We start from the raw sequence: 50,950 nt of genomic DNA, 5'->3' as shown, positions 1-50,950 counted from the left end.
AACTATGATTTCTAATCGAAAAATTTTATTAGCCTTGTAACTAACTGATTATTAGTTAATAATAACTGTTTTAAAGAATTTTCTCCGGACAGCAATGAACTCTCTTGATGAGAACTTTTCTCTATCTTCCCTAATTTTTAGTAACTTTAATGATGAACCGAAATACTATCATTTACTTCTATATCCACATTAAAGTAGCGGAATGTTAAAATCAATTATACCTTTTTACATTCTATGTCACCATCATAGAAGTTAGACAGATAATCTTCTGCAGCTTTGATGCTATCGGCATTGAAATGACCTACTAATTCGCCATCAACAAGACATGCAACAGAAATACCTCCAGCAAGTGCGTTCATCTGAGTCTTACTCAATGCAAACGCTTTGAATTCATTTAATTTTTTCATGATTTTAAGAAACCAATATTAACAAAATATTTCTTTCGGACTTTATTTCAAGCTGAAATCCAAGAACAGCCATCACATTCGCGAATGATAATATCTTTATATCAAAACATCGGGTAAATCACGCACCTCGCACACCTCCGGCATCGGACGGTTACCCACCAAAGCCCAAGGCATTTTGTCCAACTGTTACTACCGGGAATAGACTATATTAATCCAGCCGATGTGAGGGATTAGAATGGTAACGTACCCATCCATAAAGAAATTAAAAATAGAATTAATGCTTTCATCTTATTAGTTATGTTTTTGTTTTTTGATACCCCAAAATTAGCTATCTGAAAGCATTGGATTTGTGGATTTTTTGTGGAATTTTCGGCTTTCCACAATTTTTTTATGTGGAAAAAATGTAGAAAAAGGCATTCAAAGATGTTTTAACACGTCTTCCAACCGCTTTTTACCTGCATCCGGGAAATATTGATGCAGGAGACGTTTCTGACGTTTATATACACCGGAGCGGTCTTTTTCCAACAGAATGGCGATGTCCTGTGTGGACAAGCCCAACTCCGTAAAACGGTTAATCAGGTTAAGCAGTTCATTCTGATCTTCTACCGTGAAATGTTCTTCATAATCGTTGTAGGATTGGTGATAAGAAAGAATACGGGTCACCTTGGCATATAGTTCCGTTTCGCGAAGATGACCGACCAAGTCGTCAAAATCGATCAGAGGGTGCACCTCTTTCGGCTCATTGAAAGGCAGTAAGAGGACTTCCGGCTCAACCACTGACGGTTCTGCGGACAACAGCGCCCGATGTTCTTTCCACCAGAACTTCATCAGTGCATCCATCTGCCCGCGAAGGCGTTTCCGCTCTCTGGCTCGTCGCCCCAACAACAGCACAATGCAAACGGCCAATGCACCAATCGCCGCCAGACAAATCAGAATCAGCCGCTTCATTTGCGACTGTTCCTGCCGATGTAACAGATCTTTCTCTGCCAATATGATTTCTTCCCTCTGTTCCTGTTTGCTATACATTTCTCTATATTTGCTTTCCTGATCCTGATAGTAAGCAACCTGTTTCCAGTCTTCCTGCCTTCGGGCAATATCTGCCAAACGCATACAGGCATTCATTTTCACCTCGGAAGCCTCGGAGCGCATACTTTGAAGAAAATAATAACAGGCGGAATCGTATTGCGCCGTCTGATAGAATACATCGCCCAACACAACGCATGCCCGAAACAATTGCGAAGAGTCCCGTTGGCTTAAACGGACCGCCTCTTTCGCATAATGCAAAGCCAAATCGCTCCGCTTCATACGGGAATAAAGGTAACTGAGCGAAAGAGAAACACTCGAACGACGGTCATCATCCAGCATATTGTAGGACTGCTGCAACAACTGTTCGGCCTTGGGATAAGCCTTTTTTCCCTGCCCCAACTGATAAATGGCCTGCCGATGTAGCGTTTCTGCCCACAAAAGCGTATCACCGCTCCGAAGTGCCATCTGTCCGGCTTGCAGATAGAGGGAATCCGCCTGAACATCCAAACCATTGTTTTGCAACAAATACCCCATATTGCCATAAATACGCCCCAATAAACGCCAGTCCTGTGCCCGACGTACGTAAGGAATGGCTTTTCGATAAGTAATCAGAGCCATGTCATATTGCTGTCTGCCGCTATACAACAATGCCTGACAATAATAAACCTTGGCAAGCATCGTTACATCATCCCTCTGTCGGAAATAATCGACAAGCGTTGAAACCACAGAATCATTCACCGTAAAAATGCCGCAACGACATTCCGCCTCCACGGCCAGCAACCGGTGACGCATGCGGTCGCCCTCTTCTAAGGCCGAAGGAGGGATGCTTTGCAACAGGCGAAGGGCGCTGTCGGGACGGGCATCCATCAGGCTGTCCGCCTTGGTAAGCAGATTGGGATAGTCCGCGCGCGAGCCGCAGGACAGGCTGCACAGGCAGAGCAACAGGAGGAGGCAATGCGTCAGTTTCATGTCGGTGAATTTATCGGATAGCAAAGATACGATTATTTCATTCAAGTTTCACAAGTGCGAATTGAAAATCGGCGAAGCCAAACTTGCAGGAGTTAGAGAAGTTAGAAGAAGTTATCGCCCGCCAGGGCGGGCTTAGAAGTTAAAGGCCAATAGATAAGATAATGAGGAATGAAGAATGAGGAATTTCTGTGCCCATTAACCATAAATCATTAACCATTAATCATTAACCATTACAAAACTATCGGCTTTAACTTCTAACAGAGCAAAGCGAAGTGATAACTTCTATAACTTCTTAACTTCTAGCAAAATACTAAACCCGAAACTTGAGTTATTAACCATTTACCATTCACAAAAAATATTGGTTTAACTTCTCAACTACAACCTTTTAATAAACTTGTGAAACTTAAGTTATTTCACTCAAGTTTCGGATTTAATATTTATCTGGTAGTTAAGGAGTTAAGAAGTTAAGGAATTAAGCCAATACATTGTGAGCTGTTTGTTTTTCTATACTCCTAAGCCCGTCCAAGACGGGCGATAACTCCTTTTAAGTCCTTTAACTCCTGCAAGTTTGGCTTCGCCGATTTTCAATTCGGTAAAACCGAAACTTAAGTTATTTCATTTCCGACAGGCCACACAGGATGCAGAGTTTCACGGAGTTTGTTGGGTGAAGCTTCACCGTAATCACATGAAGATGAACAGATTGCAGTGAAAGATGGAAATGCGGGCTACACGGAGAGTACGGATGAACACGACTCTTCATTGAATGGGCATGAAACTTTATCTTTCACCCTGTTCAACTGATTATCAGCGCAAAGAGTTGTTCACAGAAAGCGTGAAGGCACTTTTCTCTTTTTCGCTATTATCCGTGTGAATCCGCTCCATCCGTGCAGTCCGCGTATCCATCTTTCACCCCGTAAAGTGCCACTTGGCGGCTGTAACTATCTACTTCAGCCGCGTAAAGCAAGTAGTTAGCCGACGTAACAAGCCTATCGGACAGCACAACAAACAAGACTGCCGGGAGAGTGAAAGAAAAGCTATCGAATATGACGAGCAAATCCCACAAGACATTGCCTGCAACTCCCGCGAGCCGTGCAAGTGTCGCCCGCACGCCGTGCAAGCATCGCTTGCGGGCCATGCAAGCATCGCTCATGCACCCGGCAAACAGGAACCTAAAACCGTCAAGCCACAGCCGTGAAAGCCGTCCGCTTCACCCGACCATAAACGTAGATGAAGGCGGGGATGAGGAAGGCATCGGCGAAAATCCAGGCCGTAGGGTCGCCGAAGCAGACGGCCACATAGCCCCAGGCCGGGACGGCAAAGAGGCTGACCAAGACACGGGCCACCATCTCGGACACGCCCGAAAGCATGGCCAGATTGGTGAAACCGGCTCCCTGAATGGTGTAGCGCAGGATGCAGAGCAACCCCAGCACGGGAAAGAAGCTGACGGCGGCATGAAGGAACAGCACGGCGTCGGCAATGATTTCCGTCTCGGACGGGTCAACGAACAGTTGTACAAACAGGTGTGCGCCAGACATGAGGACGCAGAAGGTAAAGGCCCAGTAGACCATCATCATCAGCGTGCTGGACTTCACGCCCTGCCAGATGCGCCGGGGCTTGCCCGCCCCGTAATTCTGTCCGGCAAAGGTAGCCATCGCCATGCCCAGGCTCTCGAAGGGACACATGAAGAACATCTTGATGCGCATGGCAGCCGAGAAGGCGGCCACACAGGCGGTGCCCAGGGCGTTGTTGGCGCTCTGGAGCATGATGCTGCCAATGGCGGTGATGGAGAACTGAAGTCCCATGGGGACACCCACGGAGAGCAACGTACGGGCCAGGCGGCCGTCGAAACGGCGTTCGGACGGCGCAGTGCGCAGGATGTCGAAGCGGCGCATCATGTAGAAGTAGCACAGCAGGGCCGATACGCCCTGGGCTATCAGCGTGGCAATGGCCGCACCGGCCACGCCCCACCCCAGCACCAGAATGCAGAAGAGGTCGAGCAGAATGTTGAGCACGGTGGAGAAGAGCAGGAACCAGAAAGGCGTCTTGCTGTCGCCCAACGCACGGATGATGCTGGAGAGGAGGTTGTAATAGAACGTGCAGGGGATGCCGACGAAGGTGACCAGCAAGTAAAGGTAAGCATCGTGGAAGATGTTTTCAGGCGTGCGTATCAGGTGCAGAATCCAGCCGCAAAGCAGGGCTGTGACAACAGCCAGCGACAGGGAGATGACAGCTGCCAGCCGGAGGCTGACCGCCACGTAGCGGCGCATGGTGACGTAGTCGTGCGCGCCGAACTTCTGCGCCACGGGAATGCCGAAACCGCCGCAACAGCCGTTGCAGAAACCCAAAATGAGAAAAATCACCGAGGTGCTGGCACCCACCGCCGCCAGCGGATTGATGCCCAGGAACTGTCCGACAATGGCAGCGTCGACCATCGAGTAGGTCTGCTGCAACAGGTTACCCATCAACAGGGGCAAAGCGAAAAAAAATATCTGCGGGAGGGTGCGTCCCTCCGTCATCTCCACCGATTTGGCCATGTGTGTATCTTCCTGAAATCGGGCGCAAAATTAGCAAAAAAACAGACGGGGGCGAATTGATTTATGTCAAATAGCGTCAAAGAAGGCCGCTGTCCTTCAGCAACGGGCTATGGGCCATGTACTCGGGAACCGGTGCGTAGATGTACATCACGCTGCCGCCCTTGATGGCATCGATGAGGGGGCGTGACAACTTCTGCGGCACAGCCGGACAACCGAAGCTGCGCCCCAGACGGCCTCCCCTGGCCGCCACCGAAGGGTCGGCATAGGCAGCTCCGTGTACCACGATGGCGCGCTCGCGGGCGCGGTCGTTGATGCCCTTCTCCAGCCCGTCCAGCGTCAGCGAATAGCCGTTCTTGCCCTGGTAGGTCTCGCCCGTGAGATAGAATCCCAGCGAACTCTTGTAGGAGCCGTATTCGTTGGAGAAGGAGGTGGCGTAGTTGCCGCCGCTGTTCCTGCCGTGAGCCACGACGGAGGAGAAGAGCAGCTTGCGGCGATTCAAGTCGAACACGAACAGGCGCTCTTCCGTAGAGGGGCGCGAGAAGTCTATCAGTGTCAGCACATCGCGCTTGCGGCCCTCAATCTTGCGGTATCCGGCCATGGCCTGACGGAAGGCTTTCCAGTTGACCACTCCCTCCAGCCCCATGGAGCGGAACAGGGCCGCACACTCCGCATCGGCCACGGCCCCGGCCGGTTCGGGCCGGACACGACGAAGCGGCTCGCCCCCTCTGAACAGGGAACAAGGCAGCAGAAGCAGCCACAGAGTAAACAGAATGCGCATCATAAAACTATCCATGGGAAAAAGACGGCGCAAAGTTAGTACTTTTTCCCTCCGATACTATCAGTCAGAGAGTTAAAAAAGCGCATACGGCGCAGGCCGGCTATTCGTTTACCCGGTCAATTCAATTACGTTTTCAGACAAGATTGAATTTCCAATATCATCTTTCGGAGCATTCTTAAGGAACAGCACCGGAACGATGGTGTATTCTTGGGCAAACGGCAACAGATTGGCTTTACGGAGAAGTTCGGTTGTTAGTCGTTTGCCATTCTCTTGTGTTGTCCATTTGCATTCCCCAACCAGCAGATACTTTTTATCGAGTGATTCTGCCATTACATCAAACTCGACTTGTTCCGGTTTCTTATCCTCATTGAGAACTGAACCCCACCAACGTTTTGCCTTGCCATAAACTACTCCATTGATCATATTTCCAGTGACGGCATCCCTACACAGTTTTTCCCACTGCATACTCACATACCCGGAGAAATGAGCAGTCAACGACTGTTCGATGGGTAAGCGACGGTTAAGTTCAATGAAAGAACGATTAGGAACAACAAACTGATAATAGAATGCCATAAACGGATCGGCTATCTTATAAAGGCTTTTTTTCGCATTCTTTTCATCGATACCGAATGGAACATCTTTTTCCAAGAATCCGAGATCGACAAGTTTCTTCAATGGACGCGACAAGTTGGTTGCAGGCTCATTACACCGTGCGGCAATCTCTGAAAGCCGATTTGCACCGGCACCGATATAAGACATTATGGTTGAAGTCTTGACAATATCCTTAACATCATCCTGAAACAGTTTTATCGGTTCCTCATAAAGAGTTCCATTTACAGAAAGGATATTGTGCCACAGGGCATCATCAAGCGAACTTTTATTTTCCCTCAGTTCCCAATAACGCGGCACGCCGCCCCATACGGCATACTCTTCAATGGCGTTCACCGCATCAAGGTTCAAAGCCTCCTGAATATACGGCAAACGTATCGGCGTAAGTCTCATTATCTCATCAGCACGACCATAGAGGGGCGCCGTAGAATCAAGGAACAGCCCATACATCATATTCTGCGATGAACCGCAAAGCACAACATTATACTTCAACTGCTTCCCGTCAACAAGTTTCTGTAATACAGACGGCAACTCCGGAGATTGCTCCACAAGATACGGAAATTCATCCAAGCATAGAGTAAAACGTTTGTCTGTCCGATAATTGGCAGCACGAAATATAGACTCCCAATCCGGATAGGTCAACTTATCGAAATCCTGAAACACTTGTGCAAGCACTTTTGCAAGCAACATCCTTTGATGCTGCCCCTCAGAACAATCGGCAAGGAAATAAACATCCGTATCCGTCAACACTCTTTTGACAAGCGTTGACTTGCCCAACCGTCTACGGCCGTATATCACGACTAATGAAGATTTTTCTCGAGCAAGAGCATCCTTCAGCCGTACAGTTTCATCTACCCGGTCAACGAATTTCAACTTCGTCGATTTTCAATTCGCAAGCTCAAGTTGCAGTTGACGAGCAACAAGTTAACGAGTTGACAAGGCGTTTGCAGCGGGCCGTTTCAAGCGGCACTATATCAAACAGGGCATTCCAGCCTTGTAGACTTGTTGACTGAAGCCTTGTCAACTAATAAGTTGAGCACTTGCGAAACTTAAATTATTATTATGCAATGCAAACATAATGTTTTTATGGCATAATACAAAATCATGAATTATGTATTTTCAATAGGAATGCGATGTTGCATCGGATTCTTCATAAAAAACGAAACGTTTACAGACACGGGCAGAAAGTTTAAAAAACGCACACGGCGCAGGCCGGCTATTCGATGACCACCACCAGCGACTGCTCCAGCGGTGCCCAGTCGAAGATGAACTTGGAGTGGGAAGTGGCATTGCGCACACACATGTGCGAACGGGGCGTGGTGCCCAGCGACCAGCTGTACTCTATCATGGCCGTGGCGGGCACGTTGACCGGCACACCGTGGATGTAGGCTCCATTGGTGAAGCGGCTGGCATAGGGGGCATAGCCGCCGGTGGCGGTGGAGCCGTCTTTCAGGAAAATCATGCGTTCCTTCTTCTGCTGGACGAGGAACATGCCCAGCGGAGTCTCCTGCGCATAAGGCGGGGCGTGCCTGCCCGTGGTGGCGGGGTTCATACTGCGTATCTTCCAGCGTCCTTCGGCCACCCGCTCCAGCGTGGCGATGTTCTGGTCGCGACGGTCAACGAATACCACGTGGTGAAATACGGTGGAGTCGGCCAGCGGCTTCAGGTAGCGGGCGGGCACCAGCCATTCGTCCACGAACGTGGCCGGATGCACCCGGCAGAAGCTGCCCTCGGTGCCGTGCAGGTAGGCGATGGTGCCGTCGCGCCCGTAACGTTCGGGCACCAGCGTGTCCGACGGCAGATAGAGGGGAACGGACTGGTAACGCTCCACCCCGAGCGTATCGGCCACCCGGCGGTAGACATTGCGCACATACTTGCGCACCAGCGGAGCCTCGCGGTTCAGATTGCGGTAGTTCTGCAACACGACCCAGCGGACCGAATCGCGCTGCATGTTCTCAATATAGGCCAGGCAGTTGCGGATAATCTCCCACTTGAAGGAACGCACCGTATCGCGATAAGGATAGACATCCTCCAGCGTATATTGGTCGTACAGGAAGTCTTTGGTCAGGACGATGTCGGAGGCCGTCAACGGCCTCTCCACAAACACGGGGACAATCGGCTCAGCCGGAGAAGCGGCATACACCCCGCCGTCGGAAGAAGGGGCAGGCGCCTGCCCGTCGCGGCAAGCGGCCAGCAACAAGCCCCATAACAGGCAGAAAACCGGGAAATACTTCATGGACACATCCTCCTTACCTCTATAATATATACATCCTATACAATCTCAATCCCGAAAGCATAGAGCAGCCCCTCCAGTCCTCCGGCCGAGAAACGGGCCTTGCGCAGCTTGTTCACCGTGGGGTCTATCAGGTAGTTGCGGGCCGTGAAGAAATCGGCCTTCTCCAGGTTGGTACGGTGGAAAACCGCCCGCAGCAGGTCGCATCCGCTGAAAGAGGCACGCGAAAGGTTGGCACCGCTGAAGTCGGCCTCGCACAGTTCGCAGTCGGTGAAGCGGGTGCCTTGCAGCCCCAACCCCGCAAACAGGGCATAGTGAAGGATGCAACGCTCGAACTCCAGCGAGAGGGAGAACTTGTTGCAGTCGGCAAAACTGATGCCTGTCATCTTGCATTCCTCGAACTTTACGCCCTGCCAGGCCGTGCGGTTCATGGTGACCAGGCTGAGGTTGCATTGCTGGAAACGGCACTCCTCAAAGGTGTGGCTGCCCAGACGCATGTCCGAGAAATTGCAGCCCTTGAAGGTGCAACGGTAATACTCCGGTTCAAGGCTCCGGGCGGTAAAGTCAATCTGTTGCAACACTTGTTCTTCCATAACTATCTCTATCAGGCAGGCGTTTACCCTGCCCCGACATCAGACAAAGATACAACTTTATTCCCAATCCCAACCGCCGGCCGCCATTAATTTCAGCCGCAGGCGGAAGTTTGCAACCAGGTTGCACGCCCCATTGCCTATTTTTGCACCGAAAACCTAAAAAAGACAGACGAACATGAGTTGCAATTGTGGTTGTACACACGGACATCGGCATCCCGAAGAACAGCGGAAAGAACCCAGTTTTCTGAAAACCTATGGCGGCATGTTGCTTTCGGCCCTGATGCTGGCAGCAGGCATCGTGCTGGACAGCCTGGAGGCGTCCTTCTTCCAATCCCAGGAAGTGGCCTTCGGCTGGTATCTGGCGGCCTACCTGCCCGTGGGGCTGCCCGTACTGAAAGAGGCCTGGGAGAGCATCCGGCAAGGCAGCCCCTTCAGCGAATTCACGCTGATGTCCGTTGCCACATTCGGCGCCTTCGGCATCGGCGAATATCCCGAGGCGGTGGCGGTCATGCTGTTCTACTCGCTGGGCGAGGCTTTTCAGGAGAAGGCCGTGGACAAGGCCCGGCGCAGCATCAGCGTCCTGCTGGCCCAACATCCGGACAAAGCCGTCGTGCTGAGGGACGGGCAGCACATCTGCCTGCCACCCCAAGAGGTGAAACCGGGAGAAATGATAGAAGTGAAGCCCGGCGAACGGGTGCCGCTGGACGGACGGATGGCGGACGAACGAGCCGCCTTCGACACTGCCGCCCTGACGGGCGAAAGCGTGCCGCGCACCCTCTGCCAAGGCGAGGAGGTGCTGGCGGGCATGATAGCCACAGACAGGGCGGTGCGCATCGAGGTGACCCGCCCCTTCGGCGAAAGCAGCCTGTCGCGCATCCTGAAACTGGTTCAGGAAGCCAGCGAGCGGAAGGCGCCCGCCGAGCTGTTCATACGCCGCTTTGCCCGCATCTACACCCCCATCGTCACCGGCGCGGCCCTGCTCGTGGTGCTGCTGCCCGGACTGTGGTCGCTGGTTGATACGGACTTCACGTTTGCATTCAGCGACTGGCTCTACCGCGCCCTGGTGTTTCTGGTCATCTCCTGCCCCTGCGCACTGGTAGTCAGCATCCCGTTAAGCTACTTCGGCGGCATCGGGGCCGCCTCGCGGCTGGGCATTCTGTTCAAAGGGGGCAACTACCTGGATGCCGTGACGGAAATCAATACGGTGGTGTTCGACAAGACAGGTACCCTGACCGAAGGCAGCTTTGAAGTGCGCTCCTGCCACACTGCCCCAGGCACGACGGAAGAAGCGCTGTTGCAGGCCCTCGCCTCGGCCGAGCAGGGCAGCACTCACCCGGCAGCCCGGGCCGTGGTGCGCCATGCACTGGGGCGGGGCATTGCCCTGACCGCAGCCGGCAACGTCACCGAGCGGGCGGGCCTCGGCGTGGAAGCCACCGTAGGCGGACGGCAGATACTGGCCGGCAACCTGAGCCTGCTGGCCGAACACGGAGTGGCCTGCCCGCCGGAGCTGCACGAGGCAGGACAAACCATCGTGGCAGGTGCCGCTGACGGAAAATACATCGGCCACCTGCTCCTGTCCGACGTCCTGAAAGCAGACGCCCGCCAGGCCGTCGAGGAACTGAAAGCGCTCCGCATCCCAAATATCCACATCCTGTCGGGCGACAAACAGAGAATTGTCACTACCTTTGCAGACGAGCTGGGGATTGACCATGCCTACGGCGACCTGCTGCCCGAGGACAAGGTGAAACACCTGGAAAGGCTGAAACAGGACGGAAAGGCGAGGATAGCCTTCGTGGGCGACGGAGTGAACGATGCCCCCGTGCTGGCCGCAAGCCATGTGGGCATCGCCATGGGCGGACTGGGCAGTGACGCCGCCATCGAGACGGCCGACGTGGTGATACAGACCGACCGCCCCTCGCGGGTGGCGACGGCCATCAAGGCGGGACGGCAGACGCGGAACATCGTCCGGCAGAACATCGTGCTGGCGCTGGGCATCAAGCTGCTGGTGCTGGCACTGGGCGTGTGCGGAACGGCCACCCTGTGGGAAGCCGTCTTTGCCGACGTAGGCGTAGCCCTGCTGGCCATAGCCAACGCCATGCGCCTCCAGAAGCTCATCCGATAAAAGAATGTAGAAACCAACCGACCGAAAGAAGAGAAGTATGGACGAACAAGAATGCCTGGAACTGCTGGCCAAGAGGGAGATACAACCCACGGCCATACGGATACTGATACTGAGAACCATGAAACGGGCCGGACGCTCCGTGTCGCTGGCCGACCTGGAGGACATGCTGGACACGGTGGACAAATCCACCATCTTCCGCACGCTCACCCTGTTCCTCTCCCGCCACCTGATACACAGCATCGACGACGGGACGGGCTCCTTCAAGTATGCCGTATGCAGCGAAAGCTGCTCGTGCGGCGTCAACGACCTGCACACCCACTTCCACTGCACGCGCTGCAACCGGACTTTCTGCTTCACCAACATTCCCACGCCCGTAGTCAAACTGCCCGACGGCTTCACACTGGACAGCATCAACTACGTGCTGAAGGGCCTCTGCCCCGAATGTGCCCGCAAGGCCGGACACCTCGGCAAACCCGAAACCTGAGAACATAACCGCACTCCTGTTTGTTTATGTGTGCCAAACGGCTCACAGTCCCGAAAACATTACAACAGGAATATATGCAGACCCTACCCCTACCCTCACGCATCCTCGTCACAGACGCCCACCCCCTCATTCTGGAAGGCATGAGAAGGCTGCTGGAGCAAATGCCCGAAGTGCAGAGCATTGACACCGCCACCAGCGCGGGCGAACTGCTCCGGCAGATGAGCAACCATCCATACGACCTCTTCGTGCTGGACATCGGACTGGACGACGGAGACGGGCTGGACCTGATACCCGCCATCAGACAAAACAACGGACAGGCAGGCATTCTGGTCTGTACCACACAAGAAGAAATATGGACCGTCCACCGGATGCTCAAAGCCAACCCGGACAGCATCGTCCTGAAACTGTCCGAAACAGAGCACATCCGCCAGGCCGTACAGGCCCTGCAACGAGGAGAGCGTTACTACTGCCCCCGCTTCGAGAAACTGCGCCGGCAACTGGCAGCCACCACCCCGGCCCTCCTGAAAAAAAGCCGCCCCACCCCCCGCGAACAGGAAGTGCTGCGCCACATTGCCGCCGGAATGAACACCGTCGAGATAGCGGCCCGGCTGCACCTGACGGAAAACACCATTGAATCCTACCGCAAGAACCTGATGATGAAACTGGAAGCGCGCAATGCCGCCGACCTCATTGTCAAAGCGTTACAGAAAGGTTACCTGGACCTCAGGCTCGGATAGAACCGATGCGGAGGATGGGGTGGACAACAGCCTGCCAAGCCGTAAGTCATCCACTTGGCAAGCCACTTTCACAGACAGTTATAATAACAAAAAAACCGCTGAAAAATCAGCGGTTTTCACAACTCTGTGGACCTGGAGGGAATCGAACCCTCGTCCAAACGAGGAAATCATAAGCTTTCTACATGCTTATCTTTGCCTAAATTTTCGTGCGACGGCAGAACCAAAGCCATCAACCGGCGCCTTATCCTCTAAAACTTCATCCGCAGCGCGAGGCCGCCACGGACTATCCCCGATTTGACTGCACCACTTTACCGGAATGCTTCGGAGCAACAGCTTCCGAGTGATGTCACGTCCCAGCACCTGGTGCCGGGATTAAGCTTCAATCTACTGTACTTCGATTAAGCAGCGAGAGCGTAATTAGTTTCGCCAGATAAAATTTTGAAGACTGAGATTTAAGTGCCAATCATCGACGCACTGCATGCTTACCTACCATTTCTGCCCGCTGTCAAATCCAGTCAAGCCCAAAATTGTTGTAGATGTCCGCCCGGAACTCCATCCGGACGGACTGCAAAGATAAGTATTCTTTTTGTCACGCCACCATCTTTTCGGAACTTTTTCTTCGGAGAACCCTTTTGGAAGAAATATCAAGAGAAAATGGATACAAAAAATGGACTGTTTTGTCCTCATCTTATCGGCTGATGGCCTATCTTTGCAGATAATCAACACGTGCCGGCCACAGAATGCAGACAAAAAGAGCGACTCTGCCCGGTTCTGTACTTGCGGCCTACAACTATATTAAAGATAAAACGACCATGAGAAAACAGATTGCGACCGCCCTGCTGATGGGGTGCGGCATCCTGCTCAACGCACAGGAAACACCCCGCATACCCGACGTGTACAAACCCGTCAAGAAAGAAATGTACCACAAAGGCTGGATTGACTTCAACAAGAACGGCGTCAAGGACATTTACGAAGACCCCACCGCTCCCATAGAGGAACGCATCGAAAACCTGCTGGAACAAATGACACTGGAGGAAAAGACCTGCCAGATGGTGACCCTCTACGGCTACAAACGGGTGCTGAAAGACGACCTGCCCACCCCCGAATGGAAACAGATGTTGTGGAAGGACGGCATCGGCGCCATCGACGAACACCTCAACGGCTTCCAGCAATGGGGACTGCCGCCGTCGGACAATCCCTACGTGTGGCCGGCATCGCGGCACGCCTGGGCCCTGAACGAGGTGCAGCGGTTCTTTGTGGAAGAGACCCGGCTCGGCATACCGGCAGACTTCACCAACGAAGGCATCCGCGGCGTGGAGAGCTACCGCGCCACCAACTTCCCCACCCAACTGGGACTGGGCCACACCTGGAACCGCGAACTGATACGACAGGTCGGAGAGATTACCGGACGCGAGGCACGCATGCTGGGCTACACCAACGTGTATGCCCCCATCCTGGACGTGGGACGCGACCAGCGCTGGGGACGCTACGAGGAAGTCTACGGCGAATCGCCCTACCTGGTGGCCGAACTGGGCATCGAGATGGTACGGGGCATGCAGCACAACTACCAGGTGGCCGCCACGGGCAAGCACTTCGTGGCATACAGCAACAACAAGGGCGCACGCGAAGGCATGGCACGCGTAGACCCGCAGATGTCGCCGCGCGAAGTGGAGAACATTCACGTTTACCCCTTCCGCCGGGTCATACAAGAGGCCGGGCTGCTGGGAGTGATGAGCTCGTACAACGACTATGACGGCATCCCCATACAGGGCAGCTACTACTGGCTGATGACGCGCCTGCGCAAGGAAATGGGATTCCGCGGCTATGTCGTGTCGGACAGCGACGCCGTAGAGTATCTCTACACCAAGCACGGGACGGCACAGGACATGAAGGAAGCCGTGCGCCAGAGCGTGGAAGCCGGGCTGAACGTGCGCTGCACCTTCCGCTCGCCGGACTCGTATGTCCTCCCCCTGCGCGAACTGGTGAAGGAAGGCGGACTGAGCGAAGAGACCATCAACGACCGCGTGAGGGACATCCTCCGGGTAAAGTTCCTTGTGGGTCTGTTTGACACGCCCTACCAGACCGACCTGGCCGGAGCCGACAAGGAAGTGGAGAAACCCGAAAACGAAGCCGTGGCACTGCAGGCCTCGCGCGAAAGCATCGTACTGCTGAAGAACGACAACCAGACCCTGCCGCTGGACATTGACCGCATCAAGACCATTGCCGTCTGCGGCCCCAATGCCGATGAAGAGAAATATGCACTGACCCACTACGGCCCCCTGGCCGTGGACGTGACGACCGTGCTCGAAGGCATCCGCCAGAAAGTGGACGGACGCGCGGAAGTGCTCTACACCCAAGGCTGCGAACTGGTAGACGCCAACTGGCCCGAAAGCGAACTGATAGACTACCCGCTGACCGCCGACGAACAGGCCGAGATAGACAAGGCCGTGGAAAATGCCCGCCGGGCCGACGTGGCCGTCGTGGTGCTGGGCGGCGGACAGCGCACCTGCGGCGAAAACAAGTCGCGCAGCAGCCTCGAACTTCCAGGACGCCAGCTGCAACTCCTGCAGGCCGTACAGGCTACGGGCAAACCCGTCGTCCTGATACTCATCAACGGACGCCCCCTCTCCATCAACTGGGCCGACAAGTTCGTGCCCGCCATCCTCGAAGCCTGGTATCCGGGCTCCAAAGGCGGAACGGCACTGGCCGACATCCTCTTCGGCGACTACAACCCGGGCGGCAAGCTGACCGTCACCTTCCCCAAAAGCGTAGGGCAGATACCCTTCAACTTCCCCAGCAAACCGTCGGCACAGATAGACGGCGGCAAGAACCCGGGACCGGACGGCAACATGTCGCGCGTGAACGGAGCACTCTACCCCTTCGGGTACGGACTGAGCTATACCACCTTTGAGTATTCCGACCTCGAAATCACCCCGAAAGCAATCACTCCGAACGAAACCGCCACCGTGAGCCTGACCGTAACCAACACAGGAAAGCGTGCGGGCGACGAAGTGGTGCAACTCTACACGAGGGACGTGCTGAGCAGCGTCACCACCTACGAGAAGAATCTGGCCGGCTTTGAACGAATCCACCTCGAACCGGGTGAGAGCCGCAAGGTAACATTCCAACTGGACCGCAAACACCTCGAACTGCTGGATGCGGAAATGAGACGGGTGGTTGAACCGGGCGACTTTGCCATCATGGCCGGAGCTTCCTCCGAAGACATCCGCCTGAACGGCATCCTCCAGGTGGAAGACTACCAAGAACGGCGCAAGGCGGTAGAAGCCGAAAAAACGGCCAGCCCGGTGACAGCCAGCACCAATGCGGAAGACGCGACCAACGTGCTGGACGGAAAAACCGACACCTACTGGCAAGGAAATAAAGGAGATTATATTACCTTTGCCCTGGAAAACGGTACCCAGGTGAACCAAGTGTCCATCGCCTTCAAACGCGAGAACAACCTGCCGGCAGAGTTCGAGATACAGCTTTCGGGCGGAGGCGGACAATTCCTCACCGTCTACTCGGGCACCGTCAGCGAATACGGCAAACTGACCACCTATTCGTTCAAGGGTACCACGGCCAGCGACCTGCGCATCCTGCTGAACGATGACAGAGTGGGAGTGGCCGAAGTCAGAATAGGAAAATAAGAAACATAAAAGAACAAGCCATGAAAAAACTTCTGTACTGCATGCTCGGCCTCCTGGCAACCGCCTGCGCCCCCAAAAAGGCAACCAACACCAACGCCGACGAGCTTACCATGCTGGTGGGCACCTATACCCAGCAGACCAGCAAAGGCATCTACACCTTCCGCTTCAACCAGGAAACGGGACGGGCAACTCTGCTCGACTCGTTCGAGCTGCCCAACCCCTCGTATCTCACGCCCTCGGAAGACGGCAAGTTTGTCTACGCCGTCAGCGAACTGAACCGCAGCGCGTCCAACGTCTACGCCTTTGCCCTCAATAAAGAGACCGGAAGCCTGAAGCTGCTGAACAAGCAGCAGACCTTCGGCGCCGACCCGTGTTACGTGGCCACCAACGGCAAGGAAGTGCTGACGGCCAACTATACGGGCGGCAGCATGTCGGTCTTCCCCCTGCGCGCAGACGGCTCGGTGGAACCGGTGGACACCCTGTTTGAAGGCAGCGCCACAGGCCCCGACGCCGAACGGCAAAGCACGCCGCACATACACTGCGCCCTCTTCTCGCCGGACGGCAAATACATCTTTGCCACCGACTTCAGCGCCGACCGCATCCTGCGCTTCGTGCTCCATCCCAAAGACATCGTTCCCCACCGCTCGGCCGAAACGACAGATATCGAGGCCGGCTCGGGTCCCCGCCATCTGACCTTCAGCCCTGACGGGAAATACGCCTACCTCATCAGCGAAATATCCGGCAAGGTAACAGCCTTCAGCTACCGGGACGGATGTCTGAAACAGATACAGACCATCACGGCCGACACCACCGCAGCCCAAGGAAGCGCCGACATCCACCTCAGCCCCGACGGGAAATACCTCTACGCCAGCAACCGGCTGAAGGAGGACGGCATCGCCATCTTTGCCGTCAATGCCCAAGACGGAACCCTGGCCAAAGTGGGCTACCAACTGACCGGCATCCATCCGCGCAATTTCAACATCACACCCAACGGCAAATACGTACTGGTGGCCTGCCGCGACAGCCACGTCATACAGGTGTACGCGCGCGACGAAGTCAGCGGACTGCTGACAGACACCCGACAGGACATAGCCGTCAGCATGCCCTCGTGCATCCAGTTTGTCCGTTAATCTTTCTAAATGAAGTTCTTGCCAACCAAGAACTTCATTAACTTTGTTTGCAAATATGAACTGGCCGTGAACGGAAGAAACCTGAAGACAAAGAACAGTTAATGAACAACCGAAAATAAACAGTCATTATGAAAAAAAGAATATTACCAATAGCCGCCCTCCTGCTGACGGCAGCCGGCACTTACGCACAGACGGAGGTGACGGTAGGCATCATGCGTGGCAAGGACTATGGAGTGACATATATTCTACCCAAGACCGAAATAGAACTGACCGTGGAAGTGACCAAACACACCTACACGCCGGGCGAATTCAACAAATATGCCGAACGCTACCTGCGCCTGAGCAACCTGCTGCCCGAACCGAGGGTGTATTGGACACTGGACAAGGTGGAAACATCCGTAATCGGTGTGCCAGACAAAGAGAAAGTTTATTTCGTCAAACTGAAAGACAAAACAGTAGCCCCCCTGATGGAACTTACCCGGGACGGCATTGTACGCTCCATCAACATGCCGTATAGCGGCGAGGAAGCCGCCCGACCGGAAACGGCCAAAGAGCCGGAGTCACAACCGCTGCCCGATCCGAGGACGTTCCTGACCGAAGAAATCCTGATGGCCGGTTCATCTGCCAAGATGGCGGAACTGGTGGCCAAGGAGATTTACAACATCCGCGAAAGCAAAAACGTCCTGCTGCGCGGCGAGGCAGACAACATGCCCACTGACGGCGCCCAGCTGAAAATCATGCTGGACAACCTGACCATGCAGGAGAATGCCATGTACGAAATGTTTTCCGGACGTACCGTCAAAGAACCACAAACGTTCAAAATCCACATCACACCCAAAGAGATGAAAAACGAAGTGGCCTTCCGCTTCTCGAAGAGACTGGGAATTGTGGACAACAACGACCTGTCCGGCGAACCGGCCTACATCAGCATCAGCGACTTGAAGACCGTCAACCTACCGCCATCGGAAGAAGACGGAAAGAAGATAGAAGGAGTAGCCTATAACGTCCCCGGACGAGCACGGGTGACAGTCAGCTACAACCAGCAGAAACTGTTCGACGGCGAAGTGCCCGTCAGCCAGTTCGGAAGCACAGAATACCTGGCTCCCGTACTTTTCAACAAGACATCGACCACCAAAGTCTTGTTCGACACCGCCACCGGCGGCCTGCTGAAGGTGGACAGAGGCGAATAAACGAAAGCCCTCGCCCCCCGGACAGACCGTGCAAGCATTGTCCGCAGACCATGCAAACATTGTCCGCAGACCATGCAAGCATTGTCCGCAGACCGTGCAAGCGTCGTCCGCGAGCCATGCAAGCAAGCAATTCCAATCTGCCCATAAAGGAAATGGCGTGTACAATGAGCCTTGAGGCTGCATTCTACACGCCATTTGTTATGATGTTGAACACCTTCCGTTTACCGCCTGACCATCAGCCGTACGAACCCGTCTTTCTGCAGACGGAGGATATAGGCAGTGACACGATGCCCGTAGTTCTCCTCGTTCCGGAAGTGTTCGGCCAGAAGGCCGACAATCTCTCCCACCGTCCGTCTGCCGTCTATCAGCGACCACACGGCAGTACCATGCTCCTCAAGCGTCACGCGAATATCCTTCGGGAAAGATTTAGGCAACAGGAAGCGGCGTATCCAGTCAGACTTGAACCGTGGATAGGAAAGCACGGCGCACTCCCCCTCCCACATGGTGGTGATGTGTGCGCCGCGTATGGGCACGGCATCCAGCAGATTGATTTTTCCTTCAGCACCCGCCATAAAGCCTTCTCCTCTTCCTGCCGTTTACTCCTGAATATTGGGTTCTTCCAGCTTGTAGCCGTACTTCTTGTCCGCCTTCTTCAGCAGGAAAGCCACCAGCAGGGACAAGCAGGCGATACCCGTAAAGATGCACATGGGCAAAGTATAGTCGTAGATATTCGTTCCGTCGGGGTTCTTGCCCGTGACGCAATAGGCATCGAGCACCACTCCTATCAGGGTCGGGATACCCCACAAACCAATGTTCTGGATAAAGAATATCAAGGCATAAGCCGTTCCCAGCTGACTGACAGGGAATATCTTGGCCACTGCCGGCCACATGGCCGAAGGAACCAGCGAAAAGGCAATGCCCAAAATAATCATCAGCACAATGGCTACCAGCCAATAATGGACACTGGGCAAGGCATAGATGAAGTGTACGCCTATCAGCATGGCCGAACCGAACAGCATGATGGAAGCTGAGCGCCCACGCTTGTCAATGAAACCGCCAAAAATAGGCGTCAGAATCAGCGCGCCCAAAGCAGGCAGGCCGGCAAAGGTACCCGCCACATTCTCGTTGATGCCATACTTCAGAATCATCAACTCGGAAGCGAACTTCTGGAAGGGGAATACACAAGAATAGAACAGCACGCAAAGCAAGGCTATCAGCCAGAAACCGGGATTGACCAGAATGTTCTTCACATCCTTGAAAGAGAACTTCTCCTCTTCTCCCTCAGCACCTTCGTCTACGGCTGCATCAGCCAACTGACGGTCGAGTTTCTTGTCCATCACCGAGAAAACAAAGAAAGCGACCATGCCACCCAGCAACAGAAGAAGACCGACCAACACCGGCATGGAAATGCCGCAGGCACGCGCCAGTGGAATGGCCACCGCATAACCCGCCTGCGAACCGATGCGGGCCAAAGCGACCTGTACGCCCATGGCCGTGGCCAGTTCCTTACCTTTGAACCACTTGGCTATGATCTTGGAAACAGTGATACCCGCCACTTCGGCCCCGACACCGAAAATGGAGTAACCCACAAAGGCAACAAATACACCCGTCTTATAACCCAGAATTTCGTTGTACCCGAAGAGTGTGGCATCGGCTCCGGCCAATCCCGTCATAGCATAGTACTCCAACGCCGTACCGCCCACCATGAGGATAGTGGCCAACTTGCCTGTAAAACGGATGCCAAAGCGGTCCAGAATCAGTCCGCCCCAGATAAGCATCAGGAAAAAGACGTTCAAGAAACTGTAGCCCCCTGTGAAGAACCCGAAATCGGAACTTGTCCAGGCAAGGTCGGTCTCCAGCATGGTCTTCAATGGAGCTACTACATCGTTCACATAATAGGCCGCCATCATCGTGAAGGCCACAATCACCAACGCCCCCCATCGGGTTGCCTTGGAATCATTCAATTTCAATTTGAGTTGTTCTGTCATTACATTTATTCGGATTAGATTCATAATCAGTGTCTACAAGCGGGGGCAGAAGCAAGAAAATCCCGCCCGAAAAAGAAAAGGCCGACACCTTTTCGATGCCGGCCTACCTTATTATATGAAAAAGCGGAATCCTTCCGCAAATTCGGAACTTATTCAGCTGCAGGTTGTTCGGCTGCAGGAGCTGTTGTTGCAGGAGTATCCTCGGAGGGTGTCTCAGTCTGCGGAGCTGTAGTACCTACCGGCATGTTATACGGATTGGTCTTTTCTTCCTGCTGAGCTTGCTCCAGAATCACATCACCTTCTTTCTGCGTAGCAGAAGGGAGCGTATAAGCCGTAGCGATGCTGAATACAACCATTACAGCCGCCAAAGTCCAAGTTGTTTTCTCCAGAAAGTCTGTAGTCTTGCGAACGCCCATAATCTGATTGGATGACGAAAAGCCCGATGCCAAGCCGCCACCTTTAGAGTTTTGAATCAACACAATGAAGCACATCAACACAGATGCAATCAACATTAAGATAACTAATAATAAGTACATTTTCTTGTTATTTTGATTTAGCGTTAATAATCAATTTCTCCAAAAACCTGATTTGGTCTGCAAAGTAAGCATTTTTTTTTGGATAATTCAAACTTAATTTTTTAATAATTTCAAGAGCTTTGTCATATCGGTGCTGTTTGACATAGATTTTAGCCAAAGTCTCTGTAAAATAGCTGTCATCCAAGTCGCCCGCAACAAGAGCTTCCTCGTTTGCGCCCTCTTCTTCTTCCGTTTCCTCCACGACTTCTGCGGACGTTTCGGCCGGATGTTCAACGCTGTCAGCCGGCGGCAGAGAGGTCTCCCCTTCAGCAGCAGGCAAAATAGTCTGGGCTTCGGCGGCAGTAGGCGTCTCTTCCTTACTCAGGAAGTCGTCTATCAGTTCATGCCCTCGCAATTTCGGAACCTCTGCCGCTTCCTTCCCGCCGTCGTCGTCTTCCTTCAACAAGTAGGCTGTATAATCCATGGAATAGTCCAAAGCTACCGACGCAGATGATTCATCGGGCATTTTCGACAGGAAAGAATCTATCAGAAAAAGAGTGCGGTCCATACCCGGTTTTTCATCCGCACCTTCTCCACAGGCAGCCGAAGACGGATGGGGGCGCAAGGCATAGCGTTCGCCCTCAATAAGATAAAACAGCACTCGAGGATCTGCCACATACAACACGGATTTCCGGAGTTCTGCCCCAAAAGTTGAATCGTGCAAAAGATACAGATTCTTCAGATACAGCAGGCGGAGCGACTGAAAATAGGGATAACGGGCCACCATCAAACGCAGCTCGTACAGACTTTCCTGATTGAGAGACTCAGGATGCTCAATCCACTGATGCAATTGTACCGATGTCATCCCTCTATTTACCAGTTAGCTACGGTTGAGTTGAATATCTGTTCGGCAATGTCCTTTACCATGACGGTAATCAGTCCGTCCTGCACAGCGGTCAACAACTGGGAAGAGTCGTATGTCTGGAAAGCGGAGAACTGCTGGTCGGTAAAGTCATCCTTATGGTCGGTATTGTTGACATAGGTCACCTTGACCGTCAGGGTCAGCTTCACCTTGGAAGAGTATCCGCTGGCATCCACGGCCTCGTTGTACTGGTTGTAGCCCACAATTTCACCGCTGATTTCCAAATCGCCCCCCGAGTCGACCATCTGCAGACGGGTCTGCTGGATGAACATATCTCTCAGCTTCTGGTTGAACTCTACAGCCAAAGGAGCATAGACATATTCGGCATGGTTCTCGAAATCGGCTATCGAAATGGTTTTCACCTTGTTATAGTCAATGGAGCTGATAGGTGCCAGCCCCAACGTAACCGAACAGGAATTCACCACCACACCCAGCACGAGCAGGGCGGCAATCTTCGTGATTTTCTTAATCCAATCCATATTCTTTTATCTTTCTGTATAATGTGCGCTCCGAAATGTTCAAATCCCGGGCAGCAGCCTTGCGTTTGCCGTGATGTTTTTCAAGCGCCTTGCGTATCATATCCTTTTCCACATCGTCCAATGCCAGCGACTCTTCCACATACTCTTCGGTATCCTGTATATCGTCTTCCACCGGCGTGGAAGACTTGATGGCAGGATGTATAATAGTAGGAACCACTTGGGACACAGGGGTAACAATAGGCGATGCAGGAGTATAGTAGGCCGATTGGGCAGCCGAGGCTGTTCCCCGCTCCGTCATGATTTCATGCACCAGCTTCTTCAGCTCCGTCACGTCCTGACGCATGTCAAAAAGCACCTGATAAAGAATTTCACGTTCACTCTCAAATCCTTTGTTGTCTTTTACACCAAACAGGGCTGGCAACCGCTGCGTATTGTTCTGAGCGGGCAGATAGGTTTTCAGAATCGAGGCATCAATCTCACGGTTGGTCTCGATGATGGATATCTGTTCCGTAATATTCTTCAACTGACGGACATTTCCCGGCCAGGCATAAGAAAGGAGTACCTGCTTGGCATCTTCCGTCAGTTGGATAGCTGGCATGCGATACTTCTCGGCAAAATCTGAAGCAAATTTCCTGAACAACAGCACCACATCTTCACCACGCTCACGCAAAGGAGGAACCTGTATGGGAACTGTATTCAACCGATAATACAAATCTTCGCGGAAACGCCCGTCAGTGATGGCTTGCGCCAAGTTCACATTGGTGGCCGCCACTATGCGTACATTTGTTTTCTCCACCTTGGAAGAACCCACCTTTATGAACTCACCCGTTTCAAGTACACGGAGCAAACGGGCCTGAGTAGGCAAAGGCAATTCGCCCACCTCGTCCAGAAAAATAGTACCACCATCGGCTTCGCCAAAATAACCTTTCCGCTCGCTGATGGCACCCGTGAAGGCCCCCTTTTCGTGTCCGAAAAGCTCCGAATCAATGGTACCTTCAGGAATGGCACCACAATTCACTGCAATGTACTGACCGTGCTTACGCTTGCTGTACTGATGAATAATCTGCGGAAAGCTTTCCTTTCCCACACCGCTTTCCCCGGTTATCAAAACAGACAAATCGGTAGGTGCCACCTGAATGGCTATGTCAATGGCCCGCGTCAATCCCTCATTGTTGCCAATGATGCCGAAACGTAACTTTACTTGCTGTATTTCCGCCTTCGTCATAGTTTACAGGTTCTCTTCTTCGCTATCGAGTTTCAACTTGTCACTATCATCCCGTTTCTCATAATACTGCTTCCTCAGGGGATTAGCATGTGCAGCCTTTTCACGCATGCGGTTGCGGAATACATCAATCGCCACATAGACAGCCTGACGGAAAGAGTCTTCCGAAGCCTCTCCCTTACCGGCAATATCATAAGCGGTTCCGTGGGCAGGTGAAGTGCGTACCACAGGAAGTCCTGCTGTAAAATTAACACCTTCGTCCATAGCCAATGCCTTGAAAGGAGCCAGGCCCTGGTCGTGATACATGGCAAGCACTCCATCGAAACGAGTGAAATTGCCCGAACCCATAAAGCCATCGGCAGGATAAGGCCCGAAACAGAATATTCCCTTGGCGTTCATTTCCTGAATAGCAGGGATAATGATATCCTGTTCTTCGGAACCCAAAAGGCCTTCATCACCGGCATGAGGATTCAAGGACAATACAGCAATGCGCGGAGCATCGATGCCGAAGTCCTGCTTCAAAGAGCGGTCGAATATGAGCAATTTTTCCTCTATCAGTTCCTTGGTTATGGTAGAGGCGATGCGGCTGACAGGGATATGTCCAGTAACCAAAGCTACACGGAAATCGTCTTTCAACAGAATCATAAGAGACTTGGCTCCCCCACCCAACTTACGTTCGATATACTCCGTATGGCCGGGAAAGGAAAATTCCTCCGATTGAATGGTATGCTTGTTTATAGGAGCAGTTACTATGACATCTATCAGACCCTCTTTATATTCCTCGATGGCCTTTTCCAAAGCGCCTAGAGCGGCTTTTCCTGCTTCAGGATCCGGTTTAGAAAATTCCACCTTCACTTCATCATCCGTACAATTTACCACACTCAGACGATTGGGAGCCGCTTCTGAGGCAGAATTGATGATACTGAAATTGGCAGGCAAATCCAATGCCTTGCGGTGATAGGCGGCAACTTTAGGCGAACCGTAGATGACAGGAGTACACAACTCCAACATCATGGGATCTGAAAACGTCTTGAGAATGACTTCATAGCCAACCCCGTTAATGTCTCCTTGCGTAATGCCTATTCTTATCTTATTGTCTTCCATTCTTATTTATTTGTTATTAGTAGAATCTGTATTGATTACAATGGTAGGTATGGTCACTTCCACCTGACGGCTGCTGGGAAGTTTCAAGGTATAAAGCGACGCCTCCATTTGACGCACCAGATTGCGTTTCAACTTATCTGGCGAGTAGATGAAAATCTCCGATACGATAATACGCTGATTGGTACGGTCGAGACGTACATGGGAAACAAACGGGCCACCCATAAAATCGCCCTTCACACGCCACAGGCCACGGGCCTCAAGCGCATATTCGCCTTGCACACTGATAGGACGCACATCGGTCATCAAAGAATCGGTCATCATATACATACCTTCACGTGCTCCGGGAATGTTTACCTTCAGTACGGAATCACGTTTATGAACGAAATATTCTTTGGTAAACGTATCCTTATCCGTATAAGGATAAGAATAGATGAGGAAGTTCTGGTCGCCAGTAGCGGCATTGGTACCAGCCCAGAAGAAATCCTCGCCCTGCTTGGTGGAAGTCAGTTCACCGGGTACCCATACGTCACAATCAAACATGCTCTTCACTTTCGTGGCTACGTAGTCGCTATGTTTGTTTTCCAACACGCTTATTTGACGGTTCATCTCAGCATGAGTAAAATAGTCAATGATAAGTTGCTTGTTCTTCGTCACGAACTCTGCAAAAGTAGCCTCATCAGGAGCCTGGATAGTTAAAATAGACTGAGGCGCCGCATAGACATTCTGTGCAGACTTGAACTTGGGCTGTGTATACATGTCCTTATTGATTTCCGCAATGATAATATTGCGAATAAGCTTCAGCGTTGAATCATAGTTTGAAGGAGATGTGTACATGATGCGAAACGACCGTTCAGATTGGGGCAGGCCCGGCACATCCGAATCGAGCACATCAAAAAGGGCACGGCCGGCAGGACGTTCCCATACGTCTTGATCTATTACCACCAATATTTCATACGCACGACCGATGGAAGTCGGTGTAAAGACACTTTTCTTTCCCTTTCCACAAGATGAAAGGAATATTGCCACAATCAGCAAGCTCAAATAAAACAGGTGCTTTTTCATATATCTATGTATTTAATTCTCCCAAAATTACGAAGAATACGTATACAGACTTCGCTAAAGTTAATAATTAATATTAATTCTTGTTTATTGCCTCCTGCTTGGCTGTAGAAAGCATACCGCAAGCTGCAAATATATCCTCACCACGTGAAGCGCGTATGGTAGTGAACAATCCATGCGAAGTCAAGAAATCACGCAATGCAGTCATGGTTTCCATGTCCGCTCCTTCAAGAGGAACACCGGGAATGGCATGGAAACGAATCAGATTGATCCGGCAATCCAAACCGCGCAACAGCTTAAGCAGCTCTCTGGCATAGAGAAGTGAATCATTGACCCCTTTAAAAACAATATATTCAAAAGAGAGTCGGCGCTGTTTGCTAAAATCATAGTTTCTTAACAATTCTACGATTTCAGTAATGGAGAAGGCATGTTCAGCAGGCATCAGTTCTCTACGCTGTACAGGCAGGGGCGAATGCAGGCTGACAGCCAAATGACAATCAGACTCCTCCACGAAGCGCTTCAATCCTTTCCTTAAGCCCACCGTAGAGAGAGTTATCCGCTTGGGACTCCAGCCATAACCGTAATCGGAGGTCATAATATCCAAAGCCTTCAGGACCTCATCCAAGTTATCCAAAGGCTCGCCCATCCCCATCATCACAATATTCGTCAGTTTGTCCCGCTCGGGTAAGGAATTAATCTGGTTGATAATCTGTCCAGCCGTCAAGTTAGCCGTAAAGCCCTGCTTGCCCGTCATACAAAACTTGCAATTCATCTTGCACCCCACCTGTGACGAAACACACAAAGTGGCACGCTCTTCCTCCGGAATGTACACCGCCTCTACAAAATGTCCTTCACCCACACGATACAGATATTTCACCGTTCCATCCACCGAGCGCATGGCATCCACAGGAGGCTCACCACCCACTTCATACAAATCCTTCAACAGCATTCTGTGTTTCAATGACAGATTGGTCATCTCATCAATAGAAGAAACCTTCTTGTCATATAGCCACGACGCAATCTGTCCTGCCGAAAAGCCCGGCATTCCTATATTTTTCACCAAAGACTTCAGCTCGGAAAGCGTCAGCCCCAACAACGGTTGTTTACCCATTCCTTTTCTTATTTTATACTTTTCCTCAACACTTCAACACACAGAAGAAGCTACTTTACCCGGCAAAGGTAGAAATAAAGTTGCATAAAGGCAACGAAGCAAATGGAAAATGGAGGGCTATAAGACAGAAAAAGAGGGCACACCCGAAGATGGCCCTCTTCTATTTGGATTCCAGATTCCAATCAAATCAGAAGAACAGGTAACGCGAATCTTTTACATTGGCATTCAGATACAAGTCGTTGATGAACTGAGCAGCCATACGCGCATGCATGCTTTCCAGTGTCGTTTCTTCAGTCTTGCTATCGAATGTCTCGTTCAGCTTATCCTTGGCATAAGGCTGGAGCACAAACACACCGCCGTTACCCTTGATGGGAGCACTCAGCTGATTCATTTCGGCTATCGATGCATAAGCGCCAACCAACGGCTCGCTGGTACGCAAGGCCGAAACGTATGCAGGAGCGGCAAAAGTGACATGCTTCACAGAGTCGCTCACGGCGTTGGCCAAGCCCTTGTACTGGTCGAACGAAGAGGCGCCTGCGGCCTTCATGTCGGCCATGATTTTCTCGGCCTTCTTGTCACGGATAATTTCAGCTCTCAGCTGCTCCTTCACCAAAGCAAGCGGACGGTAGCCTTCGGGAACAATGCCAGCCAAGCCAACTACCATCATACGGTCACTCTCACCACACTCGTAGAGGCCTGATACTTCGCCCACCTTGGCGCCGAAAGCCCAACGCAGAGCTTCCTTTGTACCCTTGACACCACCGATACCATATTCAGAGCTGTATAAATCATCCTTCGGATAGAGACGATAGCCGGCATCCTCAGCGTTGGCCATCATTTTTTCCAAAGTATTGTTCGCTGCAATAAACTGGCTGAAGTCATTATAAGCCTTGTTATAGGTTTCCTTGCTGAACTCAACAGGACGTTTTACAACAGCTACTTTATACTTGTTCTTCGAAGCCTTCTTGTCAGTCACCTGCAAGATAACATTTGCCTGACCCAGTTCCAAGTTAGTCAATTCGTTTTGTCCCAAGGAAGTCACAGCAGTTACATATTTCAAGTTATCTCCATCCAGCTGTGCACCTTCGTAGTTAGCCGAAGAAATCCAGGTCGGTTCACCCGTCTGTCCATATTTCTTAGCCACCTCTTCAAAATTGGCACCTCCCTTAATGGCTGTGAAAATACTGTCTGCCAACGTCTTTATGCGTTCAGGAGTTTCGGCCACGACCTGAATCTGACGGTATTGAACAGAATCGGGCAGTGTGGCAGTTGCAAGCTTCTTGAAAGAATTGAGCGTATTGTCGGTCACGTTATAGTAAGGACCAAAGACCTCGCCAGTAGCAACCGAGTCAAGACGAGCCACAACATCAGAAGGCAAAGCATTGGCTGTATAAAACAAATCTACATACGGAACTTCAGAACCAGTAGAACGGACAAATGACGCATAGTCCGACTGGTTTCCGGCGAGTTGCTGGGTGTACTCATCCATTTCCTGCTGGAGGGCAGCCCTGTCTTCCTGACTTGCCACTACCTGTACGTCGATATAACGGACATTACGAGTCTCTACATATTGTCTGAACTGTTCTTTCTTCTTGTTGTAGGCTTCCTTCAGTTCTGCTTCGGTTACAGTAATCGTAGAATCTACAACGGAAGAATAAGGAATGGCTGCCAACAACAAATCAGACTGATCCACTCTTGCATTGAATGCGTCTTCAGCCTCCACAGGATTAGAAACAAGAGACTTGGCTATCAAAGCCGTGTATTTTTCCTGCAAGCGGGTCTGAACAAGAGACTTCTCCAAGAACGACCAAAAGCGATACATGGCATCATACTGCTCCAAATATTGGGCAGGAATCTGATTGCGGTTCAACTTGGAATAATCCACCAAAAACTTTTTCAGCATATCCTTATCAAAAGCACCGGTTTGAGGATTGCTGAACGGAGTTCTTTGCAACATATAGTGAGTACCCTCGTCAATAATAGACTGGATTTCAGCCTTTGATACGGTCAGGCCCAACTTTTCCGCTTCACTTTCAATCAACTTGTTATTGATATATCTCTGCCAAACTTCGTCCTTAATCCGATTTGTTTCATCATCGCTCAAGGCTGTTCTGCCAGTAGAGAATTTCACGACTTCCGTATACTCTTCCACCATTGCCTGATAATCCTGGGCCGAAACCGTTTCGCCGTTCACTTCACCTACGTCCTGCGACTGATGGGGCTGAAGCACCTTCCATGCGTCACCCGCAATGAAAGCAAACAGCGCCACACCAATAACAATCACCAATAATGGTCCTTTTGACCGAATGTTTTGTAATGTTGCCATTTTTAGATAATAAGTTTTATTTATTTGTTTATTATTATTCTCTGTCTTATGTTCAAATTAGCGCACGAAGATACAAAAAATGCTAATACGCATCTATTTATTCTCTAAAAAATTACGCTTAATTGCTTTATTCAACCACTTTCAGCCTTACCAGCTCGATTTTGGTCGGCGCTATTTTGATTATTTTGAACTGGAATTTACCAACCGTTACCACTTCGTGCAACTTTGGGAAGCTTTGGTAGGCATCCAGAATCAGACCTCCCACTGTCATATACTCATCCGACTCGGGCAGGTCGAGATTAAAAGTTTCGTTTACCTTTTCTATCTCCAGACGTCCAGACAGCACATATTCATGCTCGCCCAACTGCTTACATACATAGGTGGTATTGTCGTGTTCGTCCTCTATGTCACCGAAAATTTCCTCCACCAAATCTTCCAAGGAAACAATGCCCGCCATGCCGCCAAATTCGTCGACCACTACAGCAATGGTTTTTTTCTGCTGCATAAAAAGGGTCATCAACTTATGGGCAGCCATTGTTTCGGGAACAATAGGCACCTCTTTTACGTTCCGACGCCAATCGACAGGATTACGGAACATTTCGGACGAATGAATATAGCCTACCACATTGTCAATATTGTCTTCGTAGACAATGATTTTGGAAATGCCAGATTCGACAAAAAGGTTACGCAACTCATCCAGGGAGGTATTCGTATCCACCGCCACCACTTCTGTACGGGGTACCATACAGTCACGAATGCGCACATTGGAAAAGTCGAGTGCATTCTGAAAAATCTTCACTTCAGTATCCAGCTCGTCCTCACTTTCAGCATTCTCAATGCTGGATTGGACAAAATAGTCCAAATCAACTTTTCCGAAAGCCTTTGCCTGTGCTTCCTTAGTGGCTTTCACGCCAAAAAGCAGCAAAAAGATATAGGAAAGCCCCGATGCCAACTTGGAAATAGGAAACAATACGACATAACAAACAAACAAGGGGACAGCAAAAATACGCAAGGCCAGATTGGGGTCTATCTTAAACAGCGTTTTGGGCAGGAACTCACCGGTAAACAGGATGACGAGAGTAGAAATAACAGTCTGAACCAACAGCATCACGAAATCGTTCTCTATCAATCCCGCCAACAAATGGTCCTCAATAATTTCGGCCATAAAGATACCATAAATAACCAATGCAATATTATTGCCAACCAGCATGGTCGAAATAAAGTTATTGGGGTTGCGGAAAAAATAAGAAAGGATGGTGGAAGTAAGCCCGGGCTTACGATCCATCTCAAAGCGAAGTTTGTCAACCGACACAAAAGCAATCTCCATCCCCGAAAAGAAGGCGGAGAAAAGCATCGTGATTAACAAATAAAATATTGTGTCCATAACGGTTATTGCTGAATAGTATCGGTTTGCAAGGTGTCAACAGGCATTGTCTCTTCCTCGTCCACATAGAAAATACCTTCAGGCTGATTAATGGTATAAACGGTCATCTGCTGGTTGGATTCAAAGCCGCGTCCCGTAATAATACGATCCGGCTGTTCAATACGGATAAACTGGTCTGAATAGACTTTCTGCTTGTTCTGATCCCAATAGAGCAAGTCCGTATCAAACTTTTCGCCCTTCAAGTTCTGAATATGTACATTTCCAATCAGCTTCCAAAGTTTCTGTTTATCATAATAGTAGGCCGTATCCGACTTGATGCTGGCCTCCACTTGAAACAATGAATCGAACTTCTCCAAATAGACTCCCTTCTCAAAGGCCCAGTATGAAGGATTCTTACGGTCAAAGACCAGCCACTCCTCCGTATTGATGCGGTAACGGGTCACACCTGAATCGGAAACCAGGGTTGTCACACCGCGGGTATCCATCACGGGCAGGGAGTCACGCTCCGTAATGGCTGCGCCCAACTCTTTTTTCCCTCCTGAACAGGAGGATAATAAAAGGAGCATAACCACCGCCCCCAGGACAATGGTTATGCTCATATTACTATAATATACTACGTTTGCAGCTTTTGGATACATCTTTATCGAATGGTTGTAGATTCACCAATCCAACCGCCGATGGTGATACGGTCGCCGGCCTTGTAACCTAACATGAAGAGGTCTTGAGCCTGCGGAGTATAAGCCGCATAAGTAGAAATCAACTTATTGGCTTCTTCGGCCACACTCGGGTCTACAGATTTGGCTCTCTGCAGTTTGTCGATAACCAGGAAGTAAGTACACTTGTTCAGCGCAGGCTCGTCACTCCACTTCGGACTGGAAGCATAGACCTGAGCCAACAGAATATAGGCAGGACCGTAGTTTTCCTTGAATCCGACTGCTTTCTGGCAATAGCTTCTGGCTTGAGAAAGTTTCTTGGCCTGCATGAACGAAGCAGCGGTAATATAGGCGATTTCGGCCTTCTTGGAGTCGTCGGTCTCCATGCTCAAGGCCTCGTCAAAATACTTCACGGCCGTGTCATATTCACCTTTCTTATAATACATGTATGCTACGCCCACAGCTGCATCCGAAGAAGGATCGATGCGGTAGAGATAATCGGAAGCCTTGAAGTAAACTTCACTCTCGTTACACTTCATCATCTTCAGAATGGCGATGGTCTTCTTCAGGAAAGTAGAGTCGTTCTGGTTGGCCTCCACCTTCGGGCCATAGATATTCTGGAGAGATTCGCAATCGGCCACGCCACTGTTGACAAACATGGCAACCAGGTTTTCCTTGATGGCTTCCAGATTCTTCTTCTTTGCTTCGCTGGTTTCGGTAGCAAGGGCCTCATCGGCATACTTGGAAGCATCCAGATAATCCTGGAAGAACTGGTCGGTGTGGTTGTTGTCGGCCTTCACCTTCTGCATGGACACATCGAGGAAGTAGTGGATTACGGCACCGTCAGACTCGCCTTTGGCCTCGGAAACGGACTCTCTCAGCCAAGTGTACACCTGGTTCAGGTCTGGTTTCGGGGCATATTGCAGATAGTCCACAGCCTTCGTACCCTTGGCGGCAGCCGGGCTGGGGATACCGCTCTTGTACTTCGTGGCAAACTCAGGAATGTACTTTATTCTCAGGTCGTGTACCTCCATCAGTTCATTGAAATATTTCTGATAGTCTGCAGAATTGCGGTCCTTGTTGGTCTGCAGGAAGTTCTGCAGGATTTTGATGGCGTCCGAGAAAGTGTAATATCTCAAAGTCGGGCACTCTTTCAGCACGGCCATACACGGAGCGTAAGCATCCTTGAAGTTGCCTGCTCTCACGGCCTCGTGCGAGATACTACTGTTGGCATTACAATCGTTTTGTGCGTAGGCGCTGGTCACCCCACCCGAAAGGAGCAAAACAGCTACAAGCGTCTTAATTTTCATTGTATTTAAATTTTAGTTGTTATGTTTTGGTCTATTCTTCTCAAATCAATTCACTTTACGCTTGAAGAACCAGCGTTCGTTGAAAGTCACGCCCACACAAATGCGGAATGTGTTTTCAGTCAAAAACGCACTTTTTGTCGGCTCTGTCCTGACATACTGAGCAGAAACGCTCAGGATAGAGCGTGTGCGCGGAATAGGCAAGCCAAAACCGGCAGTCACACCATATTCATTGGCCGCACGTACACCGTCTATCTTATAATAAGGTTTGGAATAGTAGGCTCCCACCCGATACTTCACATTGGCGAGGTAGCTTCTTCCGAACGGATTCGGCAGATATTCGGCTCCCAGTGCGACCTTATAACGATTACAGAATGTCTCATCGTTATTCAGGAAAGAAACTTTACTCCAACCCTGGTACATCACATCAGCACCCACCGTCAGCCTGCCGTCATAGACATAAGTAAAACCTCCGCCCAAAGTGACAGGAATCCCGAACGTAGCCACCGTGTCCTTTACGGTTTGTGTATAGCCCATCGAGCTGTTACCCGTCTGGTCTGTCACAGACGCATCGTTGCTCAAGTCATGCCCCGGCGAGAAGACAGCTCCTACGGTCACCACATGTTTTTTTCCGAACTGCTGTGTGTACTGTGCCCCCAAATCCAGCTTATAACTGGTGAAAGACATACTCTGCTGTCTTGTATAGGAGAACGAAGAAGCCAGCTCCGGCAACGACTGCGTCAGGGTGTGCGAGATGTCACCCCAAAGATACGAAATATTCGCACCAATGGAAAAATTTTTAAATATTTTAAATCCTGCGCCTAAATAAACCTGATGCAGACCTCCTTCACCATAATATATCACTTGACCGATGTCACGCGTCTCGCCCATGTTGTAACCGACATTGGAATAAGGCAACAGTCCTATGCTGATAGCCGCCCACTTGCTGGCCCGGAACATCATGGTCACATAATCAAAACTTGAGTTACGGGCATTCTGTTTCAGCGTTCCATTGCTGAAATTGGTGTTTTGCAATGAAACGCCTCCATCAAAAATAAAAGTCAGCGAATCTACAGCCGTATAAGAAGCTGGATTGACAAAATTCACCTGATACTTGTCACGTAGGCCATAAGCGATTCCACCCATTGCCTTGCTGTTGCCCGAGCCTTGGTCAGCCAACTGCCCATATCCATAGCGGGTATAAGGTGAATTGGTATTGTTAGGAGAAATGGAACTCGTCTGGGCATATAAATCCCCGCATAACATCGTGAGCAAGAACACCAAGAGTGTTTGTCTATATCCTATCATTATTATAGTTTAATATTCGGTTTAACCCTTTCAACACTAAAAATCTGTCTGCAAAGATGATACTTTTTACGTTTGTATCAAAAGAAAAATCATCCCCGCCCGTTAAAAAAACCAAAAGTTGAGGATATTTATGCTTCAAGGTACGGATATACCCTTCTATTTCAAATTCAATGCCACGCAGCACTCCCGCACGAATAGCCGTATCCGTATCCTTACCCATGGACAAATCGCGCCCCTCGGCGGCCACCAGGGGCAGCCTTCCTGTAAAATGATGAAGAGCCCTGAAACGCATCTGCATACCCGGCGAGATATTGCCGCCATGATACCGCCCGTCCGCATCCAGAAATTCGTAAGTGATACACGTACCTGCATCAATCACCAGAACATCTCTTCCCGGAAATAGTTCATGAGCCCCGACCACAGCAGCCATACGGTCGTAGCCCAAAGTGCGAGGCGTCTCATACAGGTTCTCAACAGGCACGGGGGTATCAGCCCCCAAACGTAACAACGGAAAAGAAAGGCGGGCCAACCGGGACTCAACCGCTTCCTCCAGGTCAATCACCGAAGCAAGAATGGCACGGCCAAAGCTGTGGCGTCTGCAAAATTCCGGTAAAAGTTCCAGCGTACGATTGGAGTCATAGACCACTTCTACCAACCGGCCGTCTTCCCCAAAGGCGGCAAGTTTGGCCACCGTGTTTCCAATGTCTATTACAAGATTCATATCCATTTCTTTTTCATGCCATGCGAATGTCTTTTTCCAACCGCCGACTGGCATTTTTCATTAAACTCAGTTAGCATGCTTCCGCAACGGGCGGGAATCAACGCAAGCCTTTCCGACGGCATCCTTCTCCAATCAACCCAACATGCGCCTTACACATGCCTGCGTTTCACACACGCGTTCTACACGGGGCAAAGATAAACATTTTTGGAGTTATATTTCGCGTAGCCCCATTACAAATGCCACTTTTCCGTCTCATCCTTCACGCCCTCACAACCGGGATAAAAGTTTCATTTAGAACACAATCATGTGAACCTTGAGAATTCACGACGTGAAACGGAGCAAGCGCGCATTCACCAAACGGCCGGTACAAACGCCCGGCAGAAGCCATGCTTGCATGAAGCAAGCACCGTGCAAGCACCGAGCGGAGACCATGCAAGCAGGAAGGAAACACCATGCAAGCATCAAGCAGAGCCGATGCCGACAGCCGCATTGCAACGGGCCGACCGTACCCGGACACGCCGTCAGCCCCACAACACTTCGGTGCCCCGCCGCCCGCCATTTCTGCAAACTGCTGGAAATGCGTCACACGATAGAACCTTTCACACCCATCATTCTCCGCCCGACCCTTCACCACACCGGGCTATCAATCAAGCATTTCCTGTGAAATGCGACACAGTCGGCCTCTCGGCCACACCGTTTATTTGTTGTTTTCCACCGTTATTTCCCCCAAAGGAGGCGCATGCTTTAGCAGGCGCAGGACCCGATTGCAGAAGCGAGAATTTAACACAATAGCCATGCTTCGATTTTGTACACACACATATTTAATGTACCTTTGCGGCATGAAACAAATATTACTGACATTGTTTTTCATGGTGACCGCTCTGTCCGTTCGTGCCAACGGGACCGTTTCCATACGCTTCAGCCTGCTGACCTGCGGACCAGGAACGGAAATCTACTCGCTCTTCGGGCACACGGCCATCCGCTACGAAGTGCCGGAGCGGGGCATCGACGTGGTGTTCAACTACGGCCTGTTCAGTTTCGGCGCACCTAACTTCATCTTACGGTTTACCTTGGGCGAACCCGACTACCAGTTGGGGGTGACGGACTATCGCCGTTTCATTGCCGAATACACCTGGAGCGGACGTGACGTGTGGGAGCAGGAACTGAACCTGACCGACGAAGAAAAACACCGTCTGGCCACCCAACTGGAGGAGAACTACCGTCCCGAGAACCGAGTCTACCGCTATAACATTTTCTACGACAACTGCGCTACCCGCCCCTGCCTGCAGGTAGAACGGGCCACGGGCAACCGCCTGCACTACGCCGACGACATGGAGACGACAGACACACAGACGAGTTTCCGCGACATCGTACACCAATACAGCAAGGGGCACTCGTGGGCCGAATTCGGCATGGACCTCTGCCTGGGCAGCCCGGCCGACCGCCCCATCAGCCGACGGCTGATGACGTTTGCGCCGTTTTACCTGAAGGATTTCTTCGCCACCGCCATGCTGCCCGACAGCGCCGGCGCTTATACACGCCCTCTGGTGGCCGAAACGGTGCAGACAGTCGTGATACCCGATGAAGAAAAGGAAACAACCGACACGCTTTTCACCCCCCTGGCAGCCTCACTGGCATTGCTGATAGTGGTGGGCGGCGCCACATGGTATGGACTGCGCCGGCAGAAGAGTCTCTGGGGGCTGGATTTCGTCCTTTTTCTGGCAGCCGGCTTAGCCGGATGCATCCTGACCTTCCTGAGCCTGCTCTCCCAACACCCCGCGGTCAGGCCCAACTACCTGCTCCTGGTGTTCCATCCCTTTCACCTGCTCTGCCTGCCGTGGATGATAAACCGGGTACGCAAACATCGCTTGAGCCGCTATATGGCAGCCAACGTTGTCGTTTTAACGTTTTTTATACTGCTTTGGCCCGTAATTCCGCAGAAATTCAATTTGGCTGTATTACCTTTGGCACTTTGTTTGCTGATACGTTCGGCAAGCAATCTGTTTCTTACTTATAAAAACAAGACTGATAAAAAACAAGCATGAAAAAAGGACTGATTACTTCCATACTCGCACTGACATTCAGCGGCCTGCAAGCTCAGGTGTTGCCTGCCCAGCCCAAACTGGTGGTGACACTGACCATCGACCAGCTGCGCACGGACTATATGGAAGCGTTCTCCTCCTTGTATGGCGAGAAAGGCTTCAAACGCCTGATGCGCGAAGGCAAAGTATTCTGCCAGACAGACTTTCTCTTTGAAAGCCCCGACCGCGCCTCGGCCATCGCCACCCTCTATACAGGCACCACCCCCTCGGTGAACGGCATCATCAGCAACCATTGGCTGGACACCGGCACCCTGCGTACGCGCAACTGTGTAGACGACCCTGCCTTCATGGGCAACTATACGGACGAAAACGGTTCGCCCTCCCAACTGCTGGTATCGACCTTGGCGGACGAACTGAAGATAGCGACCCGCAACCAAGGCATTGTTTATGCCATCGCCCCGTTCAGGGATGCTGCCATTTTGTCCGCAGGACACGCGGGCAACGGAGCTTTCTGGTTGAACAGGCAAACGGGAAAATGGTGCAGCACCACTTATTATAGTGAGTTTCCGTGGTGGATAAGCCAATACAACGACCGCAACTCGCCCGACTTCCGCATCAAAGACATGGTATGGGAACCCGTTCACCCCGCAACCAGCTACACATTCCTGCCCGAATGGCGGACGGATGCTTTCAAATACAAGCTGGACAGTGACCGGACCAACCGCTACCGGCGCCTGACAGCCAGCCCCTTTGCCAACGATGAAGTGAATCTGCTGACAGAAGAGTTGCTGGATAAGAGCAACATCGGCAAGGACGACATAACCGACCTGCTGGCACTGACCTACTATGCCGGCAACTATAACCATAAGAGTACGCAGGAGTGCGCCATGGAAATGCAGGACACCTACGTGCGTCTGGACCGGAGTCTGGCAACTCTGCTCGACCTGCTCGACCGCAAAATAGGCCTGCACAACGTGCTGCTGTGCATCACATCGACGGGTTATGCCGACCCCGAAGCGCCCGACACAGGCATCTACCGCGTACCGGGTGGAGAGTTTTACCTGAACCGTTGCGCCACGCTGCTCAACATGTACCTCATGGCCACTTACGGGCAGGGACAATATGTTGAAGGCTATTATAACCAGCAGATTTACCTGAATCACAAACTGATAGAAGAAAAGAAACTGAGCCTGGCCGATATTCAGGAGAAAGCCGCCGCCTTTCTGGTGCAGTTCAGCGGGGTAAACGAGGTCTACTCTGCCCATCGCCTGCTGCTGGGCTCCTGGTCGCCCCAGGTGGAGCGCATCCGCAACAGTTTCCACCGCAAACGCTCGGGCGACCTGCTCATCGAGGTACTGCCCGGATGGACCATCATGCAGGAGAACACCACAGACAACCGCGTGGTGCGCTCGGCCACCATCCCCGCCCCCCTCATCCTGCTGGGAAGCGGTGTCAAGCCCGAAATCATCCGTGAACCGGTCAGTGCCGACCGCATCGCCCCCACCTTGAGCGGCGTGATGCGTATCAGGGCCCCGAATGCCTGCAAAGCCACCGCATTCAACCTCTGAGTTTTTGTCTTAAGAAAAGGGAACAGACGAAGCGGTTTGCCGCCTTCCCTCTTCAGGCCGCCATGGAAACGGCAGACAAGGGTTACAGGAAAAAACTCATTGAAATACTGTGTCCTATGTGGTGAAATTCTTACCTTTGCGCACGCAAAGCGCATCCGTTCCTTCCCTCTTCAGACGGGAAGGCGGTTCAAATCCGACATCAATTTAGTAAATAATAACAAAAACAAAATATAAAATGGGATTCAATGAATTTTTAAGCTCGATTTTCGGCAACAAGTCCACACGCGACATGAAGGAGATACAGCCGTGGGTGAACAAGGTGAAAGCCGCCTATCCGGAAGTGGCCCAACTGGACAACGACGCCCTGCGTGCCAAGACCGAGGAACTGAAAGCATACATCCGAAACTCGGCCGCCGAACAACGCGCCAAAGTAGACGAACTGAAAGCAAGCGTGGAAAGCACAGAGCTGGAAAAGCGCGAAGAACTTTTCGCACAGATTGACAAGATTGAAAAAGAAATACTGGAAATCTACGAAAAGGCACTGGACGAAGTGCTGCCTGTAGCTTTTGCCATTGTAAAGGAAACAGCCAAACGATTTACCGAAAACGAGGAAATCGTGGTGACGGCAAACGACTTCGACCGCCAGCTGGCAGCCACCAAGGACTTTGTACGCATCGAGGGCGACAAAGCCATCTACCAGAACCACTGGATGGCAGGCGGCAACGAAATCACCTGGAACATGGTACACTACGACGTACAGCTCTTCGGCGGCGTAGTATTGCACAAAGGCAAGATTGCCGAAATGGCCACCGGTGAAGGTAAAACTCTGGTTGCCACCCTGCCAGTATTCCTCAACGCCTTGACGGGCAACGGCGTACACGTGGTGACGGTGAACGACTACCTGTCCAAGCGTGACTCCGAGTGGATGGGCCCGCTCTACATGTTCCACGGATTGAGTGTGGACTGCATCGACAAGCACCAACCCAACTCCGATGCCCGCCGCCGTGCCTACATGGCCGACATCACCTTCGGTACAAACAACGAGTTCGGCTTCGACTATCTGCGCGACAACATGGCCATCAGCCCCAAAGACCTCGTACAGCGCCAGCACAACTACGCCATCGTGGACGAGGTGGACTCGGTGTTGATTGACGATGCCCGTACGCCGCTTATCATCTCCGGTCCCGTGCCTAAGGGAGACGACCAGCTCTTTGAACAACTGCGTCCGCTGGTAGAACGCCTGGTAGAAGCCCAGCGCTCACTGGCCACCAAATACCTGGCCGATGCCAAACGCCTCATCGCTTCCGAAGACAAGAAAGATCAGGAAGAAGGCTTCCTGGCCCTCTACCGCAGCCACAAGTGTCTGCCCAAGAACAAGGCCCTCATCAAGTTCCTGAGCGAACAGGGCATCAAGGCCGGTATGCTCAAGACAGAGGAAATCTACATGGAGCAGAACAACAAGCGCATGCACGAAGTGACCGACCCGCTCTACTTCGTCATCGACGAAAAACTGAACAGCGTAGACCTGACAGATAAAGGTGTTGACCTGATAACCGGCAACTCGGAAGACCCCACCCTCTTCGTTCTCCCCGACATTGCCGCACAACTCTCGGCTCTGGAAAATGAATCCGGACTGACCGACGAACAGCGCCTGGAGAAAAAGGATGCCCTGATGACCAACTACGCCATCAAATCGGAACGCGTACACACCATCAACCAGTTGCTGAAGGCCTACACCATGTTCGAGAAAGATGACGAATACGTAGTCATCGACGGACAGGTGAAGATTGTGGACGAACAGACTGGCCGTATCATGGAAGGCCGCCGCTACTCTGACGGTTTGCACCAGGCCATCGAAGCCAAGGAACGCGTGAAGGTAGAAGCCGCCACGCAGACCTTTGCCACCATCACTCTGCAGAACTACTTCCGTATGTATCACAAGCTGGCAGGTATGACCGGTACCGCCGAAACGGAAGCTGGCGAGTTCTGGGACATCTACAAACTGGACGTAGTGGTTATCCCCACCAACCGCCCCATCGCCCGCAAGGACATGAACGACCGCGTCTACAAGACCAAGCGCGAGAAGTATAAAGCCGTTATCGAAGAAATAGAAGAAATGGTGAAAGCAGGACGCCCCGTACTGGTAGGTACCACTTCGGTGGAAATCTCCGAAATGTTGAGCAAGATGCTGACCATGCGTAAGATACCCCACAACGTACTGAATGCCAAGCTCCACCAGAAGGAAGCCGAGATTGTGGCCCAGGCGGGACAGAGCAGTACAGTGACCATTGCCACCAACATGGCCGGCCGTGGTACCGATATCAAACTGAGCCCCGAAGTAAAGGCCGCTGGCGGTCTGGCCATTATCGGCACCGAGCGCCACGAGTCACGTCGTGTCGACCGTCAGCTCCGTGGTCGTGCAGGACGTCAGGGAGACCCGGGTTCATCCGTATTCTTCGTATCATTGGAAGACGACCTGATGCGTCTGTTCTCCTCCGACCGCATTGCCAGTGTCATGGACAAATTGGGCTTCAAGGAAGGCGAAATGATTGAACACAGCATGATTTCCAAATCCATTGAACGTGCCCAGAAGAAGGTGGAAGAAAACAACTTCGGCATCCGTAAACGTCTGCTGGAGTATGACGACGTGATGAACAAGCAACGTACGGTTGTCTACACCAAACGCCGCCATGCCCTGATGGGTGAACGTATCGGCATGGACATCGTGAACATGATTTGGGATCGTTGCGTCAATGCCGTCGAAGCCCCTGACTATGAAAGCTGCAAGATGAACATCCTCCAGACACTCGCCATGGAAGTTCCTTTCAGCGAAGAGGAATTCCGCAATGAGAAGAAGGAAACCCTGGCCGACAAGACCTTCGACACCGCCATGGAACAGTTCAAGCGTAAGACCGAACGTATGGCTCAGATTGCATACCCCGTCATCAAACAAGTGTACGAGGCACAGGGACACATGTATGAAAACATCCTGATTCCTATCACCGACGGCAAACGCATGTATAACATTTCCTGCAACCTGAAAACAGCCTACGAAACCGAATGCAAGGAAGTGGTGAAGTCCTTTGAAAAGTCCATCCTCCTGCACGTCATCGACGAAGCCTGGAAAGAGAACCTGCGCGAACTGGACGAACTGAAACACTCCGTACAGAACGCCAGCTACGAACAGAAAGACCCGCTGCTCATCTACAAGCTGGAGTCCGTCAACCTCTTTGACTCGATGGTGGACAAAATCAACAACCAGACCATCTCCATCCTGATGCGTGGACAGATACCGATGCCCGAAATGCCAGCCGATGCGCCTGCCGCACCCGAAGCCGCGCCGCGTCGTGTTGAGGTACGCCAGGCAGCACCCGAACAACGCCAGGACATGAGCAAATACCGCGAGCAGAAGGTCGACCTGAATGACCCCAACCAGCAGGCGGCAGCACAGCAGGACACGCGCGAACAACAGAAACGTGAGCCCATCCGTGCCGAAAAGACCGTAGGACGTAACGATCCATGCCCCTGCGGAAGCGGCAAGAAGTACAAGAACTGCCACGGCAGAAACGCATGATGCAGACACTTGTCTGAATAGCTAACAAAAGCCTTGAACGGTTAAAATCTGTTCGAGGCTTTTGCTTTATAGATAGAAAAGACTATTTTTGTTTCTTGGAAAAAGAAGAAAAAATATGGCAAAACATTTTTATCGCAATATCCTTCTGGTTGCCCTGCTAACAGTCATGGGCGGTTGCCAGAGTGTAGAATACCTGTCCATCGACTACCTGCTGCCTGCCGAGGTCAGCTTTCCTCCTTCATTAAAGCGGGTGGCTGTCGTCAACAACATGCCGGACACCCCTGACAGACAAATGGCGGACGACGATACAAGCAAGGAGAAAAAAGGAGGAAACGAAGCGATGCACATCACCCGCTACTACGACGGAAATGCCACCCTGGCCACCGAAGTGCTGGCTGAAAGCATTGCCGATGTGAACTATTTTGATGAGGTGGCCATCTGCGACTCTGCCCTGCGTAAGATGGACATCACCCCACGTGAATCCACACTGACCAGCGACGAAGTGGAGCAGCTGACCCGCGAGTTGGACGTTGACTTCCTCATCGCCGTGGAGAACGTACAGATGAGAGCCATACGTAAGGTTGAATCCATCTCTCCTTATGGCAACGCCTATTTAGGAACCATCGACCTCAAGGTTTGCCCCAGCGTCAGTGTCTACCTGCCCGGACGTAAGGGGCCCATGGTTACGCTCAACACCTGCGACAGCATCTACTGGGAAGAAGTGGGCAACAGCGTGGCCTACACTGGTTCACGGCTCATCAGCGAAAAAGAAATGGTGAGACAGGGTTCCGAGTTTGCAGGCACCGTCCCCGTCAGACGACTGCTTCCGTATTGGAAAACCGCCGACCGCTACCTGTTCACAAACGGCTCGGTCAACATGCGCGATGCAGCCATCTATGTCAAGGAAAAGAACTGGGAAGAGGCCATCAAACTCTGGAAACAAGTCTACCAACACAAAAAAGGCAAACAGAAAATGTATGCCGCCTATAACCTGGCATTGGGTTACGAGTTGCAGGACAGCATCGGTCCGGCACTGGAGTGGGCCCGCAAGGCACAGGCCGAAGCGCTAAAAGTGGACAAAGTGGAGGAAAAGAAATCGGCCGAAGGAGTGTATGCCGAAGACGTGCCCAACTACCTTCTGACCAGCCTCTATGTCACCGAACTGGAAAAAAGACAGGAAAGCATCACCCGCCTGAAAATGCAAATGCAGCGTTTTGAGCCATAGGTACACTTTTTTCACCTATTCGCAACCCGTTTTTAATTATTTTCCATATCTTTGGACATCCATAAAGAAAAGAATATGAAACTCAGCCAATCATCATTGTCGCTCATAGAAGAGGCGGTCAGAAAAGCAATCGGCAAATATACTTGCGGTTGCGAACAAACCATAGTGACGGACATTCACCTGCAACCCAATCAGAATTCAGGAGAGCTGTCCATCTTTGACGACGAAGACAAAGAACTTGCCCACGCTACCATCCCCGAATGGATGACCTACGAAGGGGACGACCTTTATGAACAGGCCGAACGCACCCTCAGCAATCTGCTCGGCAAGCTGAAAAAAGAAGGTATTTTCGACAAAATGACCATTCTCCGTCCCTTCTCCTTTGTGCTGGTGGACGAGAACAAAGAAACCGTAGCCGAACTGCTCCTCATGGACGACGACACACTCTTGGTAAACGACGAACTGCTGAAAGGACTGGACGAAGAACTCGATGCCTTCCTGAAAGATTTGCTGGAGAAATAGTCCGCACAGAAGAACGATACGGAGTCTGTCTTCATAAAAAAAATCGGGCATCCTCCTTAAAAATAAACCCGGCCATTGCATCCACAATAGCCGGGCTTTTTTTTGAGCCTTCTGTCACCTCATTGCTGCGGTGTCACACTCTCAAAACGAAGTTTATACTTCAGCTCTTTCTGAGGCACCCGATAGATGGGGAGCGTATCTACATCATGTCCGCAGCTGGCATTACCCACACCGCGAACGACGGCATCCAGATGGAGCACGATGTAGGGGCGTGCCTTCATTTCCCACAGGTGATTGGCTTTCATCAGGTCTTCGTCCGTGTAAGGCAAGGCAGAGAAGGACACATTCCCTTCCGTACGGATACGAAGGCCCTTACCGGAAGCGTCCGTCAGCATCAGTTCGCGCAATCCTTCGCGATTGCCCATCGACTGAGGCTTGACATACTTCACCACCATGTCGTCCACTGTCGTCGTGTAACGTCCCACCATACAGCCGTCCTTGCGGTCGTTGTAGTTCTCCCACGGGCCGTATGCGTAATAATCCACACGGTTCAACGAAGAGTCAATTCCGCACACCAGTCCGCAACGTCGCAGGTTGCCTGTCTGAGGCAGAAAGACAGCATCCACATCCATCGTACCGTCCATGGCAAAGGTATAAGTGAGGCGTATCTCACACAAAGTGCCCTTGCGGTGTGTTTCCACCACCACCTTCGTACCGTCTGCCGACACCTGGCAAGTAGCACTTTCCTCCAATCCGTTGTCTACCTTAGTAAAGCGGTCGTTCTCTATCCAACGGTGGTTGTCATAAACCAGACCCTGTCCCTGGCTGATGACGGGGGTACCGCCCATTACCAACGAAGTCAGCTGTCCGTTCTTCTTGTTGAAAACAGCCTCAATCTTCAGGTTCTTCACCGTCACGGCATCATTCGTCTCTTCCACCTCCAACACCTGCATACGGGTTCCTTTGTCGGATAGTTCGGGCAAAGCTCCCCGCTTCACCAGTTCATATTGCTGTTGTGCCACCACGTGTCCGACACCGGCCCACAAGCCTGCATCCTTCTTGCAAACCTCCAGGTTCAACATCACTTCGTCACCTGCCTTCTGAGCTTTCCGAAGATTGACATCACGGAGTTTCAAAGTCACCAGCACCGAATCATCCGGCATCACGTCGTCCAGCATCAGACTGTCCTTCCCCAGCACGTAGCCATCCTTCAAAGTCTGCCAACGCAGGTAGAATCCGTCCAGCGAGAGAAAGTCGTAAGTATTCTTCAGCCAAACCTTCGCCTCGTTCTTCTTCAAATCCACACCGCCGTCAGCAAAGTGTACGTACTGATAGACAGCTTTCACCTCCTTCAGTTTGGGCGACTCTTCACGGGTAGGAGGCAGAATACCGTTGGAGCAGAAATTACCCTGATGGGGACCGGGGAAGTCATAACCCGTATGCAGGCGATAAATGCCCTGCTTCATCTCACGAGGCTCGTAGATGGCCTGGTCTACCCAGTCCCAGATAGCGCCTCCGATGGTAGCCTTACTGCTTTCTATACTGTTCCAATATTCCTTCAGGTTGCCTATGGCATTACCCATGGCGTGTGCGTATTCACAGATAAACATGGGCTTGTCGAAAGAGTTCACGTACGTGTCCATCCACTTCATACCCGGATACATCTTGGAGTAAAGGTCGCTGAAGCGATTGCCGCCATAGTCCTTGCCGTCGCGGGTGCCTTCGTAATGGACCGGACGATTGTCCAACCGCTTGGCTGCATCATAGCAGGCCTGGAAGTTACTGCCTCCGCCCGCCTCGTTGCCCAGACTCCAGAAGATGACACTCGGATGGTTGCGGTCACGCAAGACCATGCGGTCAATGCGGTCAACAAAGGCCGGTATCCACGAAGGCATGTCGCTGATGGACTGGTTGGCATGATTCTCCAGGTCGGCCTCATCCATCGCATACAAGCCGTAATAGTCGAACATGGCATACATTCGGGCATCGTTCGGATAGTGTGAGGTTCGTATCGTGTTCACATTGTTACGCTTCATCAGCAGCACATCCTGCAACATTGACTCCACAGGAACGGCACGACCGTAAACAGGATGCGTGTCGTGACGGTTGACGCCCTTGAAAAAGACGCGCTGGCCGTTAATGTACACCAGCGGACCGCGAACTTCAATGTCCCTGAAACCATACTTGGTAGAGAAAGCCATCTCTTCCTTGCCTGCTTCACTCTGAACCACGTGCAAAGTATAGAGATTGGGAGTCTCAGCTGTCCACAAGAGGAGGTCGGCCAGTTGGAAAGACGCTTGTGCCTCCACTTTCTTGTCGGCATAGTCCACCTGCATGTTCTTCTCGGCTACCAGCATACCCTTCGGGTCGAACAGTTTGAGTGACACGTCTTTCTTTCCCTTCAGTGCGTCACGATTGTCCAGTTTCAGATTCACGGCAAGAGTTCCTTTCTTATATCCCGCTGCGGCATCCAACTTGGAGGTGATGTAATGGTCGCGCACAGCCACCAGCGGCGTATTGTACAGATAGACATCGCGGAAGATACCGCTCATGCGGAACATGTCCTGACATTCCAGATAAGAGCCGTCGCTCCAGCGGAATACCTGTACGGCCAAGCGATTTTTGCCCGGGCGCAAATAGCGGGTAAGATCAAACTCGGCCACATTGTTGGCTCCCTGTGAATAGCCTACATACTCACCGTTCAGGTAGACAAAGGCTGCACTGTAAATGCCACCGAAATGAATAAAGGTGCGTTGTTTCTCCCAGCCGTTGGGGAGGTCAAAGAAGCGGACGTAGGAGCCTACGGGGTTGATGCCGTAGTTCTTTCCACCGTCGTTGAAACCTTTGCGGGCATCAATGTAGGGAGGGGTGTTGGCGTGGGGATACTCCACGTTGGCGTAGATGGGGCGGTCATAGCCCTGCATCTCCCAGTTGGAAGGAACGGGGATGGTTTCCCAGCCCGACACGTCGTAGTCCTCCTTATAGAAATCCAATGGCCGTAGCGAAGGCTCGGGTACAAAGTGGAAAGACCATTCGCCACTGAGCAGAGAGTAGCGTGAGCTCTTGGTGGCAGTCCACGGCGTACGGTAATAATCCTTATCAGCCGTCATCTCGGCCTCGGTAGCATAAGGCAGGAAGGTGGCGTGTCCTTCCTCTTTGTTTTCGGCAAAGCGGGTTTCATCCTCCCAATAGTTCTTGGCCCGTTGGGACAGGTCAATCTTCATGTCCGCGGGCAGCGGCATCTTGCTCTCTCTGATGAAAAAGAAGGTAGCCGGCTCGTTACCGGAACTGTTCTTATCCAACAGCACCAATCGGCCGCTTTTGTTGCAGGCCAATATCAGGCTGGGACTGTTGGAAGGAACAATCTGTACACGGTCACCCTTCTGGACAATGCTCCACAGCTGGGACTCATCCGAACCGTTGTTTTCCGTTATACCCAGCGTTTTGTCCGTCTTGACATGAAAAGACTTGTTCTCAAAAGGATTGATGAAACGGAAGCTGCCGGAAAGGCTCGTCACCGTCCATTGCTGCAACTGGTCACCATCGTTCCGCTTCATCAAAACAGCCTCGGTGCTTCCCGACCGATAGCCTACAACGCTTCCGCCACGTCCGGCGGGCACCACGTTGTAGAGCTTGTCATTGGCAAAGCCGACCTGCGCCTGTACCGCACCAACGGCACACACAAGCATACACACTAAACTTAAAAAGATTCTTCTCATGGTATTGTTTGCTATTTGATTAAAAAAAGATTCTTACAGCCTAAAATAACGCTCTCTCAATCTCCAATGACAGATTATCCATCAGCGACTTTTCCCCTTACGTTGCCAAATGAGAACCGAGTTTCCAAACTCTCTCAATACACAGGCCCAAACCACCTCACGGTCTCTCTACCTGCAAGGAACAAAGAATGACAAACGCATCCGCGGTACAGATACAGGCAAGCAGAAATATGTTTTTCATCACTATCGCCATCTGTCAGGTCAACAAAAAACTTCCGCCATAAAGGTAGCACTTCTTAATGAAATTACAACACACTTACACAGAAGTTTTTCAAACCGCCCCAAAGGCATGGCCTCCGAATCGGACGGACAATCCTTGCACGGTCCGAGCACGACGCTTGCACGGTGAACGGACGACGCTTGCACGGAGCGCGGACGACACTTGCACGGCCTAAGCACTGGTTTTCAGGGATAAAAAAGCCTCGTATAAGCCGGAAGCGGATGACCCGTCAGCAAAAAAAAGAGGATGTATCTGCATTGAGACACATCCTCCTTCCAGATTGGATAACGGTATTATTTCTTCAGCGCAGCGATGCTTTCCTTCAGCGACTTGATGATGCTTTCGGCATCGGCCTGCTTCTTGCGCTCCAGCTCGATGACGGCGGCGGGGGCGTTGTTCACGAACTTCTCGTTGCTGAGTTTCTTCAGCACGCCTTGCAGGAAACCTTCCTTGTGCTTCAGTTCGGCTTCCATGCGGGCTATCTCGGCCTCCACGTCAATCATGTTGCCCAGGGGAACGGCATACTCCGTCGTACCCACCATGAAAGCGGCGGCACCTTCGGCCTTGGCCTCCACTACCTGAACGGCAGACAGGTTGCACATCTTCACGATGACGGCATTGAAGGCGGCTACGGGGTTCTCGGCCACAACCTGCAACTCCAGCGTTTCCTTCTGTGCGATGTTCTTCTGCAAGCGGATGGAGCGGACGTTGCTGACAATCTCCTTCACCACCTCGAACTGCTGCACGAGGGTCTCGTCCACCTCGCCCGGAGCGGCCATGGGGCTTACCATCAGGCTCTCGCCGTCCTTGCGGTCAACGATGTGCTGCCACAACTCTTCGGTGATGAAGGGCATGAACGGATGGAGCAGGTGGAGCAGGTTGTCGAAGAAACGGATGGTGGCGTCGTAGACTTCCTTGCTGATGGGCTGGCCGTAGGCGGGCTTCACCATCTCCAGATACCAGCCGGAGAACTCGTCCCAGAAGAGCTTGTAGACAGCCATCAGGGCTTCGCTCAGGCGGTACTTGCTGAAGAGGTCAGCCACTTCGAGGGCTACGGCGTTCTGCTTCGAATCGAACCACTTCACGGCCAGGGCGGCGGCTTCGGGCACTTCGGCCTCGGCGCTCACTTCCCAACCCTTGACGAGGCGGAAGGCATTCCATATCTTGTTGTTGAAATTACGTCCTTGCTCGCACAGGGCATCGTCGAAGAGGATGTCGTTTCCGGCAGGAGCCGAAAGCATCATTCCCATACGCACGCCGTCGGCACCGAAGCGCTCGATGAGTTCCAGCGGGTCGGGCGAGTTGCCCAGCGACTTGGACATCTTGCGGCCCAGCTTGTCGCGCACGATGCCGGTGAAGTAGACATTCTTGAAAGGCATGTCGCCCATGTATTCGTAACCGGCCATAATCATACGGGCCACCCAGAAGAAGATAATATCCGGTGCTGTCACCAGGTCGCTGGTAGGATAATAGTATTTGATTTCTTCGTTGCCTGGATTGTTGATGCCGTCGAACAGCGAGATGGGCCACAGCCACGAAGAGAACCATGTGTCGAGGCAGTCTTCGTCCTGACGCAGGGTAACAGCCCCCTCAACTCCCCCCGTAGGGGAGCTTTTGAGCGACGGGAACCGTTCATAAAGCTGCTTCCAGGCCGCCTCCTCGTTTTCCGCCACAATTACTTTCGGGAGTTCCCCCTCGGGGGGAGTTGAGGGGGCTGTGGAGGTCACGTACCAGGCCGGGATGCGGTGTCCCCACCACAACTGGCGGCTGATACACCAGTCCTTGATGTTCTCCAGCCAGTTCTTGTAAATGTTCACATATTTAGCCGGATAGAACTTCAGTTCGTCGTTCATGACGGGCGGCAGGGCCATGTCGGCAAAGTGCTGCATCTTGAGGAACCACTGCATGGAGAGCTTCGGCTCGATGGCCACATTGGTACGCTCGGAGAAGCCCACCTTGTTGGTGTAGGCCTCCACCTTCTCCAGCAGGCCGGCTTCGGCCAGGTCTTTCTCAATCTGCTCGCGCACGTCGAAGCGGTCCATGCCTACGTAGAGGCCGGCGGCTTCGCTCAGGGTGCCGTTATCGTTGAAGATGTCGATGCTCGGCAGGTTGTACTTCTCGCCCAGCATGTAGTCGTTCACGTCGTGGGCAGGCGTTACTTTCAAACAGCCCGTACCGAACTCAACGTCCACGTAGTCGTCCTCAATGACGGGGATGACGCGGTTCACCAACGGCACAATCACTTTCTTTCCCTTCAGCCACTGGTTCTTGGGGTCGGCAGGATTGATACACATGGCCGTATCGCCCATGATGGTCTCGGGACGGGTCGTGGCAACCACGGCGTAAGGAGCCCCCTCAACTCCCCCCGAGGGGGAGCTTGTGAGCGATTCCCTGATACGGTCAACTACTGCTTCGGTGTCGGCAAGTACTTCTTCGTTCGTAAAGCGAAGCACTTCATAGCCCAAATCCTTCAAGATTTGCTCGCGCAGTTTGTCGGCTTCCTGCTGTTCCTCTTCATTATGATAGCCACCGTCCACTTCTACGACCAGCTGTTTCTGCAAGCAGATGAAGTCTACGATAAAGTCGGCAATGACATGCTGGCGACGGAACTTATCGCCCAGTTTCTTGCCCCGAAGCATCTCCCACAAAGCATTCTCCGCTTCCGTAGGATGCTGTTTCATTTCCTTGGCATGTGCTTTCAACAAATCGTAAGTCAAGGGGCTGGCCGTCCGATAACGGTCAATCACTTGCTTAAGCTCCCCCTCGGGGGGAGTTGAGGGGGCTACATAATATTTCAGGTAGTAGAGCTTGCTGTGCTCTTCCTTATAAATCACTTCCTCGTCGCTCAGGGCGGTCAACGCCTTGGGATCCCAGTTCACCATGCGCACGCCGCGGTAGATGAGCCCCTTGTTATAGAGGTCGACAAACACCTTGATGACGCTCTCGCTGCGCTTCTCGTCCATGGTGAAGGCGGTGCGGTCCCAGTCGCACGAAGCGCCCAGCTTGCGGAGCTGCTTCAGGATGATGCCGCCGTGTTCGTCAGTCCACTCCCAGGCGTGCTTCAGGAACTCCTCGCGCGTCAGGTCGGTCTTCTTGATGCCCTGCGCGGCCAGTTTGTTCACCACCTTGGCTTCGGTAGCGATGGAGGCATGGTCCGTACCCGGCACCCAACAAGCATTCTTGCCCTCCATACGGGCGCGGCGCACCAGAATATCTTGGATGGTATTATTAAGCATGTGTCCCATGTGGAGCACACCGGTGACGTTGGGGGGCGGGATGACGATGGTGTAAGGCTCACGACCATCGGGTTTTGAACTGAATAATTTGTGGTCCAACCAGTATTGGTACCACTTTCCCTCCACGTCAGCGGGATTGTACTTACTTGCTAATTCCATTTCTCTTTAAAATTATATAAATGTTTCTTGTTTGCGAATTTCGGCCACAAAATTAGTAATTTATTGC

The 50,950-nt window shown here is 51.9% G+C and carries 35 protein-coding genes and 1 other RNA gene; 11 read left to right on the top strand and 25 right to left on the bottom strand.

The genetic code is table 11. The features are described from left to right. Positions 1 to 215: 215 nt before the first annotated feature. From Q1Y74_RS02070 to Q1Y74_RS02040, 7 genes are all read right to left on the bottom strand, one after another. Positions 216 to 407: a hypothetical protein gene (locus Q1Y74_RS02070; protein ID WP_300812050.1), complete on the bottom strand. Its 192-nt coding sequence runs from the start codon at positions 405 to 407 to the stop codon at positions 216 to 218. 417 nt (positions 408 to 824) lie between these two features. Beyond that, on the bottom strand, positions 825 to 2,402 hold the full coding sequence (locus Q1Y74_RS02065) for a hypothetical protein (protein WP_300812049.1): 1,578 nt from the start codon (positions 2,400 to 2,402) through the stop codon (positions 825 to 827). A 1,178-nt stretch (positions 2,403 to 3,580) separates the two neighbouring features. Continuing rightward, positions 3,581 to 4,936, bottom strand: coding sequence for an MATE family efflux transporter (locus Q1Y74_RS02060; protein WP_300812048.1), 1,356 nt, complete (start codon positions 4,934 to 4,936; stop codon positions 3,581 to 3,583). Positions 4,937 to 5,012: 76 nt separating this feature from the next. After that, the gene (locus tag Q1Y74_RS02055) at positions 5,013 to 5,717 is read right to left on the bottom strand and encodes a murein L,D-transpeptidase catalytic domain family protein (protein ID WP_300812046.1); all 705 of its coding nucleotides are present in this window, start codon (positions 5,715 to 5,717) and stop codon (positions 5,013 to 5,015) included. Positions 5,718 to 5,822: 105 nt separating this feature from the next. Next, positions 5,823 to 7,196: an ATP-binding protein gene (locus tag Q1Y74_RS02050; RefSeq protein WP_300812045.1), complete on the bottom strand. Its 1,374-nt coding sequence runs from the start codon at positions 7,194 to 7,196 to the stop codon at positions 5,823 to 5,825. 343 nt (positions 7,197 to 7,539) lie between these two features. Next, entirely contained in the window at positions 7,540 to 8,559 is a 1,020-nt protein-coding gene (locus Q1Y74_RS02045; RefSeq protein ID WP_300812044.1) for a L,D-transpeptidase, read from the bottom strand. 35 nt (positions 8,560 to 8,594) lie between these two features. Next, positions 8,595 to 9,149 carry a pentapeptide repeat-containing protein gene (locus Q1Y74_RS02040; protein WP_300812043.1) on the bottom strand — a complete coding sequence of 185 codons (555 nt, stop codon included), beginning with the start codon at positions 9,147 to 9,149 and terminating at the stop codon, positions 8,595 to 8,597. 175 nt (positions 9,150 to 9,324) lie between these two features. Between Q1Y74_RS02040 and Q1Y74_RS02035 the strand changes: the two genes are divergently transcribed. The 3 genes from Q1Y74_RS02035 (at position 9,325) to Q1Y74_RS02025 (ending at position 12,492) form a co-directional block, all read left to right on the top strand. Then, positions 9,325 to 11,271, top strand: coding sequence for a heavy metal translocating P-type ATPase (locus Q1Y74_RS02035; RefSeq protein WP_300812042.1), 1,947 nt, complete (start codon positions 9,325 to 9,327; stop codon positions 11,269 to 11,271). A 37-nt stretch (positions 11,272 to 11,308) separates the two neighbouring features. Beyond that, a complete protein-coding gene (locus Q1Y74_RS02030; RefSeq protein WP_300812041.1) occupies positions 11,309 to 11,755 on the top strand; it encodes a transcriptional repressor in 447 nt (148 codons plus the stop codon). A 74-nt stretch (positions 11,756 to 11,829) separates the two neighbouring features. Beyond that, the gene (locus tag Q1Y74_RS02025) at positions 11,830 to 12,492 is read left to right on the top strand and encodes a response regulator transcription factor (protein WP_300812040.1); all 663 of its coding nucleotides are present in this window, start codon (positions 11,830 to 11,832) and stop codon (positions 12,490 to 12,492) included. 124 nt (positions 12,493 to 12,616) lie between these two features. Here the strand turns inward: Q1Y74_RS02025 and ssrA are convergent. Beyond that, positions 12,617 to 13,015, bottom strand: a transfer-messenger RNA (tmRNA) gene (gene ssrA / locus Q1Y74_RS02020). Positions 13,016 to 13,304: 289 nt separating this feature from the next. Between ssrA and Q1Y74_RS02015 the strand changes: the two genes are divergently transcribed. The 3 genes from Q1Y74_RS02015 to Q1Y74_RS02005 all read left to right on the top strand — a co-directional run bounded on the left by Q1Y74_RS02015 (position 13,305) and on the right by Q1Y74_RS02005 (position 18,459). Then, the gene (locus Q1Y74_RS02015; protein ID WP_300812039.1) at positions 13,305 to 16,139 is read left to right on the top strand and encodes a beta-glucosidase; all 2,835 of its coding nucleotides are present in this window, start codon (positions 13,305 to 13,307) and stop codon (positions 16,137 to 16,139) included. 20 nt (positions 16,140 to 16,159) lie between these two features. Further along, entirely contained in the window at positions 16,160 to 17,269 is a 1,110-nt protein-coding gene (locus Q1Y74_RS02010; RefSeq protein WP_300812038.1) for a lactonase family protein, read from the top strand. A gap of 128 nt (positions 17,270 to 17,397) precedes the next feature. Then, entirely contained in the window at positions 17,398 to 18,459 is a 1,062-nt protein-coding gene (locus Q1Y74_RS02005; RefSeq protein WP_300812037.1) for a DUF4831 family protein, read from the top strand. A 221-nt stretch (positions 18,460 to 18,680) separates the two neighbouring features. On the opposite strand, the gene Q1Y74_RS02000 is transcribed toward Q1Y74_RS02005, so the two are convergent. The 15 genes from Q1Y74_RS02000 to Q1Y74_RS01930 form a co-directional block, all read right to left on the bottom strand. Then, positions 18,681 to 19,031, bottom strand: a complete 351-nt coding sequence (locus tag Q1Y74_RS02000; protein ID WP_300812036.1) for a PqqD family protein — start codon at positions 19,029 to 19,031, stop codon at positions 18,681 to 18,683. A 24-nt stretch (positions 19,032 to 19,055) separates the two neighbouring features. Continuing rightward, positions 19,056 to 20,447 (bottom strand): MFS transporter, encoded by a 1,392-nt coding sequence (locus Q1Y74_RS01995; RefSeq protein WP_300812035.1) that lies wholly within the window; start codon positions 20,445 to 20,447, stop codon positions 19,056 to 19,058. Positions 20,448 to 20,596: 149 nt separating this feature from the next. Further along, the gene (gene secG, locus Q1Y74_RS01990; RefSeq protein WP_300812034.1) at positions 20,597 to 20,983 is read right to left on the bottom strand and encodes a preprotein translocase subunit SecG; all 387 of its coding nucleotides are present in this window, start codon (positions 20,981 to 20,983) and stop codon (positions 20,597 to 20,599) included. Positions 20,984 to 20,990: 7 nt separating this feature from the next. Then, positions 20,991 to 21,827 (bottom strand): tetratricopeptide repeat protein, encoded by an 837-nt coding sequence (locus Q1Y74_RS01985; RefSeq protein ID WP_300812033.1) that lies wholly within the window; start codon positions 21,825 to 21,827, stop codon positions 20,991 to 20,993. 8 nt (positions 21,828 to 21,835) lie between these two features. Next, positions 21,836 to 22,363, bottom strand: a complete 528-nt coding sequence (locus Q1Y74_RS01980; RefSeq protein WP_300812032.1) for an LptE family protein — start codon at positions 22,361 to 22,363, stop codon at positions 21,836 to 21,838. Beyond that, positions 22,350 to 23,588 carry a sigma-54 dependent transcriptional regulator gene (locus tag Q1Y74_RS01975; RefSeq protein ID WP_300812031.1) on the bottom strand — a complete coding sequence of 413 codons (1,239 nt, stop codon included), beginning with the start codon at positions 23,586 to 23,588 and terminating at the stop codon, positions 22,350 to 22,352. Before Q1Y74_RS01975 ends, Q1Y74_RS01980 begins: the two co-directional genes overlap by 14 nt. A gap of 3 nt (positions 23,589 to 23,591) precedes the next feature. After that, positions 23,592 to 24,689: a 4-hydroxythreonine-4-phosphate dehydrogenase PdxA gene (gene pdxA, locus Q1Y74_RS01970; RefSeq protein WP_300812030.1), complete on the bottom strand. Its 1,098-nt coding sequence runs from the start codon at positions 24,687 to 24,689 to the stop codon at positions 23,592 to 23,594. 6 nt (positions 24,690 to 24,695) lie between these two features. Beyond that, complete coding sequence (locus Q1Y74_RS01965; RefSeq protein ID WP_300812029.1) at positions 24,696 to 25,751, bottom strand: DUF4837 family protein; 1,056 nt, start codon at positions 25,749 to 25,751, stop codon at positions 24,696 to 24,698. Between the two features lie 73 nt (positions 25,752 to 25,824). Continuing rightward, the gene (rlmN, locus tag Q1Y74_RS01960; protein WP_300812028.1) at positions 25,825 to 26,859 is read right to left on the bottom strand and encodes a 23S rRNA (adenine(2503)-C(2))-methyltransferase RlmN; all 1,035 of its coding nucleotides are present in this window, start codon (positions 26,857 to 26,859) and stop codon (positions 25,825 to 25,827) included. Positions 26,860 to 27,046: 187 nt separating this feature from the next. After that, positions 27,047 to 29,185: a SurA N-terminal domain-containing protein gene (locus Q1Y74_RS01955; RefSeq protein WP_300812027.1), complete on the bottom strand. Its 2,139-nt coding sequence runs from the start codon at positions 29,183 to 29,185 to the stop codon at positions 27,047 to 27,049. Between the two features lie 127 nt (positions 29,186 to 29,312). Beyond that, positions 29,313 to 30,569, bottom strand: a complete 1,257-nt coding sequence (locus tag Q1Y74_RS01950; RefSeq protein ID WP_300812026.1) for a hemolysin family protein — start codon at positions 30,567 to 30,569, stop codon at positions 29,313 to 29,315. Positions 30,570 to 30,574: 5 nt separating this feature from the next. Beyond that, complete coding sequence (gene lptC, locus Q1Y74_RS01945; protein WP_300812025.1) at positions 30,575 to 31,207, bottom strand: LPS export ABC transporter periplasmic protein LptC; 633 nt, start codon at positions 31,205 to 31,207, stop codon at positions 30,575 to 30,577. Between the two features lie 2 nt (positions 31,208 to 31,209). Continuing rightward, a complete protein-coding gene (locus tag Q1Y74_RS01940) occupies positions 31,210 to 32,532 on the bottom strand; it encodes a hypothetical protein (protein WP_300812023.1) in 1,323 nt (440 codons plus the stop codon). 45 nt (positions 32,533 to 32,577) lie between these two features. Then, entirely contained in the window at positions 32,578 to 33,837 is a 1,260-nt protein-coding gene (locus tag Q1Y74_RS01935) for a hypothetical protein (protein WP_300812022.1), read from the bottom strand. Continuing rightward, the gene (locus Q1Y74_RS01930; RefSeq protein ID WP_300812052.1) at positions 33,824 to 34,558 is read right to left on the bottom strand and encodes a type III pantothenate kinase; all 735 of its coding nucleotides are present in this window, start codon (positions 34,556 to 34,558) and stop codon (positions 33,824 to 33,826) included. The genes Q1Y74_RS01935 and Q1Y74_RS01930 overlap by 14 nt, the downstream gene beginning before the upstream one ends. A gap of 869 nt (positions 34,559 to 35,427) precedes the next feature. On the opposite strand from Q1Y74_RS01930, the gene Q1Y74_RS01925 reads away from it, so the two are divergent. The 5 genes from Q1Y74_RS01925 (at position 35,428) to Q1Y74_RS01905 (ending at position 43,489) form a co-directional block, all read left to right on the top strand. Next, a complete protein-coding gene (locus tag Q1Y74_RS01925; RefSeq protein ID WP_300812051.1) occupies positions 35,428 to 36,603 on the top strand; it encodes a DUF4105 domain-containing protein in 1,176 nt (391 codons plus the stop codon). Further along, positions 36,600 to 38,168 (top strand): alkaline phosphatase family protein, encoded by a 1,569-nt coding sequence (locus tag Q1Y74_RS01920; RefSeq protein ID WP_300812021.1) that lies wholly within the window; start codon positions 36,600 to 36,602, stop codon positions 38,166 to 38,168. The genes Q1Y74_RS01925 and Q1Y74_RS01920 overlap by 4 nt, the downstream gene beginning before the upstream one ends. Positions 38,169 to 38,403: 235 nt before the next feature. Further along, the gene (gene secA, locus Q1Y74_RS01915) at positions 38,404 to 41,742 is read left to right on the top strand and encodes a preprotein translocase subunit SecA (protein ID WP_300812020.1); all 3,339 of its coding nucleotides are present in this window, start codon (positions 38,404 to 38,406) and stop codon (positions 41,740 to 41,742) included. Positions 41,743 to 41,857: 115 nt separating this feature from the next. Beyond that, on the top strand, positions 41,858 to 42,967 hold the full coding sequence (locus Q1Y74_RS01910; protein ID WP_300812019.1) for a DUF6340 family protein: 1,110 nt from the start codon (positions 41,858 to 41,860) through the stop codon (positions 42,965 to 42,967). Positions 42,968 to 43,042: 75 nt separating this feature from the next. Further along, entirely contained in the window at positions 43,043 to 43,489 is a 447-nt protein-coding gene (locus Q1Y74_RS01905) for a hypothetical protein (protein WP_300812018.1), read from the top strand. 119 nt (positions 43,490 to 43,608) lie between these two features. Here the strand turns inward: Q1Y74_RS01905 and Q1Y74_RS01900 are convergent, their stop codons facing one another. Continuing rightward, positions 43,609 to 47,208 carry a glycoside hydrolase family 2 TIM barrel-domain containing protein gene (locus Q1Y74_RS01900; RefSeq protein ID WP_300812017.1) on the bottom strand — a complete coding sequence of 1,200 codons (3,600 nt, stop codon included), beginning with the start codon at positions 47,206 to 47,208 and terminating at the stop codon, positions 43,609 to 43,611. Between the two features lie 573 nt (positions 47,209 to 47,781). Next, positions 47,782 to 50,883: a valine--tRNA ligase gene (locus tag Q1Y74_RS01895; RefSeq protein ID WP_300812016.1), complete on the bottom strand. Its 3,102-nt coding sequence runs from the start codon at positions 50,881 to 50,883 to the stop codon at positions 47,782 to 47,784. Positions 50,884 to 50,950 lie beyond the last annotated feature (67 nt).

This window comes from uncultured Bacteroides sp. (genome assembly GCF_949298305.1).
GTDB lineage: Bacteria > Bacteroidota > Bacteroidia > Bacteroidales > Bacteroidaceae > Bacteroides.
Note: the sequence above shows the minus strand (reverse complement) of the source record. Positions and strands in the feature narration are given on the sequence as shown.

Coding starts and splice junctions, on each gene's coding strand:
- Q1Y74_RS02070 (WP_300812050.1), bottom strand. CDS start 407: ATGAAAAAATTAAATGAATTCAAAGCGTTTGCATTGAGTAAGACTCAG.
- Q1Y74_RS02065 (WP_300812049.1), bottom strand. CDS start 2,402: ATGAAACTGACGCATTGCCTCCTCCTGTTGCTCTGCCTGTGCAGCCTG.
- Q1Y74_RS02060 (WP_300812048.1), bottom strand. CDS start 4,936: ATGGCCAAATCGGTGGAGATGACGGAGGGACGCACCCTCCCGCAGATA.
- Q1Y74_RS02055 (WP_300812046.1), bottom strand. CDS start 5,717: ATGATGCGCATTCTGTTTACTCTGTGGCTGCTTCTGCTGCCTTGTTCC.
- Q1Y74_RS02045 (WP_300812044.1), bottom strand. CDS start 8,559: ATGAAGTATTTCCCGGTTTTCTGCCTGTTATGGGGCTTGTTGCTGGCC.
- Q1Y74_RS02040 (WP_300812043.1), bottom strand. CDS start 9,149: ATGGAAGAACAAGTGTTGCAACAGATTGACTTTACCGCCCGGAGCCTT.
- Q1Y74_RS02035 (WP_300812042.1), top strand. CDS start 9,325: ATGAGTTGCAATTGTGGTTGTACACACGGACATCGGCATCCCGAAGAA.
- Q1Y74_RS02030 (WP_300812041.1), top strand. CDS start 11,309: ATGGACGAACAAGAATGCCTGGAACTGCTGGCCAAGAGGGAGATACAA.
- Q1Y74_RS02025 (WP_300812040.1), top strand. CDS start 11,830: ATGCAGACCCTACCCCTACCCTCACGCATCCTCGTCACAGACGCCCAC.
- Q1Y74_RS02015 (WP_300812039.1), top strand. CDS start 13,305: ATGAGAAAACAGATTGCGACCGCCCTGCTGATGGGGTGCGGCATCCTG.
- Q1Y74_RS02010 (WP_300812038.1), top strand. CDS start 16,160: ATGAAAAAACTTCTGTACTGCATGCTCGGCCTCCTGGCAACCGCCTGC.
- Q1Y74_RS02005 (WP_300812037.1), top strand. CDS start 17,398: ATGAAAAAAAGAATATTACCAATAGCCGCCCTCCTGCTGACGGCAGCC.
- Q1Y74_RS02000 (WP_300812036.1), bottom strand. CDS start 19,031: ATGGCGGGTGCTGAAGGAAAAATCAATCTGCTGGATGCCGTGCCCATA.
- Q1Y74_RS01995 (WP_300812035.1), bottom strand. CDS start 20,447: ATGACAGAACAACTCAAATTGAAATTGAATGATTCCAAGGCAACCCGA.
- secG (WP_300812034.1), bottom strand. CDS start 20,983: ATGTACTTATTATTAGTTATCTTAATGTTGATTGCATCTGTGTTGATG.
- Q1Y74_RS01985 (WP_300812033.1), bottom strand. CDS start 21,827: ATGACATCGGTACAATTGCATCAGTGGATTGAGCATCCTGAGTCTCTC.
- Q1Y74_RS01980 (WP_300812032.1), bottom strand. CDS start 22,363: ATGGATTGGATTAAGAAAATCACGAAGATTGCCGCCCTGCTCGTGCTG.
- Q1Y74_RS01975 (WP_300812031.1), bottom strand. CDS start 23,588: ATGACGAAGGCGGAAATACAGCAAGTAAAGTTACGTTTCGGCATCATT.
- pdxA (WP_300812030.1), bottom strand. CDS start 24,689: ATGGAAGACAATAAGATAAGAATAGGCATTACGCAAGGAGACATTAAC.
- Q1Y74_RS01965 (WP_300812029.1), bottom strand. CDS start 25,751: ATGAAAAAGCACCTGTTTTATTTGAGCTTGCTGATTGTGGCAATATTC.
- rlmN (WP_300812028.1), bottom strand. CDS start 26,859: ATGGGTAAACAACCGTTGTTGGGGCTGACGCTTTCCGAGCTGAAGTCT.
- Q1Y74_RS01955 (WP_300812027.1), bottom strand. CDS start 29,185: ATGGCAACATTACAAAACATTCGGTCAAAAGGACCATTATTGGTGATT.
- Q1Y74_RS01950 (WP_300812026.1), bottom strand. CDS start 30,569: ATGGACACAATATTTTATTTGTTAATCACGATGCTTTTCTCCGCCTTC.
- lptC (WP_300812025.1), bottom strand. CDS start 31,207: ATGTATCCAAAAGCTGCAAACGTAGTATATTATAGTAATATGAGCATA.
- Q1Y74_RS01940 (WP_300812023.1), bottom strand. CDS start 32,532: ATGAAAATTAAGACGCTTGTAGCTGTTTTGCTCCTTTCGGGTGGGGTG.
- Q1Y74_RS01935 (WP_300812022.1), bottom strand. CDS start 33,837: ATGATAGGATATAGACAAACACTCTTGGTGTTCTTGCTCACGATGTTA.
- Q1Y74_RS01930 (WP_300812052.1), bottom strand. CDS start 34,558: ATGAATCTTGTAATAGACATTGGAAACACGGTGGCCAAACTTGCCGCC.
- Q1Y74_RS01925 (WP_300812051.1), top strand. CDS start 35,428: ATGGTGACCGCTCTGTCCGTTCGTGCCAACGGGACCGTTTCCATACGC.
- Q1Y74_RS01920 (WP_300812021.1), top strand. CDS start 36,600: ATGAAAAAAGGACTGATTACTTCCATACTCGCACTGACATTCAGCGGC.
- secA (WP_300812020.1), top strand. CDS start 38,404: ATGGGATTCAATGAATTTTTAAGCTCGATTTTCGGCAACAAGTCCACA.
- Q1Y74_RS01910 (WP_300812019.1), top strand. CDS start 41,858: ATGGCAAAACATTTTTATCGCAATATCCTTCTGGTTGCCCTGCTAACA.
- Q1Y74_RS01905 (WP_300812018.1), top strand. CDS start 43,043: ATGAAACTCAGCCAATCATCATTGTCGCTCATAGAAGAGGCGGTCAGA.
- Q1Y74_RS01900 (WP_300812017.1), bottom strand. CDS start 47,208: ATGAGAAGAATCTTTTTAAGTTTAGTGTGTATGCTTGTGTGTGCCGTT.
- Q1Y74_RS01895 (WP_300812016.1), bottom strand. CDS start 50,883: ATGGAATTAGCAAGTAAGTACAATCCCGCTGACGTGGAGGGAAAGTGG.